Annotated in this window: 50 protein-coding genes and 1 tRNA gene (2 of these 51 cut by a window edge); 18 read left to right on the top strand and 33 right to left on the bottom strand. The window is 54.8% G+C overall.

Annotated elements, in window-relative coordinates; genetic code table 11:
* The 5 genes from ELR57_RS24155 to ELR57_RS24135 all read right to left on the bottom strand — a co-directional run.
* On the bottom strand, positions 1–96 hold the 5' portion of the coding sequence (locus tag ELR57_RS24155; protein WP_126961833.1) for an aldo/keto reductase. 885 nt of this gene lie to the left of the window's left edge; the window shows 96 of its 981 coding nt (coding positions 1–96); it begins with the start codon at positions 94–96; its stop codon lies beyond the left edge, outside the window.
* 92 nt (positions 97–188) lie between these two features.
* Positions 189–668 carry a TetR-like C-terminal domain-containing protein gene (locus tag ELR57_RS24150; protein ID WP_158630147.1) on the bottom strand — a complete coding sequence of 160 codons (480 nt, stop codon included), beginning with the start codon at positions 666–668 and terminating at the stop codon, positions 189–191.
* Positions 669–913: 245 nt separating this feature from the next.
* Positions 914–1657: an SDR family NAD(P)-dependent oxidoreductase gene (locus ELR57_RS24145; RefSeq protein WP_126961829.1), complete on the bottom strand. Its 744-nt coding sequence runs from the start codon at positions 1655–1657 to the stop codon at positions 914–916.
* Positions 1658–1801: 144 nt separating this feature from the next.
* Positions 1802–2320, bottom strand: a complete 519-nt coding sequence (locus tag ELR57_RS24140; RefSeq protein WP_126961827.1) for a gamma carbonic anhydrase — start codon at positions 2318–2320, stop codon at positions 1802–1804.
* Between the two features lie 103 nt (positions 2321–2423).
* The gene (locus ELR57_RS24135) at positions 2424–3020 is read right to left on the bottom strand and encodes a hypothetical protein (RefSeq protein WP_126961825.1); all 597 of its coding nucleotides are present in this window, start codon (positions 3018–3020) and stop codon (positions 2424–2426) included.
* 173 nt (positions 3021–3193) lie between these two features.
* On the opposite strand from ELR57_RS24135, the gene ELR57_RS24130 reads away from it, so the two are divergent.
* Both ELR57_RS24130 and ELR57_RS24125 read left to right on the top strand, forming a co-directional pair.
* Positions 3194–3817, top strand: coding sequence for a thioredoxin family protein (locus ELR57_RS24130; protein WP_126961823.1), 624 nt, complete (start codon positions 3194–3196; stop codon positions 3815–3817).
* Positions 3814–4770 (top strand): DMT family transporter, encoded by a 957-nt coding sequence (locus ELR57_RS24125; protein ID WP_126961821.1) that lies wholly within the window; start codon positions 3814–3816, stop codon positions 4768–4770. The genes ELR57_RS24130 and ELR57_RS24125 overlap by 4 nt, the downstream gene beginning before the upstream one ends.
* Here ELR57_RS24125 and pdxR read toward each other — a convergent pair.
* Positions 4686–6110 carry a MocR-like pyridoxine biosynthesis transcription factor PdxR gene (gene pdxR / locus ELR57_RS24120; RefSeq protein ID WP_126961819.1) on the bottom strand — a complete coding sequence of 475 codons (1425 nt, stop codon included), beginning with the start codon at positions 6108–6110 and terminating at the stop codon, positions 4686–4688. The genes ELR57_RS24125 and pdxR overlap by 85 nt on opposite strands.
* 163 nt (positions 6111–6273) lie before the next feature.
* A complete protein-coding gene (locus ELR57_RS24115; RefSeq protein ID WP_238162674.1) occupies positions 6274–7194 on the bottom strand; it encodes an AraC family transcriptional regulator in 921 nt (306 codons plus the stop codon).
* Positions 7195–7342: 148 nt separating this feature from the next.
* Here ELR57_RS24115 and ELR57_RS24110 point away from each other — a divergent pair, with 148 nt between their 5' ends.
* The gene (locus tag ELR57_RS24110; protein ID WP_126961815.1) at positions 7343–8749 is read left to right on the top strand and encodes an MFS transporter; all 1407 of its coding nucleotides are present in this window, start codon (positions 7343–7345) and stop codon (positions 8747–8749) included.
* A 99-nt stretch (positions 8750–8848) separates the two neighbouring features.
* Here the strand turns inward: ELR57_RS24110 and ELR57_RS24105 are convergent, their stop codons facing one another.
* Positions 8849–9346, bottom strand: a complete 498-nt coding sequence (locus ELR57_RS24105) for a GNAT family N-acetyltransferase (RefSeq protein WP_126961813.1) — start codon at positions 9344–9346, stop codon at positions 8849–8851.
* 269 nt (positions 9347–9615) lie between these two features.
* On the opposite strand from ELR57_RS24105, the gene ELR57_RS24100 reads away from it, so the two are divergent.
* The 5 genes from ELR57_RS24100 (at position 9616) to ELR57_RS24080 (ending at position 15919) form a co-directional block, all read left to right on the top strand.
* Entirely contained in the window at positions 9616–10941 is a 1326-nt protein-coding gene (locus ELR57_RS24100; RefSeq protein ID WP_126961811.1) for an ABC transporter substrate-binding protein, read from the top strand.
* Positions 10942–11049: 108 nt separating this feature from the next.
* Positions 11050–11925, top strand: a complete 876-nt coding sequence (locus ELR57_RS24095; protein ID WP_238162673.1) for a carbohydrate ABC transporter permease — start codon at positions 11050–11052, stop codon at positions 11923–11925.
* On the top strand, positions 11922–12737 hold the full coding sequence (locus ELR57_RS24090) for a carbohydrate ABC transporter permease (protein WP_126961807.1): 816 nt from the start codon (positions 11922–11924) through the stop codon (positions 12735–12737). Before ELR57_RS24095 ends, ELR57_RS24090 begins: the two co-directional genes overlap by 4 nt.
* Positions 12738–12794: 57 nt before the next feature.
* The gene (locus ELR57_RS24085; RefSeq protein ID WP_126961805.1) at positions 12795–14435 is read left to right on the top strand and encodes a sensor histidine kinase; all 1641 of its coding nucleotides are present in this window, start codon (positions 12795–12797) and stop codon (positions 14433–14435) included.
* Positions 14432–15919 (top strand): response regulator, encoded by a 1488-nt coding sequence (locus tag ELR57_RS24080; RefSeq protein WP_158630146.1) that lies wholly within the window; start codon positions 14432–14434, stop codon positions 15917–15919. The genes ELR57_RS24085 and ELR57_RS24080 overlap by 4 nt, the downstream gene beginning before the upstream one ends.
* 325 nt (positions 15920–16244) lie before the next feature.
* Here the strand turns inward: ELR57_RS24080 and ELR57_RS24075 are convergent, their stop codons facing one another.
* The 8 genes from ELR57_RS24075 to ELR57_RS24040 form a co-directional block, all read right to left on the bottom strand.
* Positions 16245–17858, bottom strand: coding sequence for a response regulator (locus ELR57_RS24075; protein WP_126961801.1), 1614 nt, complete (start codon positions 17856–17858; stop codon positions 16245–16247).
* Entirely contained in the window at positions 17836–19602 is a 1767-nt protein-coding gene (locus ELR57_RS24070; RefSeq protein ID WP_126961799.1) for a sensor histidine kinase, read from the bottom strand. The genes ELR57_RS24075 and ELR57_RS24070 overlap by 23 nt, the downstream gene beginning before the upstream one ends.
* Positions 19603–19671: 69 nt before the next feature.
* Complete coding sequence (locus ELR57_RS24065; RefSeq protein WP_126961797.1) at positions 19672–21396, bottom strand: extracellular solute-binding protein; 1725 nt, start codon at positions 21394–21396, stop codon at positions 19672–19674.
* A 91-nt stretch (positions 21397–21487) separates the two neighbouring features.
* Complete coding sequence (locus ELR57_RS24060; protein ID WP_126961795.1) at positions 21488–22903, bottom strand: family 43 glycosylhydrolase; 1416 nt, start codon at positions 22901–22903, stop codon at positions 21488–21490.
* Positions 22904–22941: 38 nt separating this feature from the next.
* Complete coding sequence (locus ELR57_RS24055) at positions 22942–24465, bottom strand: carboxylesterase/lipase family protein (protein WP_126961793.1); 1524 nt, start codon at positions 24463–24465, stop codon at positions 22942–22944.
* Between the two features lie 93 nt (positions 24466–24558).
* Positions 24559–26358, bottom strand: coding sequence for a type 2 periplasmic-binding domain-containing protein (locus ELR57_RS24050; protein WP_126961791.1), 1800 nt, complete (start codon positions 26356–26358; stop codon positions 24559–24561).
* A gap of 41 nt (positions 26359–26399) precedes the next feature.
* A complete protein-coding gene (locus tag ELR57_RS24045; RefSeq protein WP_126961789.1) occupies positions 26400–27368 on the bottom strand; it encodes a carbohydrate ABC transporter permease in 969 nt (322 codons plus the stop codon).
* Positions 27365–28285 carry an ABC transporter permease subunit gene (locus ELR57_RS24040; RefSeq protein ID WP_238162672.1) on the bottom strand — a complete coding sequence of 307 codons (921 nt, stop codon included), beginning with the start codon at positions 28283–28285 and terminating at the stop codon, positions 27365–27367. The genes ELR57_RS24045 and ELR57_RS24040 overlap by 4 nt, the downstream gene beginning before the upstream one ends.
* A 274-nt stretch (positions 28286–28559) precedes the next feature.
* On the opposite strand from ELR57_RS24040, the gene ELR57_RS24035 reads away from it, so the two are divergent.
* Both ELR57_RS24035 and ELR57_RS24030 read left to right on the top strand, forming a co-directional pair.
* Positions 28560–29396: a sugar phosphate isomerase/epimerase family protein gene (locus ELR57_RS24035; RefSeq protein ID WP_126961787.1), complete on the top strand. Its 837-nt coding sequence runs from the start codon at positions 28560–28562 to the stop codon at positions 29394–29396.
* Positions 29397–29857: 461 nt separating this feature from the next.
* Positions 29858–31144: an AAA family ATPase gene (locus ELR57_RS24030; protein ID WP_126961784.1), complete on the top strand. Its 1287-nt coding sequence runs from the start codon at positions 29858–29860 to the stop codon at positions 31142–31144.
* 144 nt (positions 31145–31288) lie between these two features.
* Here the strand turns inward: ELR57_RS24030 and ELR57_RS24025 are convergent, their stop codons facing one another.
* The gene (locus ELR57_RS24025) at positions 31289–33937 is read right to left on the bottom strand and encodes an adenosylcobalamin-dependent ribonucleoside-diphosphate reductase (RefSeq protein WP_126961782.1); all 2649 of its coding nucleotides are present in this window, start codon (positions 33935–33937) and stop codon (positions 31289–31291) included.
* A 364-nt stretch (positions 33938–34301) separates the two neighbouring features.
* Here ELR57_RS24025 and ELR57_RS24020 point away from each other — a divergent pair, with 364 nt between their 5' ends.
* From ELR57_RS24020 to ELR57_RS24010, 3 genes are all read left to right on the top strand, one after another.
* The gene (locus ELR57_RS24020; RefSeq protein ID WP_126961847.1) at positions 34302–36065 is read left to right on the top strand and encodes a DEAD/DEAH box helicase; all 1764 of its coding nucleotides are present in this window, start codon (positions 34302–34304) and stop codon (positions 36063–36065) included.
* Entirely contained in the window at positions 36062–36988 is a 927-nt protein-coding gene (locus ELR57_RS24015) for a YqhG family protein (protein ID WP_126961780.1), read from the top strand. Before ELR57_RS24020 ends, ELR57_RS24015 begins: the two co-directional genes overlap by 4 nt.
* 139 nt (positions 36989–37127) lie before the next feature.
* Positions 37128–38057, top strand: a complete 930-nt coding sequence (locus ELR57_RS24010; RefSeq protein WP_126961778.1) for a hypothetical protein — start codon at positions 37128–37130, stop codon at positions 38055–38057.
* Positions 38058–38089: 32 nt separating this feature from the next.
* On the opposite strand, the gene ELR57_RS24005 is transcribed toward ELR57_RS24010, so the two are convergent.
* Positions 38090–38605 carry a cysteine hydrolase family protein gene (locus ELR57_RS24005; protein WP_126961776.1) on the bottom strand — a complete coding sequence of 172 codons (516 nt, stop codon included), beginning with the start codon at positions 38603–38605 and terminating at the stop codon, positions 38090–38092.
* A gap of 107 nt (positions 38606–38712) precedes the next feature.
* Positions 38713–38925: a YqzE family protein gene (locus ELR57_RS24000; protein WP_126961774.1), complete on the bottom strand. Its 213-nt coding sequence runs from the start codon at positions 38923–38925 to the stop codon at positions 38713–38715.
* A 166-nt stretch (positions 38926–39091) separates the two neighbouring features.
* On the opposite strand from ELR57_RS24000, the gene ELR57_RS23995 reads away from it, so the two are divergent.
* The gene (locus tag ELR57_RS23995) at positions 39092–39820 is read left to right on the top strand and encodes an N-acetylmuramoyl-L-alanine amidase family protein (protein ID WP_238162671.1); all 729 of its coding nucleotides are present in this window, start codon (positions 39092–39094) and stop codon (positions 39818–39820) included.
* Between the two features lie 59 nt (positions 39821–39879).
* On the opposite strand, the gene ELR57_RS23990 is transcribed toward ELR57_RS23995, so the two are convergent.
* Entirely contained in the window at positions 39880–40692 is an 813-nt protein-coding gene (locus ELR57_RS23990; protein WP_238162670.1) for a divergent polysaccharide deacetylase family protein, read from the bottom strand.
* 167 nt (positions 40693–40859) lie between these two features.
* Between ELR57_RS23990 and ELR57_RS23985 the strand changes: the two genes are divergently transcribed.
* Complete coding sequence (locus ELR57_RS23985; RefSeq protein ID WP_126961772.1) at positions 40860–41432, top strand: xanthine phosphoribosyltransferase; 573 nt, start codon at positions 40860–40862, stop codon at positions 41430–41432.
* Positions 41433–41658: 226 nt separating this feature from the next.
* Positions 41659–41886: a hypothetical protein gene (locus ELR57_RS23980; RefSeq protein ID WP_238162669.1), complete on the top strand. Its 228-nt coding sequence runs from the start codon at positions 41659–41661 to the stop codon at positions 41884–41886.
* A 122-nt stretch (positions 41887–42008) separates the two neighbouring features.
* Here the strand turns inward: ELR57_RS23980 and ELR57_RS23975 are convergent, their stop codons facing one another.
* The 10 genes from ELR57_RS23975 to ELR57_RS23930 all read right to left on the bottom strand — a co-directional run bounded on the left by ELR57_RS23975 (position 42009) and on the right by ELR57_RS23930 (position 52070).
* Complete coding sequence (locus ELR57_RS23975; protein WP_126961768.1) at positions 42009–43058, bottom strand: LacI family DNA-binding transcriptional regulator; 1050 nt, start codon at positions 43056–43058, stop codon at positions 42009–42011.
* Positions 43055–43888: a sugar ABC transporter permease gene (locus ELR57_RS23970; protein WP_126961766.1), complete on the bottom strand. Its 834-nt coding sequence runs from the start codon at positions 43886–43888 to the stop codon at positions 43055–43057. The genes ELR57_RS23975 and ELR57_RS23970 overlap by 4 nt, the downstream gene beginning before the upstream one ends.
* Positions 43885–45192: a carbohydrate ABC transporter permease gene (locus ELR57_RS23965; protein ID WP_126961764.1), complete on the bottom strand. Its 1308-nt coding sequence runs from the start codon at positions 45190–45192 to the stop codon at positions 43885–43887. Before ELR57_RS23965 ends, ELR57_RS23970 begins: the two co-directional genes overlap by 4 nt.
* Positions 45193–45274: 82 nt before the next feature.
* On the bottom strand, positions 45275–46597 hold the full coding sequence (locus tag ELR57_RS23960; RefSeq protein WP_126961762.1) for a sugar ABC transporter substrate-binding protein: 1323 nt from the start codon (positions 46595–46597) through the stop codon (positions 45275–45277).
* Between the two features lie 395 nt (positions 46598–46992).
* Positions 46993–47079 (bottom strand) — tRNA-Leu (locus ELR57_RS23955).
* Positions 47080–47191: 112 nt separating this feature from the next.
* Positions 47192–48001, bottom strand: a complete 810-nt coding sequence (locus ELR57_RS23950) for an alkaline phosphatase family protein (RefSeq protein ID WP_126961760.1) — start codon at positions 47999–48001, stop codon at positions 47192–47194.
* A gap of 71 nt (positions 48002–48072) precedes the next feature.
* Entirely contained in the window at positions 48073–49116 is a 1044-nt protein-coding gene (locus tag ELR57_RS23945; protein WP_126961758.1) for an ABC transporter ATP-binding protein, read from the bottom strand.
* Entirely contained in the window at positions 49113–49919 is an 807-nt protein-coding gene (locus ELR57_RS23940) for an ABC transporter permease (RefSeq protein ID WP_126961756.1), read from the bottom strand. The genes ELR57_RS23945 and ELR57_RS23940 overlap by 4 nt, the downstream gene beginning before the upstream one ends.
* Positions 49916–50869 (bottom strand): ABC transporter permease, encoded by a 954-nt coding sequence (locus ELR57_RS23935; RefSeq protein WP_370452337.1) that lies wholly within the window; start codon positions 50867–50869, stop codon positions 49916–49918. The genes ELR57_RS23940 and ELR57_RS23935 overlap by 4 nt, the downstream gene beginning before the upstream one ends.
* 88 nt (positions 50870–50957) lie before the next feature.
* Positions 50958–52070 (bottom strand): ABC transporter substrate-binding protein, encoded by a 1113-nt coding sequence (locus ELR57_RS23930; protein ID WP_126961754.1) that lies wholly within the window; start codon positions 52068–52070, stop codon positions 50958–50960.
* 276 nt (positions 52071–52346) lie between these two features.
* Here ELR57_RS23930 and ELR57_RS23925 point away from each other — a divergent pair, with 276 nt between their 5' ends.
* Positions 52347–52883: a PadR family transcriptional regulator gene (locus ELR57_RS23925; RefSeq protein ID WP_370452339.1), complete on the top strand. Its 537-nt coding sequence runs from the start codon at positions 52347–52349 to the stop codon at positions 52881–52883.
* 43 nt (positions 52884–52926) lie between these two features.
* A complete protein-coding gene (locus ELR57_RS23920; RefSeq protein WP_126961750.1) occupies positions 52927–54462 on the top strand; it encodes a DHA2 family efflux MFS transporter permease subunit in 1536 nt (511 codons plus the stop codon).
* 23 nt (positions 54463–54485) lie between these two features.
* Here the strand turns inward: ELR57_RS23920 and ELR57_RS23915 are convergent, their stop codons facing one another.
* The 3 genes from ELR57_RS23915 to ELR57_RS23905 form a co-directional block, all read right to left on the bottom strand.
* Positions 54486–55136 carry an aspartate/glutamate racemase family protein gene (locus ELR57_RS23915; RefSeq protein WP_126961748.1) on the bottom strand — a complete coding sequence of 217 codons (651 nt, stop codon included), beginning with the start codon at positions 55134–55136 and terminating at the stop codon, positions 54486–54488.
* 149 nt (positions 55137–55285) lie between these two features.
* The gene (gene pckA / locus ELR57_RS23910; RefSeq protein WP_126961746.1) at positions 55286–56890 is read right to left on the bottom strand and encodes a phosphoenolpyruvate carboxykinase (ATP); all 1605 of its coding nucleotides are present in this window, start codon (positions 56888–56890) and stop codon (positions 55286–55288) included.
* 237 nt (positions 56891–57127) lie between these two features.
* Positions 57128–57671: the final stretch of an MFS transporter gene (locus ELR57_RS23905; protein ID WP_158630145.1), read on the bottom strand. The gene runs 779 nt beyond the window's last position; 544 of the gene's 1323 nt are visible here — the last part of the coding sequence; its start codon lies beyond the right edge, outside the window; its stop codon occupies positions 57128–57130.

The raw sequence follows: 57671 nt of genomic DNA, 5'->3' as shown, positions 1-57671 counted from the left end.
CGGATGAGTCCACCTCTCCGCCACGCCGTAGCTCATGCATCCCAGGCAGATTCGCGACACGTCCAGACCGGTATTGCCGAGTTTAACATATTCCAAGCTGATCCCTCGCTTTCGCAGAATACAGGAATGCATCCATTATCGCACTTGAAGTTAACTTCAAGTCAATCCCCGAACGCTCCGGCCCCTTCTTATCGATGCCACTGAATAGGGTTCTTGTAAGGCCCGTGCAAGGACACCTCCAGCAGCTTCGCCGCCATCTGCTCGGGAGACAGACGGTAATTGCTGAGAATCCACCAGATGATGCTCTCCAGATAAGCGCCCGTCGTGTAGGCGATCACGAAGCCCGCTTCGATGCGAAGCTCGTCCTCCGTCGTCTGCGGCAGCCGAATTCCGTCCTCGACGTACTGCCTTAGAATCCCCTTCACTTCCTGGATAAACAAGTCGTCGGGCTTATACACGAGCAACACTTCATAGGCAAGCTGGTTCTGCAGAATATGCTCGAATAGAGCAACCATATTATGAGGCAAATATTCAGGTAGAAGGTTCGCGATCCGTTGCGGATTATGGATGGTCAGCGATTCTTTGAGGTCTTTGAGGATACCGTGGTGCAAATCCACCCTTAGGTCGACAATGTCCTTGTACATCTTATAGAAAGTAGGACGAGTCACTTGGGCTTCCTGGCAGAGGCGTTGAATTGTCAGGCTTTCGTTTTCTTTGAGCAGGAGCGACAAATAGGCGTTCTGCATTTTTTTGATCGAATACGCTTGTCGCGGGTCTCTTCTAGCCAACCGTCATCACACCCATCTCTTTATCCCTCTATACTAGCATGACTTCATGCGGCGGAAAAAGAACGGGGCGAATAGAAAAAAACGACGCGGGGGAAGATCTGCTTCCCCGCATCGCCGTTCGTTCGTTATAGTGCGGTCCAACCGCCGTCGATCACCAATTCCGCGCCCGTCATGAACTTCGACTCGTCGCTCGCCAGGAACACGACTCCATAAGCGACATCCTCCGGATCGCCCATGTACGGAAGTTGAGTATGGGCTTGATAATACGGCATGGCCGTCTCCATGCTGGGAGCGGTCATCGGCGTGACGATGATGCCCGGATGCACGGAGTTGACGCGGATCTTATCCTTGCCGTATTCAACGGCGGCCGACTTCGATAACGCGCGCAAGGCGCCCTTGGCTGCCGTATAAGGGCTGGAGCCCGCCATGCCGACGATGCCGCCGATGGAAGAGATGTTGATGACCGAACCGCCCCCCGCCTTCTTCATCTCGGGGATGCAATATTTCATGCCCAGAACGCAGCCGTTAAGATTCACGTCCATGACAGCGTTCCATTCGCTCATCTCCATGTTATCCATCGTCTTGACGCTGGCGATTCCGGCGTTGTTCACCAGAACGTCGACTTTGCCGTAGAGCTCTACCGTCTTCCGGACGAGCGCCTTCCATTCCTCTTCCGAAGTGACGTTCTGCTTGACGGCGATCGCTTCCCCGCCGCTCGCTTTTATCTCTTCTACCAGTTCGTTGAGCTTCGCTTCGTTCAAATCCGTCGCGACGACCTTAGCGCCTTCTTGGGCGAAAATTTTGGCTTCAGCCGCACCCATGCCGTTTGCCGCACCCGTAATAATCGCTACTTTGCCTTGTAATCTCATATGAATGCCTCCTCGTGTATTTCATTTACATAGTGTATATTTGTTCACCTAATTATTAGCACATCAACATGGCGATTGCAACAAACGACTACGAAAAAAGGCCATCCAAAGGAGATCTTCTCTCCCTCGGATGGCCTTTTTGCCTTACGATTCCAGCTTTTTATAATACTGCCCTTTCTCCACATACTCCCTGCGGATCCGCTGCATATCGGCGAAGTCCCGTTCGTTCAGCTCGCGCATAGGCTTGGCCGGAGAACCGATAACCAACGTGCGTGGAGGGATCTTCTTGCCCGGAGGAACCAGAGCTCCCGCTCCCACCATCGCCTCCTCGCCGATCTCCGCCCCGTCAAGTACGATGGCTCCCATCCCGATCAGCGCGCCTTTTCTCACGATGCAGCTGTGAAGAATGGCGTTATGGCCGACGGTTACGTCGTCCTCGATAATAAGCGGATTGCCGGGACTCTGATGCAAAGTCGAATTGTCCTGAATGCTAGTTCTCTCCCCGATTAGGGTTGGGGCGACATCGCCGCGGATAACGACGTTGTACCAGATGCTCGTCTCCTTGCCGATCTTGACGTCTCCCGTGACGACGCTCCCGTTCGCCAAGTAAACGGTCTCGTGTATGTCCGGCTGTTTCCCGCCGTAAGGATGAATGGTTGCCATGAGCCTCTCTCCTCCTCTTTGTGTCTAATTGTAACAGAAAACGGAACCCGCCGATTCGCAGGTTCCGTCCCTCTTTTTATCCCTTAATGTCCTTCAATGACTCTTATCGCGAGTTCGGCGTAACGCCCGAGGTGCCCATGCCATTTGCGGTACCCGCTCTGTCCAACTTCGTATTGCCGTTATTCGAGGCGGCCGCCTTCTGCAGGACGAGGCTCAAGTCGTTAAGCAGCGTATCCGAATTATTCCCCACCGAGGAACGATTGGACAGGATATCGTTGATGCGATCGATGGCGGCGATCGCTTCCGGATCGCTTACATTCAACACCAATTGATGTTCCGGAGTCTTCCCCGGCTGCGATTGGGAGGATCCCATGCCGTCTCCGACGGATCTTGTCCCCATGCCCGAGTGGCCGCGGGTACCGATGATCGAGAGCCAATCCCCAAGTTGAAGAACGTGCCCATTCGTCGATGCGCTTTGGCTGCGATAGCTCGCACCGTTCCTATTCTGCCCGCGATAATTCCGGTCGATCACGTTATTTTCTTGATTCGCGTTCCCTCTGTACGAATTCTGTTGGATCGTATGGGCGCGATTGGCATTCTTCGTCGTGACTCCGTTGTTCCCGTTGCTCTGGTTGCCGCATCCCGCGATCAGCAATGCCGACATGCCGATGCAGGATAACGCTAAGCCCAATGATCTCATCGCAATTAGCACCTCGCCTTCAATAGTGCTATTAGCGTCCCCTTCACCATAAGGATTACTCCAAGAAATTTATCCATCAACTGTCTTTAAATTGATTAATAAACTGACCATTTATTAAAGGTCAGTCTCCCTATATGCTCACTGTATATCATCCAACGAAGGAAGTGTTAGTCATGTCGGAATCCCTTTATCTCACACACAAACTTGGCCAAGGAATCACGCCGTCTCATTTTATGAAGAGCATGAATTCAAGGGAAATGGTCAATAGCGGCATACCCGATACCAAAGAGAAGCTTACATCCCTATATGATCACTTTGAATGGCCGGATCAAGACGACCGAGAAGCGATCGGCTCCCTGAATGAAAGGAACGATCTGCGCGTCCTGATCCTGGCGACGGATTGGTGCCCGGACGTGATCTGGAACGTTCCCGTATTGGTTCGGGCGATGGAGCATGCGCGAATCCCGACGGAGATCTTGATCATGGACGAACATCTGGAGACGATGGATCACTTTCTTACGAATGGGGGCAGGGCTCAGCCGATCGCCGTCTTCCTGAGCGATTCCGGCGAGGTGTTAGGCAGATGGGGAGCTCGGCCCGCGTATATACAGGCCGTGATGGACCGCTTCAAAGAGGAGAATCCGGACCGGAAAGCAGCAGGCTATCAAGATAAACTCAACGAGACCTATCGGGCAATCGGCAGTCTTTATCGATGCGTGTCCGACTACCAAAGAGCCTTGATCCAGGAGCTGCGCGCTTGCCTTGAGTCTATCCAATCGGAGAGAAGCTCGCGATGAACCGCGCCTTGCTGCCCGCGCTGCTCCTGCTCAGCCTCATATGGGGCGGATCGTATTATTTCATTAAAGTGCTGGTTCACGACTTCGGTCCTTGGACAATCGTTTTTCTGCGTTCGGCACTTGGCTTGGCTGCAATCGCACTGATTATGGGATTAACTCGCCAACCTTTGCCTTGGAGGAGAATGCCGTGGCTTTATCTTGGGACGACTGCGCTGGTTAATATGGCGATTCCTTGGGCCATCATCGGCTATTGCGAAACTCGAATCATGAGCAGCCTCGCCTCTATCTTAAACGCGACCACACCTTTATTCTCTCTTCTTCTTGGAATTCTGTTCTTCGGAGGAAAGTCTCGGCGTCCGCAAGCGATCGGCTTGACGGCCGCCATGGCAGGGGTGGTCGTATTGCTGGGATACCAAGGGGGAAGTTCGTTTGACGCATTAGGGACGATCGGCATGTTGATCGCCTCGTTATTCTATGGGTTAGGCTCTCAATTAACGAGACGATGGCTGTCGCCCCTAACCGCTTATCAATCCGCGTTCGGCACGCTGTTCTTCGCCATGCTGGGCAGCGGAGGCGCCGCGTTCGCGACCGAGAGCCTTTCGTTATCCCCGTTAACCGTCCCCGCTAACGCGGCTGCTCTCGCCGGGCTTGGCATTGGCGGCTCCGGCATTGCCTACATTCTATTCTATTGGATCGTGAAACGCGGGGGACCGGTCTACGCGACGATGGTTACCTATCTGATCCCCGTAAGCTCCTTGGCGTGGGGTTCCCTCCTGCTTCAAGAAGAGATACGTTGGAATATGATTCTTGGCTTGGGGCTGATCCTAGGCGGTGTCTACATGGCGGGCAGGATCGGACGAGCCGGAAGTCAAGAGCCTTCGAACCAAGCTTCTTTAAGCAATTTAACTCCTTTGTCGATATCGGATAAAGAGACGCCGGCAAAGCCCATATAGATTGTCGGTGTCGGAGCCACCGTCCCCGGATCCAGATGCATGTTGCAAAAATCGTAGACTCTGACGCCTGCCTCCGCAGCCAATCGTACAAGTTCGCGCGAAGATCGATGCCGCAGAACGCTGACCTGAATATGGAGCCCGGCATCCTTTCCCGTAATCTCGACCCGGTCGCCGAAGCGGCGCTGCACGCACTCGATTAGATGACGGTGTTTGGCCCGGTATAGAACTCGTACCCGTCGAAGGTGACGATACCAGTGGCCCTGCTCCATGAAGGCTTGCATGGCCCATTGTTCGACTCGCGAAGGAGGAGATAACACTTCCCTCTCCAGCTTGCGAAGCCTCTCGAGCAAACGAACCGGCAGTACCATATAATTCATGCGCAAGGAGGGGCTGAACGTCTTGGAGAAGGTTCCGACATAAATGACGTTTCCGTTCGAATCCAAGCTTTGAAGGGAAGGGATCGGTTTGCCGACGTATCGGCACTCGCTGTCGTAATCATCCTCCAGAATGAAGCCGTCGCGGCTCGATGCCCAGCGAAGCAGACGCTCCCGTTCCGGGAACGGCATAATCTCACCGGTAGGGAATTGATGGGACGGCGTTACATAAACGAGCCGAGACCTCGACCGTTCCAGTTCGTCCAAGGCAATTCCCTTCTCGCGAACGGGAATGGGGACAACTTCCCAACCATTCCAAGCGAATTGATCTCGGATCAGCTTGAAGCCGGGGTCTTCGACGGCTATTCGCCGGATTCCATCCAATAACTTGGCGACAACCCCTACGCTATACGCCATTCCGGTACCGACGACGATCTGGTCGGGGGAGCAGGTCACTCCTCTCGAGTTCCTCAAGTATTCGGCGATAGCCGCTCTTAATCCGCGTTCCCCTTGGGCTTCGCCATAGCGCCCCAGGTCCTTCTCGTGTACGATGAGGGCCTGCTTCATCATCTTAGACCATACCGTCAAAGGAAAGGCCTCAGGGTCTATTGCCGACGGATCGAAATCGATGAAGGATTCGCCCGAACTTAGGAGCGGGTTGGGATTCGGAGAACGCGCAGAGAGCCGTTCGCCGCTCTCGGAATGACTGCCTGGAATAGAGGAGTAGGGGTTAGACACGTAAAGTCCGGAACGCGGGCGACTTGCCAGGTACCCTTCCGCGATCAGCATCTGGCAGGCGGTCTCGATCGGAGTCTTGCTTATATTCAAGAGATTCTGCAGCGTGCGCACGGAAGGAACCCTTGTCCCGTGCGCTAGCTTTCCTTCTTGAATCCGAGTGCGGATTTGCCGGTAGATTTGCTCGTAAAGCGGTTGATCGCTGTCCGCGGGCAGAAGGATATCGAACATGCTAGATTCCACCAATCGAGAGAATAGGAGCCGACCCTATTTTATCACGAAACCATTCCTATTGATGACGGCTAACGGAGGAAAGCCGAAGTGCTTCTTGAATGGATGAGTAAAGCCGTTCCGAGAGTCATCCAAGATGATGAATGGGAACGGCTTTTGATTATCAGCTATCCTCAAATCCCCAAGCGCTAGATGCTTTTCTTATCTCCTTAATATCTTGTAGAGGCGGCAAGCCAAATAGCCTGCGGTATTCCCGGTTGAATTGAGAGGGGCTTTCGTAGCCAACCGTCGTCGCGGCTGCCGTTGCTCCTGCGGTTCCGCTCAACATTAAGCGCCTGGCTTCCAGCAGGCGAAGCTGCTTCTGGTACTGCAGCGGCCCCATCGTAGTGATCGCTTTGAATTTGTGATGCAGTCCGGAGGTGCTCAAATTGAACGACCGAGCGAGTTCCTCCACGGTAAAGGAACTCTCGTAATTCTCTTTGATCCATTGGATCGCTTGTCCGACCCCGTCCGCCTTCTGATCGAAAAGCCCCTTTTGAAAGAACAAATGCCCATAATCCCCGGACAGCAAGTGGTAGATCATTTCCTTCTTAAGCAATTCGGACAGGAAAGCCGCATTAGGCTTATCGGCCAGCTTGAGCAACCGGGCAAAAATATCGAGCAGATCGGCGTCCGATTTGCCAATGAACGCTCCCGCGCTCAGGCCCTTCTCCTTCGGCCCTGCCGTTATCCCGGCCTCCGTAACCACGGAAGCAATCTCTTGCGTCGTAAAATCGATGCGCAATCCGAGATAAGGAGTCTCTTCCGTTGCTCCGACGACTTGAGCGGAAGCTGGCAGATCGATCAACGAAGCCAGATAATCTCCCTCGGAGTAGTCGAAGATGTCTTGACCCAGATACAGCCTCTTATTCCCCTGAAGGATTAGGCAAAAGGAAGGAGTCAATACTCCTGTGTTCCGCTGCGTATCGCGACTGTGTTTAACGATGGAGAAATAAGGAATACGCGTCGGTGTTCGTCCATCCGACAACGTCATCCGACTTGTCAGAGCGATAATCCGGTTCAGCGCTTGCTCGAGTTCCGTCATCAAAGCCGCCTCCATCCTTTTCTCCAATTATACGGATGATTTGCAGCTTTAGGCAATAACTTAACAGGAACGGTCTACTTCCCTCCTCCGCCTCCCTTCATAATAAGGTTCATCACAACAATCACGATAAAAGGAAGGGACGCTGCATATGACTTCAACGAAATCGATTATTCTAACCATCATCATTGCTTGTCAATTGATCGTCGTGCTTGACGCCTCCATTATGGTAACGGCACTGCCGGAGATCGGCCGTTCGCTTCATATGTCGACGACCAGCCTTACTTGGGTCCAGAACAGTTATATTCTGGCATTCGGGGGATTCTTGCTGCTTGGTGCCCGGGCAGGAGATCTTCTTGGGCGCAGAAGAATTCTCGGAATAGGTATCGGATTATTTGCGCTAACCTCTCTTCTGGCCGGTTTGGCGCCGACAGCCGGGTTCTTGCTGGTGTCCCGTGCCATCCAAGGCTTGGCGGCGGCATTGGCAACGCCCGCTGCGCTAGCCTTGCTATCGGCTAACTTCACGGAAGCCAAAGAACGTTCAAGAGCTATCGCGATGTACAGCGCGGTGTCGGCTGCGGGCGGCAGCGTCGGTCTTCTTCTCGGCGGCTTCTTAACGGACTTTCTTTCTTGGCGCGTTGGGATGCTAATCAATGTTCCCGTTGGAATTGCCTTGCTGTTTCTGGCTCACCGATTTATTCAACAAACAAGTACAAGAATCGGGCGATTCGATATGGGAGGAGCGTTCACCTCTATCATCGGCATGACCGCGTTGGTATACGGCTTTGTTCAAGCGGCGAATCATGGTTGGGACAACAGCGCCACCTGGCTCTGGCTCGCAGCCGGAGCGATCTCGTTAACTGCCTTCGTGCTGATTGAAGCCCGGGTAGCCGAGCCGATCGTCCCGCTTCGATTGTTTGCCAACCGCCTGCGAGCCGGAGCTTATCTGGGAAGGTTCCTTGTGGTATGCGGGAACTTCGCCATCTTTTTCTTTGTCCCTCAATATTTGCAGAACGTCCTCGGGTACAGTTCGTTAGAAGCCGGTTTAGCCTTCGTGCCGTTTACGGGTTCCCAATTCGCGATGATGTTCCTGATGTCTAAGTTGATTCACCGTTATGGCAGTAGAAATGTCCTGCTATCCGGTTTGCTGATCGCACTTATGGGGACGCTCTGGTTGAGCCGAATCGTCAACTCGCAAGCGGAGTTCTTCCCGCTTATCTTCATTCTGTTAATTGTTATGGGAATAGGCGCCGGGATGGTATTCCAACCGCTCACCGCTATGGGGCTCTCCGAAGTGGACCCGCGCGATACGGGAGCAGCTTCCGGCCTCGTTAATGTTGCTCATCAAAGCGGGTCTTCGTTGGGCTTGGCTGTCCTAATAACCGTTTTTAATGGAAGCATTCATACGGACATATCTTCGAAGCTGCAATTTGCTCATGCCGTATCGAACTCCATACTCGGGTCGGTGCTCTTTCTCGCAGCTGCCCTTGCAGCGTCGCTTATCTGCTTTATGCCGGCACGTGCGACCGTTCGTAAACAAGGGATAACAGAGTCTTGAAAATAACGAAATGCCCCTACTGCATAGAATAGGGGCATTTCGTCTCGTTATGATAGAGATGGAGATTGCCGCATTGAAGTCTCTTTGCCATTTTTAAGCCTAGAATATAGGTAGCGCTTCAAGGTTGTCCAACGGTCGATAAGATAAAGGAGATACCGCAAGCCGCATGATCTCCCGATGCTTGCCCGGGCCGTAATAGTCCGGTTCCGTTCGGTTCCATTGGAACCCCGCCGATTGCAAGGCGCGTATCGATGCCGCATTCTTTGCGTTGACCGTCACGAGCACCTGCTTCATGTTGCGGAATTGCTGAAGAGCTTGCAGACGGGTATGAATCAGCTTTTTGCCAATCCCCAGGCTTCGATATTCTTCGACCACATTGCTGAACAGCAGCCACCCCGTCGTTTGGTACATATCGATTCCCGCACAGCAGAAGCCAATCATTCGGCCATGATGCGTCGCTTTAAAGAGGAGATCAGGGAACAACTCGATGTACTTCTTCAACTCGTGCAGGTTCATACGGTCCGGCATGGAGAGATCCGCGAGCTTAATCATTTCCAGAAAATCATCCCGATTGGCGGCTACGATACGAATATCCATGGAACTCTCTCCTCCAGGCTGCTTCATATGGTCTTCTATTAAAATCTATCATAGAAGTATAAACAGCACGTGGCGGGAGTTTCGTCGTTTTGTAAAATGAGATTGGGCTGCGTCCTTCGAGCACATTCCCGGCACAGAAGAGAAATCCGTACATCGAGCGTAGTTTTCTTACTCACGAAAGCGCTGTCAATAATGCTATGATTCCGATGTAGCCAAATTCTGGATGACGATTGGCTATTGCGATTCAGAACCATTATTGGAGGGGTACGATGATTAAGAGATCCTGGTTTGGAATCACCGCTATGGTATTGGCCGCATCCTTAAGCTTGACCGGATGCGGGGGGAACAACAACAATTCGGCTTCGCCTTCCGCCTCCGCTTCTCCATCCGCATCAGCGTCCGCATCAGCGTCCGCATCGCCTTCCGCTTCCCAGGAGCAAGTCACGATATCGGTAGCGATGAACGTCAGCGCTCCGGCGGGCCAAGACGTGTACGCGCAAATCGCCAAAGACTTTGAATCGCAGAATCCGAACATCAAAGTGGACATTCAATTCCCGGGCGACTACGAGAACGTCTTGAAGGTAAAGATGGCGGCCAACGAGCTGCCCGACGTATTCGACACCCATGGATGGGCCATTATCCGCTACGGCAAATACCTGGCTGATCTAAGAGACGAACCTTGGGTCTCTCAGATGACCGATTCGATCAAGAACGTCGTCACCGACAAAGACGGCAAGGTGTACGTGCTTCCGATCAGCGAAGCGAAAGACGGTATCTCTTATAACGTGAACGTGCTGCAGAAATACAACATCGAGGTTCCGAAGACGTTCGACGAATTCCTCGCCGCCGCGGAGAAGATCAAGACGGAAAGCAAAGGCGCCGTCACCCCGTTCTACTACGCCGGCGCGGACAACTGGACGGTCGGCCAATTCTTCGACGAATTCGCCAGCTCGCTCTTGATCTCCCCTCCCGACAACTCGGCGAGCGCGCTGCTGGACGGCAGCTTCGACTGGACCAAATGGACGCCGCTGCCCGCCAAGTTCAAGGAAATGTACGACAAAGGCTACATGAACAAAGATATCATCACCGCCAAATACACGGATCTCCCTAAGCTGTTCGCAACCGATAAGGTCGCCTTCTTCATGGGCAGCCCTTCCTTCGCGGATGACGCCTACAAGGTGAATAAGGACACGAAGATCGGCATTATGCCCGTACCTTCCATGGTAGCCGGCGACGAACCCTCCTTCTCGGGCGGAGAGCGCAATACGATGGGAGTCTGGAAGGATTCGAAGCATGCGGCCGAAGCGAAGAAATTCATCGAGTTCTTCGCTCAACCGGACAACATGGCCAAGATCGCCAACGTCCTGAAGCTGCCCGCCGGCCTTAACGGCGTGAAGGCGACGCACGAATTCGCGAGCTTCTACGATCAATACGCGAGCATTCGGGTATTCCCTTACTTCGACCGCGTTTACTTGCCTAGCGGCATGTGGGACGTCATGTGCAACTCCGGCCTCGATCTGATCTCCGGCCATATCTCGCCCGACAAATACAGCCAGATCATGAAAGAGAACGTCGCCCGATTGTCCAAGAAATAACGAGGTTCTCGCCGGATGCCATCCCGTACCGCCCGTCTATCGAGCGGTACGGGAATCTTTATACTCGCATCCGTTCCTTATTTATCCGCTCGCAATGGAGGGACCCCTTTGAAATCGTTCAATTCGCCCGCTTGGCTTAATTTGTTGTACGTGCCGACCGTCGTGCTTCTGCTCACTTTTATCGTTTACCCGCTTGCGAACGGCGTCAAGATCAGCTTCACGGATTGGGACGGCTTCTCGCAAACGTGGGATTGGATCGGATTCGGCAACTACCGCCGGATGTTCCACGACCAGGATACGCTTATTGTCATCTACAATACCTTCATTTACGGAGTGGGCAGCACGTTTTTCCAGAATGTCATCGGGCTCGCTTACGCCCTGTTTCTGAATTATAAGATGCGTACCGCCGGCATCGCGAAGACGATCATTTATTTGCCGGTCATCATCAGCCCGCTCATCATGGGGTATGTATGGTACTTTTTCTTTCAGTACAATGGCGGCGCGATCAACGATATCATTCTGCTGTTCAAGAGCAGCCCTATCGATCTGCTCGGCAACTCCAAGGTTAACGTCTGGATGATCACTTTCGTCAACACGTATCAATTCCTCGGCATCGCCATGGTCATCTATCTGGCCGGACTTCAAGTCATTCCCAAAGACTATTACGAAGCGGCCGCCATTGACGGCGCCTCCTCCTTCTCCAAGTTCAAGAACGTCACCTTGCCGCTCTTGGCTCCGTCCATGACGATCAGCATCGTGCTCAATCTGATCGGCGGCTTCAAGCTGTACGACGTCGTCGTGTCACTGACGAACGGAGGGCCGGGTTACGCTTCCTCTTCGCTGTCCACTTACATGTACAGGCAATACTTCACCCGACAGGACGCCGGATACGCTTCCTCCCTCGGCATTCTGATGTTCGCGATCATCTCGCTCATCAGCTTGACCGCGCTCTATTATTTGAGAAGGAGGGAGCAGGATATATGATGAAGTCCAAGAAGTGGCTGGAGCTTCCCGCCTTGCTGATCTGTCTCCTGCACATTCTGCCTTTCTACGTGCTGCTGACGAGCTCGTTCAAGAGAGAGTCCGACCTTAGCTCCAAGTGGCGAATTCCGACTTACTGGTTCTGGGATAACTTCAAGGAAGCCTGGAACCGCGCCGACCTTCATCGCGCCTTCATCAACGACCTCGTCATCACGGGCTGCGCCATCGCTCTTCTGATCGTCCTGGGAACGGTGTCCTCCTACCCGCTCTCCCGTTATCGAACCCGTTGGAACCAGTTCATGTACAGCTTCTTCATCGCATCCCTAATCGTTCCGCCGCTCTCGACGCTTGTCCCGCTCTACAAATTCTACGTCGATCTCGGCGCCTTGAACACGTACTGGGGCATGATTCTGCTGCATGTCACTTTCTATCTTCCGATTACGATTTTCCTGTATACCGGATTTATCGGCAGCATCCCCCGCGAGCTGGACGAAGCGGCTCTGATCGACGGTTCTTCCCGGATCGGCGTCATCTTCCGATTGATCGTTCCTCTGCTTAAGCCGGTCACCGCAACGGTCATCATCGTCAACGGAGTCAACATCTGGAACGACTATCAATTCTCGATCTTCTTCTTGCAGAAAACAAACTCCCGAACGTTCTCGGTTGCGTTGTCCGCTTTCTTCGGCCAATACACGAGCAACGTCGGCTGGGTTGCCGCCGGTTCGGTCATCGCAGCGCTGCCTTTAGCCGTCCTTTACTTGTTCCTCCAGCGCTTTTTTATCCAAGGACTGACTTCCGGCGCCGTTAAAGGATGATATTTCCAGGCCTTCTGTTATAATAATCATTGACAACGCTTTCAGGAGACTGGATATATGCGAATCTTCCATTCGTTTCGCTTTAAATTATCCACTCTTTATCTGCTTACGATCATCGTGCCGACGATTGTCATCATGATCGTCATGCCCTACTCCTACAAGAAGATCCTCGTCCGCAATTCGATGAACGAAACGTCGAACACGATCATCGCCCTTAGAAGGAACATGGAAGCTTACCTGGACGATCTGGAGAACTTGACGATCATCCCGTATCTGAACGCGGACATCATGAACGCCCTGAAAGTGAAGGCGGAGCTGGGGCAGTCGGCCGATATGTATACGCTGCTGTCCACGAACCGGACTTTGACGAACTCGCTCGAGAATTATATGAGGATTACGAGAGACGACATTGAAGGTACGATCCTCATCGCGAAGGACGGCACCGTCTATCTGGGCTCTAAAGGCTGGAATGCTTACGATTCCGCCAGCAACTATCCTTATCGGGAGCAAGCTTGGTATCGGAAGACGCTTGAAGGCAACGGGAAGGCGGCGTTTATCAGCTCGCATCCCCGGGACTATATCAGCAACGCCCCTCCGGGCAGCGTCTTCTCGGTGGCCCGCATCATAAAGGATCCGGATACGGAGGAGAACCTTGCCTTCATCATGGCGGATGCCGACACCCGAGTCTTGCAGAAGATCGTCTCGGATATCCGATTGAACTTCAAGTCCTCCATTGCCGTCCTTGACGACCTCGACCAAGTGATCTACAGCACTTCTTATTTTAGTCCTGACATGCTGAACCAGATCGCGGCTCGTCACGCCACGATCAGAAGCGCGGATGACCGCTATCTGGTCGTCGACCAGAAGCTGGAGAAGGCCAATTGGCGAATCGTCGTCCTCATCTCGCAGACGGCGATCAACGACCAATTTACGAACGTGCATCTATGGGGCGTCCTGTACGGCTTGGGCGGGGTGATCTTCACTATCGTTATCTTCCTCTCGCTATCGCGTTGGATCATTGCCCCCTTAAACGAGATGATCGAGCGCGAGTATCGCGCGCAGTTGGACTTGCGCAATGCCGAGCTGAATTTGCGGAACGCCGAGTTCCGATCTCTCCAAGCGCAGCTGCAGCCCCACTTCTTGTACAACGTGCTGAACGGCTTCATCGGCCTGAATCGGCTCGGTCAGAAACAAAGCCTGGAGAACGCCATCGTCGCCTTGAGCAAGATGCTAAGGTATATCCTGCTTAACTCGGACCGCTCCACGATTAAGGAAGAATTCGAATTTCTGAACATGTATTGCGATCTGCAGAGAATGAGGTTCCAGCAAAAAGGGTTCGAGTATCGCGTTCAATGCGACAGCCGTATCGAGTCGTTCTATCTGCCGAAGCTGCTTCTCCAGCCCCTCATCGAGAACTCCATCATCCATGGCATCGAACCGATCAACCGCAGCTGTCTCATCTCGATCTCGGCGAACCGGCTCGGCGATCTCGAGAATGCTTCCATCGAGATCGTCGTCGAGGACGACGGCGCCGGATTCGAACCTTCCGTTGTCGACCCGAGACATCGCGTCGGTCTGGTCAACGTGCAAGAGCGCCTGCGCTTGGCCTATCCCCATTCCGGGTTTCTTCTGGCAAGCGAGCCGGGAGTCGGGACGAAAATCGTAATTCGGATACCCATACAGGAGGAAGCGTCATGAGAATAGTCATTGCGGATGATGAATATCTCGTGCAAGCAAGCCTGATCAGCATGATCGAAGAGATGGACGACGATTACTTCATTGCGGGAGTCGCTTCCGACGGCCGGCAGCTCGTCGAGGTGATTCGCGACAAGCAGCCCGATTTTGCGATAGTGGATATCAAGATGCCTTACCTGTCCGGAATCGAAGCGATCAATGATCTGAAGCGCGATTTCCCTCATCTGGAATGGATCATCCTGTCGGGCTATTCCGAGTTCACGCTGGCGCAAGAAGCGATCAAGCTGGGGGCATCCGGCTACTTGCTTAAACCTGCGGGCGTGAGCGAGCTCCGCGCCGCGCTGGACAAAGTGCGAACCACCTTGCTTGCCCGCACCGAGTTTATGAATAATAAATTCGAAGCCGCGATGATCTCCCTCGGCTACGGGTTAGGCTCGGGCTTGTCTCCCGAAGAGTCCAGACGGTTCAACGAGCTGCAATTCCTGATCGCCACGTTCAGCGTGGACAGCGGACTGGCGGACAAGGAGCAGCTGCGGCTCCTAAGCGGCTTCTGCTGCAAGGCTAAGGAACGGTTGCGTACGATCGAAGATCCGCATTTCTGCCACTCCCTGCTTTTTCTCGACAATGGAGAACCCGCGATCATCTGCGGATTCAAGAAAGATAGGGCGTCCAAGCGAACTCGGGAACTTGTTCAAGCGGAGCTCTCGGAGTGCATGAGGGCTTCGATCCAGCCCGCGTTCGGATTGACGATGATTGGCGCGGAATGCGATTCCTCCGACCGGATCAAATCGACGCTCGACGACTTGCGCGCTGCTTCGCGCTTCCGAATTCTATGCGGCATCAACCGTTCGTGGAGAGGACAGGAGCTTAACCGGAACAAGTGCGAGCGGGAGATTCAATGGTGCGAGAAGATGATGAAGCTTGCCAAGAGCTATTCCGAAGGCTCTCACGCCCTCTATCTCGCGCAGCTGGCCGAGATCAAGCCTTTGTTCGAAGCAGGGCTTGCCATGGACATGAAGAAAGCCAAGCAGAACACGTCCGACTATTTGCTCCATGCGATTCAATGCCGGCTGGACGCCGACGAGCCGCTCGAACGATGGATTCCGAAGCTGAAGGAGCACGGACAGCTCTTGCTGGCGCAGGTGGCGAAGCCGGATCGGCCCCAGGACTGCGTCCTTAAAGCGCTGCTATATATGGAAGCGAATTATATGAGAGACATTAGCGTGCTGCAAGTCGCCTCGGAGTTCCAGGTATCCGCCAACTATTTGAGCACGGTCTTCCATCGCAAGACCGGCTCCACGTTCATGAAGCATCTTACCCAAATCCGCATGCGCAAAGCGAAGGAGCTGCTGGAGCATTCGGATTGCCGAGTGCACGACGTCGCGGAGAGAGTCGGATACGCCAATCCCCGTTATTTCTCAAAGCTCTTCTTAGAATTCACCGGCAAGAGCCCGATCGCATACAAACGGACGTCCAACGTCGAGTGAATTCCTACTTTGGTTTCTTAGCGTTTTGAAGTCATGCTTGTTCTTAAAAAAAGCGATACAAAAAAGAGGGCATGTGTCTCCTGGAGGAGCGAAGCGTTTGCTTTTGCCGACGTGAAATCCCCTTGTACAGAGGTTACCAAATCCGATTTTACGGCGGCACCAGCAACCGGAAGGAGACAAGGAGACACATCCCTCCAAAATTTAATCGCAAACATAAAGACTGGGCTGTACCTAAGTCAGATGACTTTTGGGACAGCCCTTTTGTGTCGAACCCTATCGGCTTGCGCCAATTCATCTCCTTGTCCTTCGCCGACCCATCGACGGCTTACTTTCTCGTAGCTTCCCGGTACTCCTGCGGCGTCACTCCCGTCGCTTTCTTAAAGAATCGGGTGAACGACTGGGAAGCCTCGTAACCGACTCGAACCCCGATCTCCAACACCTTCAATTCGTCGTTTCTCAGCAGCTCCTTGGCCCGCTCGATGCGGGCCGTCTCGATATAATCGGACAGGTTGACGCCGCCTTCTTGTTTGAAGAGCCGGGATAAATACGACGGATTAAAATGAATGTAGCCCGCGAGACGGACCAGCGACAGGTCCTCGTTAAGATGCTCCTCGATATAGAGGCGAACCTTCCGGATCGCTTCGGCGGCGCGCTTCCGTTCGCCGGAGCTTCTTAATTCGAAAAGAGCTTCCGCCGTTGTCCGGAGGGATGCGAACGCCTCCTCCCACGAAGCGAAATCGTCGTAACGCATAAGAGACGAGACATTGGCAACCTGATCCGCCAATTCCCACCGGTTGATGTAGGAGACCAAGACTAGCGAAATGGTGTAATACAGCTCCAGAAGATATGGCTCGCCGCTGCCCCGCTCCGATTGGGTAAGCTCATCGAACAGCTGCAGGAATTCGTCGTGCCGCCCGGAATCCAGATGCGCGGATAACGCATCCGATTTATCCCTCGGCGAGCCCTCTCTCGAGCCACAGGAAGCTTCCAGGTTCACCTTCTGCACCAATAGGGTGCCATCGCCGGTTCTCACCTGCCGATTCCGCCTGATTTTCCCATAGAACGATGACAGCTTCTTCCATTCGCAAGGCCGGTCTCCCAATGAGATGACAACGGAGATAGCGAGGCTATCCAGGCAGGCTTGTTGAATCAGTTCAAACTGGCCTTCCAGATAAGGAAGAACAGGAGCTTCCTCCGCTTCGTTCCCATCCGTTCCCAAGAGCGACGGCTGGATGAACCAGACGGGATCTCCGAATCGGTCGATCATTCCCAGGCAGCGGGCATGACCGGACAGGAAGCTCTCGGCCAGCAAGGTTACGGCCAGGGCGGATTCCTGCCGTTTAGCGTAAGAGGTCGCGACCGACTTGTCGTAGGAGAGCTCGGCCTGAACCATATAGATCGGTTGGTCGGCGTCGAGCGGGATGTTCAGCTTGCGGAAGTCTTCTCCCAGGTTCAGCGCCGGCTTCACGCCGTGAAGCAAATGGCGCAAGTATTCTCCGCGAGCCAGGACCTCAAGCGTATTCAACTTCTCTTGGGCCTGACGGACCAGATCGCTTCGGCGAAGACTGTCATCCAGCGCGGACACCGCTTCGCGAACGGCCTGAAGAACCTTCGGGTACCCTTCGCTCTTGAGCAAGTACTGGACCCCGGGTGTCTGAATCGCCCGATAGACGGAATCGAAGTCGCTGTAGCCGGTCAGGAAGATAACGAGGCAATGCGGCCAATTGCGCTTAATGATCGATAAGAGCTGCATCCCGTCGATTCCGGGCATGCGGATGTCGGAGAGCACGATATCCACCCGGGTTCGATGGAGCCAACTCAGCGCCTCTCTGCCCGAATAAGCCTTGCACAGGTCCAATCCCAAGTCGTGTTCGGCCAGCGTCTCGAATAAACCGTCGGTTATCATCTCTTCATCGTCAACGATCAGCAATCGGTACATCCAATCGCTCCTTCCTTGGAAAATGAAGCGTTACTTGAAGGCCGCCGAGCTCGCTGCGGGCTACTTCGAGTCCGCCGCTCTCGCCGAACGTTATCGCTAAACGGCGATGGATATTGACCATCCCGGTCGTCTCCGCATATTCGTCGCGATCCGCGAGAGCCGCCGATAATTCGTTCAGCTTCTCTTCCGTCAAGTCATCGCCATTATCCTCGACGACGATGCGGACTTCGCGATCCCCGCTCTCGAACCGAACGACGATTAACCCGTTCTCTTCCTTGCGCTCCAGACTGTGCTCGAAAGCGTTCTCGATGATCGGCTGCACGATTAACCGAGGGACAATCGTATGGGCCGCTTCCTCCGGGAGGTCCTCGAACCGAGCTCGAATACGCCGCGAGAACCGAAGCAGCTGGATCTCCGTATACGTGCGGGCATGTTGAATCTCTTGCGCGAGCGGGATCTCGTCGGAGGCGCTTCGGGTCACGAAGCGAAAATATTCGCCGAGCTGGATCGCGAATTGATCGACCCGCTCCAAATCCCCCCGACGGGCCATCGTGCTGAGCATGAACAAGCTGTTGAACAGAAAATGAGGATTGATCTGCGATTGGAGCTGCTTCAATTCCGCTCGCTGAGCCAATAGCTTCTGCCGGTAGGCCTGGTCGATCAGCGACCGAAGGTTCGCGACCATCTGATTGAATCGGCTGTACAGGTAACCGAATTCATCCTTGGACTCGTGTGTGATGACTTGATCCAGATCGCCGTTCTCCACGCGGCGGAAACTCTTTACTAGACGAAGCAGAGGCTTATGAATGAATTTATACGTTGACATCGCGTACAGAACGACGATGACGAGAGCAACGGCAGCGAACAGCCAGGCCCACGTATAGAATTTAGCCAGCGGCTTGCTGATGACCTGGGACGGTATGAACCGGTAGATGGCCAGATTCAGCTTGTCTGAACCGGCGAACACGATATAATACAAATGCCCCCCGAACTCGTGGGCTTCTACGTAATCGTCGGCGTTCTTGCGCTGTCCGACGTAGGAAGAAGCCTCATTCCGAAAGGACGCGACGGAACCGCTAGTCAGCTGGATCCCGCCGTTCACCGAGACGAGCAGGGTTCCGCTTCCCGAATACGTATTGAACTGGGCCAGCGCTTCCTTCAGCTTCTGCTGGTCCAACTCGATCTCGACCACGAATAACGGCTGTCCCTTCGGGCTTCCGCTCGGCTTCGCCGCGCTCAGGAACAGCCCCTTTTTCCATTCGATGATTTGAGTCTTCCGACTGCCGTAAACGGAACGCACCGACTCGTAACGTTCCTCGTCGAGCGGATTAACGCCGTCGACGGACGAGATCGCGCGTTCGATCGGATGAATGTATACGCTTACCTCTTTGATGTACATGCTGCTGTTCTGGATAAGGTAAAGACGATTGCGAAGCGAGTTGATTCGATCGGTCTTCTCTATGATCCCCATCCGATCCCAGAGGAGCGTAAGCTTATTCAAGTCTTCGTCTTCAAGCAGGCCGAATTGCAGAAGCTTGATTCTCTCGATTTCGTTCTCGAGATCGGTCAGATAGAAGGCCGTCTGAGAGGCCGCCGTCTTGGCGATATCCTCTCTCGTTGTTTGCACGGACCACTGATACAGATAGCCGCCGAGAACGAGGAGCGGCATCAGGATAAGCAGAAACGTAAAAATCAAGCGGAGGAATAGCGTGTTGCGTAAAGAAAACATCGGCGTCTTGAACATGTCCCGCCTCCAACGGATCGGCGTAATGACCGGAAGCGATCCAGAAAATGAGTGCGCAAAAGGAGTGAATTATTCCTTCATGGAGGCGTAATAATCATTGACTTCCTTCGTCATTTGCTCTCCGCCAAGTTTCTTCCAATCCCCCACGAACTTGTCGAATTCTTCGATCGGGGCGCCTAGGATAATCCGAATGAACGTTTCGTTCTGCATTTTATCCAGCGTCGATTGCCTCTCCACCATCGTCGGGGTAGGAGCGCCGGCGAATTTGTCGAGAAGGAATTGCTTGTTCCTATCGTATTGATCCACGACGCCTTCCGCCCCTTCGGAACCGTAGATGCGTTCCCAGCCCCATAGAGCGAAGCCTTCCTTCGAACCGGATGCGTACGCATCCAATTTCTGTTGGATGGCCTTCGCTTCGCCCGACAGATTCGACTTGTCGCCCGTCTTACGCACTTCGTCCAACGTTCGGTACAGCTCAAGGTTCTTCCGGGTCGGCGCGGGTTGGACCATGGACAGCTGCCATACGCTCTCCGAATCCCGCGGCGCGTAATAGTAGTCGTTCTCCTGGGTCACTCCCCAGTTCTTCTCGACGTGTATGTTGAACAGCTTGATAACGGCCTCGGGATGAGCGGCCCCCTTGCGAACGGCGAAGAACTTCGTCGTGCTGAATTTTAACGGTACCTTCGCCGGATGCTCGGAGTCGGAAACGATCGGGAACGCGCGCCACTGCGCATCCGGATCGTTGTTTTTATTCAGCTGCAGCGGCCAGATGGAATTCCATTGTTGGCCGTATTCCATGCCGATCTTCCCGCTTGCGATGACTTCCGATATTTTGCTGCCCTCTTTGACGCCGAACTCCGGATCCAGCTCGCCGTTTTTGTTCATGTCCTGCAAGGCTTTAAGCGCCTTCTTCATCTCCGGTTGTACGCTGCCGTACGCCAGTTTGCCCGAACCGTCCTCCAGCCAGATGTTCGGATAAGCGCCGTAACCGGCCATGAACCCCTCCAGCCCCATCGATCCGCCCCATAATTCCTTCGTGATGGCGAGGCCGAACGTGTCCTTCTGGTTGTTGCCGTCCGGATCCCGCTCTGCAAACGCTTTCGATATCGCGAGTACGTCGTCCATCGTTCTCGGCGCATGCAGCCCCAGTTTGTCCAGCCAATCCGTGCGGATCCAGACGAATTGCGCTTGTTCGATCGAGGATCCCGTCTGGGGAATCGCCATCAGCCTGCCGTCGAAGGTCGCGGCATCGAACGGCCCCGATCCTTCCTGGGAGAGGATCTCCTTGAGCAGTGGAGAAGCGTATTCCTCGTACAAATCCGTCATATCCTCGATCTGATCCGAGTCGGCGAGCTGCTTGAGCTGGGTGGCATTGACCGGAATGACGTCCGGAAGATCGCCGGAAGCCAGCGTCACGTTCATCTTCTGCAGGTAAGGATCCGACGTATCGTTGCCTTTGACAACCCAATTGTTTCGGATCTTGATTCCCAGTTGGTCTTCGTATAATCGGGTCCATCGGTTATCTTCGAACGTTTCGTCCTTCAGAACGCTCAATACGTTATTCTCCACGATGTCGCTCAGATTGCGAACGGTCGTGATCTCGATCGGCGGATCGTATTCCCCAAGCGGATCCCCCGCCTTCTCCCTCCCCGTTTCGCTTGCCGGATGGGTGCCGGACGGACTTGCGGTCGCTTTATAAATATCGTTGCCGCTGCCGTTGCAGGCCGTTAGCGAAGCGGTGAAGAGAAGGATCGAACCCAACGTCATATAGGAAAGAGCCTTGCCTTTGTCCATGGTCTCCCCCTTCCTTGGCTTGCCTCTACTAAGGATATGGATATGCTCTCATTATAGGCAGACGGGAAGGGGTCCGACAATGCGCAATTATTTATTCCAATGCGAACGAAGCCAAGCTGGCTCCCCCTTCGCCCGTATACGTGAAGTACAAGGCTTGAATGCCGTCCGGAATCGCGAGCTCCGTCGAATACTCTTTCCATTCATTCGTGAAATCGACCGGAATCCTTCCGAGAGCGGGCCCATCCCAGGACGTTTTGACCTCGAAGGCCCCGCGGCAATAACCGCGCACCCTGATCTTGACGTTCCGGATTCCCTCGCAGCGGAAATACTTGAAGCCCGCCGTAGCGGAGTCTCTCATATTGGCGATATAACCGACTTCCTCGTCCCCGTCTCTCCCGTCTTGGGTAATCTTCGGGAAGCGGCTGTCCATCCATTCCCCGGGAGCTCCCGTATACAGCTCCTCGTCTCGGCAGAACAGATTGCAGGCCAGATACGCGGGATATTCCCCTCTTCCCTCAAGCGGTCCTCCATTCGGGCCGGAGGTGGTCATCTCCGCTTGCACGATCGTGCCGTCCTCCCTGAATTCGATCGGCTCGATGCATCCCTGCCGGCTGAAGTTCGTTCCGTTCGTATGCCGATGATAGAAGATGAACCACTTCCCGTTCATCTCAACGATGCTGCCGTGATTATTGCCGCCGTAGAACATCGGCTTGAACGCCGGCTTATAGGAATGGATATGAAGATCGTTATTGCTGACAATGACGCCTTGGTAGACAAAATCCTTGGTCGGAGATTTGCTGGTCGCATAGCAAAGCTCGTGCATGCGGACGGACGAATAGATCAAATAATACGTGTCGCCCTTCTTGCGGATGGAAGGCGCCTCGAAGTAGGCATGTCCTTCGAATCCGCTCCCCTTGCTATACGGTTCGCTGGGCAAGACAAACACGGGCTCCTCCACGATCGTGAGCATATCCGGACCAAGCACGGTCGCCATGGCGCCATGCCTGGATGGGTCCCCGACTGGGCAGAAGCCGGTGTACAAATACGTTCTCTCCCCTTCGGTCAACACGCCCGGATCGAATTGGTGCTCATCGCCTTCTTTCTCCCCCAGACGCGTGCCGTCGGCATACTTGACATAGCCGTAGAACTCAAAAGGGCCGGCAGGCGCGTCGGAGACCGCTACCGAAACGTTGGATACCTTATCGAGCGCATAGTAGAGATAATATCGCCCATCGGGTCCGACCGTGACGTCCGGCGCGTAGAGGCACATGCTGCCGTCCGGATTCCATGGATCGTTCGTTTTCTTATAAATCACGCCTTCATACCGCCAGTCGCCAAGATCCTCCACGGGCGCCGACCAGCACACATAATCGTTGAGGCAATACGCATGCCCGTTGAACCGGTCATGCGAGCCGTATACGTAAACTCTGCCGTTAAATACGTAAGGCTCCCCGTCGGGAATGTATTCCCATGACGGAAGATATGGATTCATTCCTTGTTTCTTCATCTTCGTTGCGCTCCCCTTCCGAACGAACCCTAACGGATTCAGCCTTTTCTCTTAAAATATTGCCGTACAAGGAACTCCATCATCTCGCCCGGCTGTTCCCGGACGAACTCGGCTTGATCCGCGAATCGCATGCCGAACGGCGCTTCGGGACGATAGGGCTCCCACTTCGGCAAGTCCTCTCCCGTCGAATCTTGCCCGTTCGGATCCCCATTGCGGATGAAATTCGCCCAGTAATGGCACATCTGGCGCGCCAGATCGTAATGCTTGCCGACGAACGGCCGCCAGCACTTCGCCAGCGTCTCGAAGAAGAACCACAGATCCACCGAGTGGAACGTTCCCGGGTTATCCCAACCGGGGATCTCCGCATCGAAATTGTAATAGTACAGCGGAACGTGGGCGCCGGTATCGGCATTGGCCTGCCCCGCAATGCGGATCCCGTATTCGATGCCGCTCACCGAAGCTTTCTTCACTGCGTCTTCAAGGCTGCCCGACTGCGCATCGCTAAGCCCGAGAAACTCTTCGGCATCGTCGCCGAACAATTCGACCGCCATGCGCTTGAATTCGTCAAGCTCGCTGACTTCGGGAACGCTGAAGAATTCGGATGACGTATGGCCCCAGAGCACCGGTACCATCCGGCGCTTGTTCTGGAGGAACAATTCGAACGGATCGCCTACGTTGAACTTGTTATCGACAACGGTGCCCCAGAATCGGTTGGACTCCAGGTACTTATCGCGGACATAGGCCGCGTCCAGCTTCCGGGCTTCCGCTAGCGAGGACACGCCGAGAGATTCGAAGAATCGAACGCCATCTTGTTCGGCCTCCGCCAAATCGCGAAGGAATTTCGGCATGCGGGTCCCGGGGTAAAGCTTCGTGATGACCCCGCTCTGAACGATCGCTCTCCGGAATAGGCCCTCGTTCTGCGGAGAAGCAAGCTGGTTCATGACGCTGCCGCCTCCGGCCGATTGCCCGCCGATGGTGATGTTGTCCGGATCGCCGCCGAAAGCCGCGATATTGCGCTTGACCCACCGCGTCGCGAATTGTTGGTCGAGGTGGCCGAAGTTCGCCGGAGCCTCCGGCGATTCCGCGGTAATCTCCGGATGGCATAAGAAGCCGAACGCATTCAGGCGATAGTTGATCGTCACTACGACAATGCCTCTGCGGGCAATGCGTTCACCGTCGAACTCCATCTCGGCAGGATGGCCGACCTGCAGGCCGCCTCCGAAATACCAGACGTACACGGGCAGCTTCTCGTCGACTCTCTTAGCCGGTGTCCATACATTAAGATAAAGGCAGTCCTCATCCATGGCAATATCCGGCTCGACGGCCCATTCCCGGGTATAGATGTTATTCTCGTCGATCTCTTGTCTCACCTGCATGGAGACCGGCGCGAATTCGTGCGCCAAAAGAACCCCTTCCCAGTCCGAGGCGGGCTGCGGGGCGCGCCAGCGGTTGTCGCCTACAGGCGGAGCGGCGAACGGAATTCCTTTGAAGCTCGTGATTCGGGGGTCGGCGGCGGGCAGCCCTTGAACCGTCCCGTTCTCTACCTTTACGACTCTGAGCATCCTATACGACTCCTTTCACTACCTGATTGTAACAAAATTCGGAGGAGGATATCGCATGGATATCCACCCTCCTCTTAAATGAATCTATGAATTTTACTTGGCTGCCAGCGCTTCGGCGCGCATCTTCACGATCTTCTGAGCCCGGGTCGTATCCGTGGCCAAGACGTCATTCCAGCCGAGTCCCACGACGTCCTTCTGCATCTTCGCCCACAGCTGGTCGAATTCCGCTTGATTTTTCGCGAATACCATCTTCCAGGACGTGTTCTTCACATAGTCCGAAATCTGGCTGCGCTTGTTCTTAATGTCCGAGTTATCCGCTCCGAGGCTCGTGTTGATATTGGGGACGATATCGATCATGTTGTTCTTCAAGTAGTAGTCCGTCGCGTTCGTTGCGTTAAAGGTGTTCTGCCAATCCGTCGTCAAAGCCGTCTTGTTCGCTTCGATCGTCGTGCTCCAGTAATTGTTGTTGTAGAATTCTCCCGTATCCGGATCCTTGACGAAGTCGCTCATGATCATGGTGTTGAGCTTGCTCTGACCGTCCTGGTAACCGCCGCCGCCGTACTGATCCGGAACCGGCGTATTCTTCTGGAAGGCGGTCTGTCCGACTTCGGTCAGCTTATACTTGCCGTCGGCCGTCTTCTCGTAGTTGAAGCCCTCGAAGCCGTTCGTGTAGTAGCGCAGCCCTTCCGGAGAGGCGGACCAATCGAGGAATTCGATGATCCGGTCGGGATCCTTCGCTTTCGAGCCGATGGCGAACACTCTTCCGTTGCCGTAATAAGCGTCGCTGCTCTGAATGATGTGCGTGTCCGCGATCGGAACCGACACGTTGCCGTCTCCGTTCTTGCCTCTCTCGATCGTATTATAGAAGCCTCTCTGCCAGGAGTACCACAAGAGAAGGACTTGCTTGTTGGTCAGCTTCTCGTTAACCTTGTTCCAATCCTGGGATGGCGAGTCGGGATCTACCAGACCCATTTGGTTGGCGGTAAACAAGAATTGCAGAACCTTCTTGTACATGCTGTTGTCGTCGATAATCGGCACGATATCGCCCTTCGCGTTCAACTGGATCGTCGTCGTGCCGTCCGGCTTCTCATAGCCGTACCAGTTACTGATCCAGCGGACGTTCTCCATGGCGCCGGTGCCGCCGTCCCAATCCTTCCACAGGGTGATCGGAACGATCGGTTTGCCGTCCGGCGACTTCGGGTATTTCTCATGCATCTGCTTCAAGACGTTGAGCAGATCATTCAGATTGTTCAGCTTGGGAGCACCGACTCCCTTGTAATAATCCCAAGGCATAATCGGGCTCGAGTAAGGGAGCTCTTCCGAGAAGGTCGTAGGCGAAGTATCGGCTTCGAAGGTCGGCAGCCCGTAAATCTTCCCTTCCGGATTCACTTTATCGAAGCCGGCGTTAAACGGCTTAAAGTGTTTGTCCACGTATTGGGACAGGTACTTCGTGTTCTTGATTTTATCCGAGATATCCATGATCAGACCGGCCGGAATCAATTCTTCCATCTGGCTGTTATCGACGATCATGAGATCCCCCAGATCGCCGGCCGCCGATCTCGTCTTGTACAGCTGGTCCCCGGCCACCTGCGGAGCAAGAATGTTCAAGGTCAGATTGAACTTATCCTTGAGCAGCTTGCCGTACCACCCCGTCTGCTCTCCTTGGTAATTGGCCGCATTGTCGAACACGGTGATGGTCAGCGGCTTGCTGTGGTCGATCCCGGAACCCGCTTGGGATGTCGCTGCCCCCGAACTGGAGGAGGACGGTTCACTGGATGCCGACGGTTTATTGTCGGATCCGTTATTGCACCCGGTCAATGCCGCCGATGCCAAGAAGAGACCGGCCAACGTGACCACCATCGATTTTTTTGCGACTTTCCTGCTGTTGTTCATGCGTTACCCCCCACAACGTTAATGTATTATAATGGCGCGGATTAACCTTTAACGGCGCCAATCATAATTCCTTTGACAAAGAACCTTTGGAAAATCGGATAGACTAGCAAGATAGGCGCCACAACGATGATGGTCACCGTCATTCGGATGGAGGTCGTCGTCTGCTTGGTTGCCAGGCTGGCCATGGCCGTCGAGCCGGCGTTCTGCAGATTGACCATGGTCGATAAGGAACTGGCCTGATTAATATAGTTGTATAGAATAAATTGCAGGCTGTAGAGATTGCTGTCCGTCACCAGCAGCAGCGTATCCTGGAACGAATTCCATTGATCGACCGCCGCGAAGATGGCGACCGTCGCCAGAATGGGCTTGCTTATCGGCAGCATGATCTTGAAGAAGAGGGTCATCACCCCGGCCCCGTCGATGCTGGCCGCCTGCTGCAGCTCCTTCGGCGTCGATTCCACGAACGTCTTGACCAGAATGATATAGAAGGGAGCGACCATCATCGGCAGAATGTAGGCCAGGAAATTATTGGTCAGATGCAGGGATTTCATGGTCAAATACCATGGAATGATCCCGGCGTTGAAGAACATCGTGATTACCGTAAACCGATACCAGAACTTCCGCTTCCACATATCCTCTTGGGTGAACATGAACCCCAGGAAAGCCGAAGTTCCTACCGTCAAGGACGTACCGATCAACGTTCTTCCCAAGGAGACGAGGGCGGCATGCCCCAGCCCCGGAATCTTGAACACGTCCAAGTAGTTCTGAAAGTGGATGTGCTTCGGGTAGAACACGATCTCGCCTCTGGCGCTGAGATCGTTGGCGCTTATCGTATTGATGATGATCGAGTAGAAAGGATAGACGCAGACAAAGGCGAACAGGGAGAACAGGGTGTAGATCAGAACCGTAATCCATTTGTCCGCCGTGCTGACCTGGAATTTCATCTTCTTATCCAATCGGCTTCGACGCTCCGGCTCATGGGGCGCCAGCTCAGCTGCGTTATCGCTCATACGATGCTCTCCCCTCTCGTTAATTTGGACAGCCCGTTCACCGAGAAGAGGAGCACGACGCTGATGACGCTCTTGAGCATGCTGATCGCGACGGACACGGAATAGCTGCCGCCTCCCATGGCCAGGTTGTACACGTACAAGTCCAGAACCTGGATACTGTCTTTGTTGAAGGCATTCTGGAAGACGAAGTATTGCTCCAATCCGTTGTTAAGGAAGCTGGCGATCTGCAGCATTAGCAGCACGAAGTAAGTCGGAAGCATGCTTGGCAGGACGACGTGCCGGATGACCTGCATTCTTGTCGCGCCGTCTACATGAGCCGCTTCATACAGGGAATCGTCGATTCCCATAATCGCCGCGATATACAGGATGGCCGACCAGCCCAACACCTTCCAGGTCGTCCACAGCCACATCGTCAGCCACACGTGTTCGGAGCTTTGGAGGAACATAATCGGAGAATCGATCACTCCCAGCTGCTTCAGAAGGCCGTTGACGATCCCTTCGCTGGAGAACATGGAGAAGGCCAGCGAATAGACCAATACCCAGCTGATGAAGTTGGGGAGGGTGGTGACCGTCTGGATGAACTTCCGGAAGCGGACAGCCTTGATCTCGGTCAGGAAGATAGCGAATATCATGGGGAGCCAGGAGAAAAGAAGGTTTAAGCCGCTCATCCCGAACGTGTTCTTGATGATCACCAGCAATTGATCGACCTTCACCTGGTTCTCGACCAAGGAATGGAACCATTTGAAGCCGACGAACGGCGATTTCGACAGCGGAATCGGCGGCATATAGTCGAAGAAAGCATATACCCATCCGTATAACGGATAGTAAGCGAAGACGCCAAGCATAATCATAAACGGCAGGATATAAAGAAATTTGCGAATGCCCATGCTTCTCATGCTATAAGATCGAGTTCGCACCGTGTCACTCCTCTTCTCTGTTTTGGTTGCGCTTTCATTATAGTAAGACGGGAGATTCTCCAACAACGCGCATCTTTTTACTTGCTTAACCGTTGTTTACACAATTGCGGTGCATCCCCGTCCGAGCCCGCCCCGTTCCCGAAGGAACGTCTTCCCTTCGCCGGCTCCCTCCATGCATGGCCTGATAGCCGGGCTATCCTAATGGGCTAGGGATTATGTATAATTAAGGAAATCGCGCGGATCTAAATCTCCGCCCATCCCGGAAGGTGACCTTATGTCCTATATTTCTGTCAGCACCTGGAGCCTGCACCGGCTGCTCGGTCCTTTGCGTTGGACCGTCTGGAATGAAGCCTCCGGTACGCATGAGACGCATATTCAAGAGCAGCCGCTCGTACATACGTTACTTGAGCTTCCCGCGGAGGCTGCAAGGCGAGGATACGCGGCGGTCGAGATAGGCCACTTTCACTTCCCTTCGACGGAGGCAGACTATTTGGACCGTCTGCGAGCCGCGTTTACCGCGGCCGGCGTCTCGCTGGATACGCTGCTGCTCGACTACGGAGACCTGACATCGTCGGATGAGCGCCGCGCCGCAGCGGACCTCGCGCTTGCGAAACAGTGGATCGATGTCGCCGCTGCCTGCGGCGCCAAACGGATCCGTATCATCGCCGGCGAGGCGCTGCCGACGGATGAAGATGCTATCCGACAATCCGCGTCCGCGCTCGGCAAGCTTGCCGATTACGGGAAAATCAAAAACGTGCGCGTCATAACCGAGAATTTCAAGCCGCTGACTTCGACCGGTACCAGCTCTCTGCGTTTGTTGGAGCAAACCGGTTGGGAGATCGGCTTCATCACCGATTTCGGCAACTTCGAGGGAGCGGCGAAATACGAAGACATCGCCCTCTTGTCGCCGCACAGCGTATCCTTGCACGCTAAAGCCCATTATGACGAAGCGGGCCTGCCGGAAGAGGCGGAATTCCGGCGCTGTCTGGAAGCTTCGCGAAGGTCGGGATTCGATGGCGCATACGTGCTCATCTACGACGGCCCGGGCGACATGTGGGAAGGCCTGGAGAGAATAAAGCGAATCGTCGAGCCGATTACTGCCTCTTTGTGACACTTCATGTTTACATTCGTAAGGCAATTGATTCTGCACCAGAGCCGCCATTTTGCGTGTTAACTTCCAGAGGGTTTGAAAAAATCGTTTGAAAAACCCGGACATACCAAAGGGGGCACAAAGGTTGCACCGATACTTTCGGATTGATTGAAATATGTTGAAGAATTTTCGCTAAAGTTTGCAAAGGCTTGATATCTTCCTTATGGATTGAATTACTTTCTTTGTTTTCATATAGTTCTCAATGGTATTGTCTTACTACCAAACCTGAAATGATCGATCAGATTGATTGCAAAATAAATACCGGCATCGAAACTAAGCCAGGCAATTTTCTAAAAAGTAAACACCTCTCGACCAAGAACCTCGGTTCAACTCAGAAAGAACATTGACCTATATACTAATTTTTTCTAAACTTAACCCTAAGAATACGGCTGTATACCATATGTTGTCGCTGGGGGATCTTAATGATTGATGAAGAATATTTTGAAGCCAAAGTCCGGAGAAATATGTTTTTTCTTAGAATAGATGAAGCTAAACATTACTTCACATTCTTTCAAATTGATATTGATGTATTAATCGATGACAAATGGGTTGCCGCTACTTTTAATAGAAAGATTGATCATAATGGGAATTGGATTGTATCACTGAAGGATGAAAAGAAGGAAATCATACTGCCCTTTGGTAAAAAAATTAAAATGAAAAAAGCTTTGTACGTGCCTGGTGGTGGATTCAGTTACGGGAGAGAAAAAAAGACACATATTATACCCATTTCTGTGTTCATTAATCATGAAGATTATAGACATCTTAATACACACCTGAGAAAAGAATTGGCATCTTTACTCGATGTGGAAAAACGTTTGAAAATAAATCCAGCGCCTCCTAAGGAAGTGAACATTACATTACAAAATAATAAGAGTGAAATTTCAAAATACAATGCCTCCCTGTCTTCCTTTACCTTTGATCTTGAGGAAGAACTGAAAGACATAATTGGCCTTAAGAAGATAAAAGAATTCCTACGTACATTGCAAGCGCACATTCGTGTATCCAAGGAAAGAGTTAAATTTGGGTTACCCGTTTCTAACCAAACGTTACACATGGTCTTCACAGGAAATCCAGGAACGGGTAAAACCACAATTGCAAGAGTTGTAAGTAAAATGCTCTACCATCTGGAGGCATTAAAAGCAAACAAATTAGTTGAAGCTGATCGTGCAAATCTAGTAGCAGAATATCTTGGTCAAACTGCTATAAAAACAAAAGAAGTTTTTATGAGTGCGTTAGATGGAGTGCTTTTTATCGACGAAGCTTATGCACTATACCAAGGAAACAACGATCCGTACGGTAAAGAAGCAATAGATACTCTCGTTAAATTAATGGAAGATTACAGAGAACAAATAGTCGTTATAATTGCGGGATATGAAAAAGAAATGTCTAACCTTCTCAAACTAAATCCAGGTCTGAGCTCTCGTTTCCCAGATCAGCTACAAATACATTTTACTGATTACACATCTGAAGAACTACTAGAAATTGCATTAGGATACTACAAGGAAAATCAATACATTGTTACAGAAAAGGCTAAGATTTTAATACAAAGACGATTAAATCAAACTAAAATGCAACCTGACTTCGGAAACGGTAGAGCTGTAAGAAATTTGTATGAAGACTCGCTACGTCAGCAATCACTTCGATTAAACAATCATCCCAATTTAACAAAGCAATTATTGCTTACGATAACTGAGGATGATATTCGTTAAGTAATCGTGAACAATAGGCGAGCTAAATAACAAGGCGTTGATTGCGGAAACTCATTCGAAATGTTATTTGCTTCGAAGCATTCTAACAAAAACAGGAAGCCCCCGAACGAATACGTTCGGGGGGCTTCCTGTCTTAAGCTTATCTTACGAGCACTTGCTATATCCGCAGTTCGCGCAGGTCTTGCAGCCTTCCACGTTCAGCAGGGATGCCGAGCCGCAGGAAGGGCAGAAGTCCTTGGACGTATACGGCTGCATGGAACCGGATCCGCCATGAGAGCCATGATCGTGATCGTTCAGCACGTTGAACGCCGTCGAGGCTGCGGCGATCGGCGCTTCGCTGGCGGCCGATTGCTCTTCTTCGGCGAGCATATCGGCGTGCAGCTCGAGAGCCTTGGCGACGGCATCCGCGATCGACTCGACGCGGTTCGGACCGAAGCCGACGGCGCCGGAGCCGCCGATGCCCTTAAGATGCTTCACGAGCAGCTGCACCTTGTTGCCGTGGTCGCCGTACCGGAGGAACAGCGAGCAGACGCGGCCGAGCGCTTCCGCCATCGCGAACACGTCGGAGCCGGCCTTGCCGACGTTGAGGAAGATCTCTCCCGGCGTGCCGTCGATGTCGTTCACGGTGATATAAGCCATGCCGAACGGCGTGTTGAACTTGTAAGTTGCGCCGCGCAGCACCTTCGGACGCTTCTTGTACTGCTTGTCGAACTCGCCGATCTGCTTCGGGGTAGCCGTAACCGGAAGAGATTCCGCAAGCGAGCCGATCGTGGCAGTTTCCGGTGCCGATTCCGCAGCCGGAGCCGACTCCTTGGTAGCCGAAGCCGAGGCGGTAACCGCAGCAGCTTCTTCCTTCTTCTCGTCCTTAGCCGTGCTCAGAACCTGAACGTCGCGGCTGCCGTCGCGGTAGATCGTGACGCCCTTGCAGCCGAGCTCGAACGCGAGCTCATAGAGCTCGGCCGTCTCTTCGACCGTGAAGTCGGCCGGGCAGTTCGCCGTCTTGGAGATCGAGCTGTCGACCCAGCGCTGGATCGCCGCTTGCGCGCGGATATGATCCTTCGCGGACAGGTCCATCGCGGTGACGAACCATTCCGGAAGCTCTTCGCCCGGATGGGCGTCCTTCCATTCTTGGGCGATCGGCACGAGCTGCTTGTCGAAGCCGAGGCGGCTCTGGCGGAAGTATTCGAACGCGAAGTACGGCTCGATGCCCGTGGACGTGCCTACCATCGTACCCGTCGATCCCGTAGGAGCCTGGGTAATGACCGTCACGTTCCGCATGCCGTTCTTGCGAACCGATTCCGTTACTTCCGGATAAACCTCGTGCATGTTCTTCATGAAGCCGCTTTGCAGGAACGGTTCCGCATCGAATGCTTCGAACGAGCCCTTCTCTGCCGCGATCTCGGTCGAAGCGAGGTACGCTTCGCGAGCCATGAACCCATACAGCTTGTCTAGGAACTCGAGGCTTTCCGGGCTGCCGTAACGAACCTCCAGGCGAATCATCAACTCGGCGAGCCCCATCGTGCCGAGACCGACGCGGCGCTCCTTCTTCTGGTTCGCTTCGTTCTCCGGGAAGTGATAAGGCGTCTTGTCGATGACGTTATCGAGGAAACGCGTCGAGTAACGAACGACCTTCGCCAGCTCTTCCCAAGCGACGTCGTGCTTCTCGGCGTCGTAGAACTTGGACAGGTTGATCGCCGACAGGTTGCAGACGCCCCAGCCCGGCAGGCCTTGCTCGCCGCAAGGATTCGTGCAGATGATCGGGTTGAAGTACCAGCTGTTGGACATCTGGTTGTAGTATTCCATGAAGACGACGCCCGGCTCGGCCGACTTCCAAGCCGATTCGATGATCGTGTTCCATACTTCGCGAGCCCGTACCGTGCGATAAGGGATAACGGCCTTGCCGGCCTTCTTCCACTTGTCCAGGTCTCCGTCCCACAGCTCGTCGTACTCGGGATCCTTCGTGTCCGGGAATACCAATTCCCAGTCGAGGTCTTCCTTGACCGCCTTCATGAAGCCGTTGCTCACGCAGACGGACAGGTTCGCGTTCGTCACTTGGCCCATCGTCTGCTTGACGGTGATGAAGTCGACGACGTCCGGATGCCAATCGTTCATCATCAGCATCAGCGCGCCGCGACGGCTTCCGCCTTGCTCGATCAATCCGGTCGTATAGCTGAACAGGCCGCCCCAGGAGACCGCGCCGCTGGAGGAACCGTTCACTCCCTTGACGACCGCGCGACGAGGACGCAGCGAGGACAGATTGATGCCGACGCCGCCGCCGCGGGCCATGATCTCCGTCATCTCGGTGAGCGTCTCCATGATGCCGCCGCGGCTGTCGCGTGGAGATGGAATAACGTAGCAGTTGAACAGCGTCAGCTCGTCGCTGGCGCCCGCGCCGGCCGCGATGCGTCCGCCGGGAACGAGCTTCCAATCGTCAAGTACCCAGCGGAACTTCTCTCTCCACTCGTTCTGCTTCTCCGGCGCTTCGACCGATGCCATCGCTCCGGCCAGGCGATCCCACATCTCTTCCGGAGTCTTCTCGATCGTCAGCGTCAGCTTCTCCACATCGGACTGCACGACTTCCCCGCTTCTCGTGCGAACCGTCGCGATGCGCCCGTCGCGGGCGATTACTTCGCCGACTTCCTTCGCCGGGAATTTCGGGTCGTCCTTCGTCAGGACAAGAACGACATCCCCTACCTTCGCTTGAGCGGATTCCGCGTTCTTCCAAGCATACCGGTCCAGGAATATTTTCTCGCTTAACCCTTCCAACCGCTTCGTCTCCACCGTCGTCTTCAATCCGGTACACCCTCTCTTATTGGCTTTCCTGCAACGTTCCCCAGTCTCGCAGCAACAAAGATAATGTATGTAAAATACTCAATATATTGTGTGCGATAACCATTATACTACACCACATATGGCGAAGCCACCGAACAATAGTCCTACTCGCTCGAAAGATGCCGGACGAGGTCGAACGCGCTCGTTCTTCCTCGCGCAATCTCTCTTTTTCGTCGCTTGATTTGTTTTGAATGGCGGTCCTTGGTTCATACTAATGGTTATTCCGCCGCAGGCGTCACGGCGCTCGCTCCAAGTCAGAGCTAGGAGGCTAACCAAGTTGATCAACGATCCTCTTCAGAACCCAACCGATCTCTCGCCCGGCGGGATGGCCCCCGAAGCCCCGGGCGGCGCTCCGGCCGAGATCGCTCCCCCTTCCCGGCCGGCGCAGCCTGCCCGCAAGCTCAATTCGCTCGTCGATCTCTATGTGGACCGAAGCTCGTTCGAAGAGCTCGAGAGACGGATCGAACGCAACGGTCCCTGGGACGATTGGGGCCTGTACCAGATGGCTTGGGAGGCCGAAGAAGCCTGCCGCATCGACGACTTCCACGAGCTTCAGTCGCTGCGCGCGCTTCCCCAGCTGACGCCGCTTCCCCATCAGCTCGATACGGCCCGCCGCGTGCTTCACGAGATGCGGGGACGCGCCATTCTAGCAGACGAAGTCGGTCTCGGCAAGACCATCGAAGCCGGACTGATCCTTAAAGAATACCTCGTTCGGGGACTCGTCAAGCGTGCCCTGATTCTCGTGCCCGCCTCCCTCGTTCTGCAGTGGGTTCGCGAGCTGAACGCCAAGTTCGGCATCCCGGCGATCGCCCAGAAGAAGGAATACCACTGGACGAACGACATCGTCGTCGCCTCCATGGACACGGCGAAGCGAGAGCCCCACCGGACGTTCCTGCTCGAGGGCGAGTACGACATGCTCATTATCGACGAGGCTCATAAGCTCAAGAACAAGCGGACCGGCAACTATCAATTCGCCGGCGATCTGCGCAAGAAGTATTGCCTGCTCCTGACCGCTACTCCCGTGCAGAACGATCTGAACGAGCTCTATAACCTGATCACGCTGCTCAAGCCCGGCCAGCTTGGCGGCGAAGGCGACTTCGCCAGCAACTTCGTCGAGGGGCGGCGCACCGCCAAGAACGAGGACCGGCTTCAAGCCGCGCTCGGCCAGGTCATGATCCGCAACCGCCGAAGCGACGGCCAGCTGGAGTTCACGAAGCGCTCCGTCACGAACGTCCCGCTCCATCTCTCTCCCGAGGAAATGGCGCTGTACGACGGGGTCACCCAATACGTCCGGCAGCATTCCCGCACGGAGTCCGGCGACATGGCCAGCATGCTCTCTCTCGTCACCCTCCAACGCGAGGTTTGCTCGAGCCGCGACGCTGTTTTTCTAACGTTGATCAATCTGTCCAAGAAAGTCCCCGAAGGCTCCCCGCTTCATTCCCGTATCTGGGAGCTGGTGGAGCTGATCCGCAATATTCGAGCCAATACCAAGGCCGAGAAAACGATGGAGCTGATTCGGAGTCTCGACGATAAGGTAATCGTATTTACGGAGTATCGGGCCACTCAGGACTACCTGATCCGCTACCTCAAGGAGCACGACATGGCGGCCGTCCCTTATCGGGGCGGCATGAACCGGGGCAAGAAGGATTGGATGATGGACCTGTTCCGGCGCCGCGCCCAGGTGATGGTCGCCACCGAAGCCGGAGGCGAAGGAATCAACCTTCAATTCTGCCACCATATCATCAACTTCGACCTGCCATGGAACCCGATGCGCGTCGAGCAGCGGATCGGAAGAGTCCATCGGCTCGGCCAGACCGAGGACGTTAGAATCTTTAATCTGTGCACGTACGGGACCATCGAAGAACATATCGTACATCTGCTCCATGAGAAAATCAATATGTTTGAGATGGTAATCGGGGACTTGGACGAGATCGTGGAACGGATGGAGAAGGAGGAGACGCTGGAACGCAAACTGGCGAGAATGGTGCTGGAGTCCAGCAGCTCCGCGGACCTTCGCGAGAAAATCGACGGGCTCGGGGATTCTCTCCTCGACGCGAAGAATCAGCTTCAAAGGGAGCGTAAGCCATGAACGCCAAACAAGCGCAGAAGTTCGCCCTCTCCTACCTTCAGGCGACGCAGTGTCACATCATCGAGAAAAGCCCGAATCATGTCACCGTGAAGCTGTCGCCGGAAGCCGATCGCGCCTTGACGGGAAGGCCTTATTATTGGAGCTTCGTCGATCGCACCGGCTCGGAGCCGGAGACGATGACCTACCGCTGGAACTTCCACGCTCCTGGGGAGGAGGAGCCTTCCGCGGGAGCGGCTTCGACCCACGCGGATTTGTTCCAACCGAATCCGGCGGTTCCAGGCCCGCAAGCCGCGCCGCTGCAGCATAATGGGGTTCGGGTCATTCAGGACGACGTCTACTTCGGATCGAGGCGGCTGGCGCAGCTATTCGACTCGATCAAGCAAGCGGGACGCTGCGTTACCTTGTTCGCCGAGCCGACGCGAGGCCCCGGCAATCCGTTAAGCTCTCAGCCTTATACCGCTTGGCTGGGAGCGAACTTCAAGGTCGGCTACGAGTGCGACATGAAGCGGGAAGAGCTCTATGGCGTCGGCATCTCTCTGGCGACCGGCGTCATCGAGGAACGGTTCCTCGCCCGGCTTCGGGAGACGCGCCTGACACCGCGCCTTCCTTCCAACGTTCATCTGCTTCGCAACGGACTGTCCCTTCGCAAGGCGATGAGCCAATTGGAGAGCGCGCTGGAACGGAAGATCAAGCAGAGCGACTTCCGCTGGGCGGAGGAAGCCGAGGAACGCAGGCTGGACGAGCTGGAGCGAGTCGATCAATACTACAAGCCGATGATCGAACGGTCCGCGACGAATGAACAGAGGGAAGCGATCACCGCTCGCTACGAGCAGCGCGCCCATGAGATCGATTGGCAGTATCGTCCTCGCGTCACTCTATCGGTGATCAACTGCGGGATTTTCCACTTGCCGGGCATTGAATAAAGGAAGGTTCATAAAAATAGTTCCTTGACCCTAGCCGGATCCCGACAGGTTCTAACAGATTCGGCAAGGCCTGTCCATTATAATGCAGAGATCGGCAGAGCAACGCGCAAGAACGAACTGCCGATGGAGGTGATCGATCATGCATCCCTTGAACAAAAAACCGTTTGCGGCGGCTTTTCTTCTTATTCTGTTCGCTGTCGTGCTGGCGGGTCCGAGTCTTGCGCAGGCTTCGACTCGATCGGCCGGGCAGTCGGCCGCTCCTCCTGCCTCCGCGGCTGCGCATGAGGCTCTGATGAAGCAAGCGAAGAGCTGGGTGAAAGCCCTATCGGAACAAGAGGCTTTCCAAGGCTGGAAGAACGCGAAGCTGCAGATCCAAGCGCTTGGACCCGGCACGCACGGCTGGCTGATTACGTTGCACGACTCCAAGAAGCAGCCGATCGGCTACCTCGTCGCTTATGCCGGAGACAAACAAACGTATCAGCTCGGCGAATACGGGCTAGGCAGCCAGCCTCTGTTCGACGAAGCGACCCTCAAGCGTTCGCTGCTCGACAACGGGCTGATCGGCTCGATGACGGATTCGTCTTATCGTACCGTCAAACATTACGCCCATCCGTTCGCCGCCGTGTGGGAAGTAACCATCGACAAGATGACGTATTGGCTCGACGCCAAGAGCGGAGAACTCCTGCCGCTTGACCAAACCGCATGGAGCTTGCTGGAGCAGGATTCTTCCGCTATGAGAAGCTTATCCCGCACCTCTAATAATCAAGCTAGCGGAGACGCGAAGCGAATCATATTGAACGCGGCTTTCGATCCTTACGAGCGGCTGCCCTGGCTGCTCAAAGAACAGCCCTTCGACGCTTCCGACGAGTCGGCCTTCTCCGACCGCCTAGCCTCGAAGCAACAGCTTCGCTATGTTTCCGAGCCTTTCGGCGACAAGATGCTTTATGCCCTTCCCGTGGTCGGTTACCTCCAGTGGTCCGGCGGCCGAATCGACGCCGCTCTGGACATGAACGGTACTCGTTTTATACCGCTCACCCAGCTTGTCCAGCTTGGCTTATTCTATAAATAAAGGCTATGATACCTTCTCCGGTCGAATAGGGATTAGGATATGCGTTCATTTATGAACTCTAAATATCGATGGCTCCACATCTTCTCATAAAATTCAATCGTTTCTTCTGCAGACATAATGGAGTTATTTAAGGTTGAGGTTGCGTTTCTTACCATATGGTTTTGGTAACCCAACCCATGCGCGAATTTAATAGTAGCATCCATGCAGTATTCCGTTTGGGCACCGCAGAATTCGATACTCCGTATATTCATTTGATCTAATATTTCTTTTAAGTTGGTTCTGTAGAAGGAATTTGCATGTACTTTATTGACCAATAAATCTTGTTTTTGAACGTCCAGTTTCGCATGAATAGCCCATGCTTCCTCTCCGGGCACTAAGTCCTCATCGCAATGCTGAACGAATACAATCGGTTTATGCGACTTCCTATACAACGAGATTCTTTCATTTACTCGAGTAAGCAGTTTTTCTAATTCGAACAAGTGCTCGTTGTTGTGGCATACGCCATTTTGTAAATCGATAACGATCAGAACATCCGCACAGCTTCCCATAATCTCTCCACCTCGTTATTTCTCTTAAACTTATTAAATATTGTTTATCTAACATCAATATGAAGATTTAATCAAGCAAAAAATAAAGAAAGCCGCAGGCGCTCGGTTCACGAACCGGGAGCGTGCGGCTTGTTTCTGCGGCGATGCAGCCACCAGAGATGCATCCCCATGGGCAGCATCCCGAACATCTGGGTATACCAGGGAAGCCTGCGGCTTCTTTTGCGTTCCCGTTCCGGCTCCTTCTCCTCCTCGGGAGTCGATAAATACGTGGCGACGCGCTGAACGACTTCCTTCACTAGGTCCGAACCTTCGTTTGCCACTTCGCACCCCTCCTTCGCTTTTTCTTAGCATGCCCCGCTTAAAGGAGATCTAAACGGCGTTTCCGATCCCTCATGCCCCGTATGAGAATGCCCGATCCGAGCCACGATAGAGGAGTGATTGGGGTATTCGTGAGGGTAAGCTTCCGTTAAGGAAAGGAATGATAAAATGATAATCAACCGCTGCGGCATGCGCAGAATCGGATGGCTGACCGTTCTGGGCATCGCGGGAGCGGCGCTGCTCGGAGGATGGGCTTCGCCGCCGGAGTCGGTTCCGAGCAATCAGCCCCTGTCTCCCCACCGTTACACGATGCCTCATGCGGAAGTTCTGATCGACGCGGGACACGGCGGCATCGATTCCGGTACCCACTGGGGCGACATCTTGGAGAAGGATATTAATCTGGCCATCTCCCGCAAGCTGTACATCGTCCTTAAGAGCCGAGGCGTTGAAGCCGTGCTTAACCGAACGGGAGATTATGCGCTAAGCGACGACAATCGCTGGCATAGCGCTTCCCGGCACAATCGGGATCTCTCCCAACGGAAAGGATTGAGCGATGTGATCCACCCGGAGCTGTTCGTCAGCATTCATGTGAACTGGTCGAAGAGGCGAAGCAACCGAGGCCCCATCGTCATCCATCAGGACGAGGGCCGCAGCGCTCTGCTCGGCTCCTTCATTCAAGACGGCTTGAATCGGCAGCAGCACTCCAGAAGGCTCTCCATCCCAAGCAATAAATACTACGTTCTCAATCGCGTGAAAGTCCCGAGCGTCATTGTCGAGACTGCCTTCCTCAGCGACGCTCGGGACCGGGAGATGCTCACCTCGCCTCGCGGGCAATCCCGAGTCGCCTTGGCGATTGCCGACGGGATCATGGCTTATCTATGTGTATCACCGTCCTGATGAATCGAATAAAGGGCTATGCAGACCGGAATCCGCATAGCCCTTTGTTCGTTTTCGTTCTACCTCTGAGCGGGAAGCGGCGGCAGCAGCTGCGTCAGCCTGACGAAGCGGCTAGTCCGCTCAAGCTCGGGAATAGCCGATCGCAGCGTTCCCGAAGTGATCAAGCCCCCTGGCCCGACATGACCGATCGTGATGCACCTCTCATGCTTGTCCACGTGCTCCCGAACGACCCGAAGCTGCTTGGAGACGTGCTGCGTCGAGTATACGTCGTCGAGGAACACATCGTTGCGCAGCAGCGGAATGCCGACCTCCGCCGCTACTTTCGGAATGACCGATTTGTAGGAGGTTCGGCTGTCCAGGAAGAACAGCCCCTTCTCCTTGCACACCTGCAGGACGATTCTCATGACTCTCTCGTCCGCGGTCGCTTTGGAGCCCATATGATTGTTCATGCCGACCGCGTGCGGAACGTCTTGGATCGCCATCTCCACTCTTTTGCGGATCTCCTCGTCCGACAGCGTAGTCAGGATCGCGTTCGGCCCCAGCCAACTTGGCTTTCCTCTAACGGGCTCCATCGGCAGATGGACAATCACGTCATGCCCTTTCTGGAAGGCGGCTTCCGCGTCCTTGCGGGTTGTCGGAAGAAAAGGCATAACCGCGACGGTCAGCTTGATCGGAAGATCGAGCATCTGCGCCGTTCCTTTCATGTTGTTGCCCAAATCGTCGATGACGACCGCTATCTGGCGGACGGAAGTGCCGCTCTCGGAATGGACGGAATCGCCGGACTGCGCCGAAGCTTTGCCCGATGCCGCCGCCATCAGGATAAGCGCCCATAACGCCAGCTTATAACCGAACCTGCTCTGGTTTGCTCTCAACCTATGTATTCCTCCTTGCCCTCCGGTTAGACGTACCGTCTAAAGTGTGTCAGAGTTCGGGAGAAAATATGCAGCGTCCGATACGGAAGCAAAAAAAACAGCAATTCGCCTCGATACCTGATGTATAATGGAAGACGATATTCAGCTGTGCAAAGGAGATATGTGTCATCGAAGCTCTTAAACGTAAAATCCTTCAAGACGGAGTCGTCCTCGGCAGCCAAGTGCTGAAGGTGGATTCCTTCCTCAACCATCGCGTGGATCCCGCCCTCATGTCCGCCATCGGCGACACCTTCGCCGGTCTGTTCGCGAATGACGGCATTACCAAGGTCCTCACGATCGAATCCTCCGGCATCGCCCCCGCCGTCTTCGCGGCGCTGCGGCTCGAGGTCGATCTTATCTTCGCACGCAAGCGCAAATCGCTGACCCTGCGCGATGATCTCTATACAGAGAAGGCTTATTCTTTCACCAAGCAGGAGGAGAATGAGATCACGGTATCCAAGCCGTTCCTGAGCCCGGACGACCGCGTTCTCATTATCGACGACTTCCTGGCCAACGGCCAAGCCGCGCTTGCCCTCGCCAGAATCGTGAAGCAAGCGGGAGCCCAAGTGGCCGGAATCGGAATCGTTATCGAGAAGTCCTTCCAGACCGGACGCCAGACCCTGCTGGATGCCGGCTACCGGGTCGAATCCCTGGCCCGGGTCGCTTCGCTGGAGAACAACTCGATTCAATTCGTCGAATAGAATTGGAAGGGAGCCTCTATCGGCCTGCGGGCGAATGGGGCTCCTTTTGCTATGCCCGCTTTCTGGGCGAACCCCCCATTTTCCCCGTACATTAGCCCGCAGCTTCGCCATTTCCCCCGACATTTGCCCGTTTCTGACATGGACAGGTGCCAGTAGGCGTTTAAACAAGCAGAGCATTCGCCTTGCCCGTATAATAAAGCACATCCCAGGAAAGGAGTTGGCTGATTTGTCTTCTTGTCCGCAATGCCCTACCAAGACGGTATACGATCCGCCACAAGTCGTATATGAAGACATCTATCATCCTCAGGTCGTTCAAGTCGTGCACCACGTAGAGGTCGTTCGCCGCCACCACTGCGTACCGGTTCCTCACCACGTCTACACTTGTTCCTCCAAAGACGTGTTCTGCGACGAAATGGCAGAAACTCGCGGCATTCGTCGGAGAGGCAGAAGATAAAGATCGGGACGACTCCGGCTCGCGAAGCTGCATAACGGCAGCGGGATGCCTAAGGACAGGGCGATCTGTCTTCGGCATCCCGCTTCGTTGTTCTTCTTATGCGGCGTGAAAGATAAAGACTTCTAATATACTAAGATATCCTTAGGTTTCTTGATGCCCAACGTCGATTCCCTGGCTACCAAGCGGTGGGGAACGATCACCATCCGGGACTCGGGCTCCTCTTCTTGAAGATGTCGCAGAAGAAGATCGACCGCCTCGGAACCGATTCGATCGATGCCGATGTCCATGCTCGTGAGCGACGGAGTCGTCCATTCGGCTATCGCGCTGTTGTTGAATGCCACCAATGCGAGCTGCTCCGGAACGGGTACTCTCCATTCGGCGAGGATTCGCAACACGCCGACACCTATACGATCGTCCCCGAGGACGAGCGCCGTCGGCGGATTCGGCTGACCTAAGAAAAGAGAGAGCGAGCGATGCGCGCTTCTCATCAATGCTTCGCTCTCGAGCAGCCATGCCTTCGCGGGAACGACCCCCGCTTCCCTCAATGCCCGTTCATAGCCTTCAAGCCGGTCCCAAGAAGCCGTCAATCCGGAAGGTCCGAGGGCAAAGCCGATTCGGGAATGGCCGAGCGACAATAGATGGCGAACGACGTCCCTGCTCGCGGCGCGATTGTCCGTATCGACCGACCAAATATCGGCGCGGAACTCCCGTCTTCCGATCCTTACAAACGGGAAATTCGATGCCTCGAGACGATCCAACAGCCGTTCGTCGTCTTCCGAACCGAAGAGTACGACCCCTTCCACTCGATTCCCCTGAATAAGGCGTTCCAACGAGGACAGCTCCTCGAGTATGGTTTCTCCGCTCGCCAGCAACAGATCATAATGGGAGCGACTCGCTCTTGAGCCGATTCCCCGCAGCAGCTCCAGCGTCATCGTATCAGGATACCCGTACCCCGATGCGCGGGACAGCATGACGCCCAGCTTGCGGCTCGCTCCGCTGACGAGACTTTGCGCGGCGGAGTTGGGGTGATAATTCAGCTCCTCTATCGCTTTAAACACTCGCCTTTTCGTTTCCTCTCTCACCTTCGCTTTTCCCGCAATGACCCGCGACACCGTGGACATCGCGACTCTGGCCCGTCTCGCGACCTGACGGATCGTGACGGGCTTTCTCACCCCTTCGACGCTCCTGCCGTCAAGCCTTCCACAAGATATCTCTGAAGGAACAGGAACAAGAGCGTGACGGGAATGGCGACGAGAACGGCCCCCGCCGCGAAGGTAGTGAACTCCGTCGAGTTGCGCTGGCTGACCATCTTGTACAAGCCGACGGCGAGCGTACGCTGCTCCTCCGTTCTTAGGATCAGGTCGGCGAAGATGAAGTCGACGAACGCTCCGTTAAAGATCATAAGGCTGGCATAAGTCAACATCGGCGTGGATAAAGGGACGATCACGGAGACGAACACGTTCAGGTGGCTGGCACCGTCGATTCTTGCAGCGTCCTCCAAGCTTCTCGGAATCGTATCGAAGAATCCCTTCGCCACGAAGACGTTCGAGATGATGGAGCCGGAGCTGTATACGAGAATAAGCGCCCAATGCGAATCCAACAATCCGATTGCATTCAGCATGACGAAGATGGCGATCATGGCCATGAAGCCCGGAAACATCTGGAGCACAAGGAATACCTTAAGCGTCGTCTTGCGTCCGGCGAATCGGAACCGCGAGATTGCGTAGGAAGACAGGAGCAGCATAAATGTCCCCAGGATCGTTGAGCACACCGCTACCTTTAGAGTATTCAAGAACCAACGCGGATACATCGTTCGCTCGAACAGGTCGCGGTAATGGTCGAAGGTCATCTTGCTGGGGATCAGCGTGTCGCTATATAGGCTATTGCCTTCCTTAATCGAAGAAAGGATGATCCACAGCGCCGGGTACAGGCTCAGGAAAGTCAGGACAATCAGGACCGCGTAAGTCAGAAGCAGCTTTCCGTTATCTGAGCGTGTTCTCATTGAATCATGTCCTCCTCCCGGTACGATCTCGTTCGCGTGTAGCTCCAGATGGAGATAGACCCCACGATGAGGAAAATAAAGATTCCGATCACGGAAGCGAAGCTGAACTGCGATTGATTGAGCGCCAGCTTATACAACCAGGTGACGAGCAAGTCCGTATGGCCGGCGAATTGGTAATTGATATTGACCGGTTCTCCATTCGTCAGAAGATAGATGACGTTGAAGTTGTTGATGTTGCCTGCGAATTGCATGATGAGAATCGGAGCGGTCGAGAAGAGCACCATCGGCATCGTAATGTATCGCAGCCTGTGGTACGAGCTTGCTCCGTCCGTATCCGCCGCCTCGTATAGATCCTTCGGTATCGTAGTAAGCACCCCGAAGGCGAGAATCATCGTGATCGGTATTCCGATCCACATGTTGACCAGGATAACGGTGGTCTTCGCCCAGAACGGATCGGTCAACCACGGCAAGCCTCCAAGACCGATTCTTCTCAGGTAATCGTTAATCGGACCGAATTGGTTATTGAACATATTCCGCATGACCAGAAGCGAGATCATATTCGGAATCGCAAACGGAATAATAAGCGCCGTACGCCAGAACTTCTTGAACCGGACTCGCGGCTGGTGAATCAGAACCGCGACCAGCACGCCTCCGATGTAGGTCGTCGTCGTCGCAATCACGGCCCAGATCAACGTCCACTGCAGAACGCCGCCGAACGTATGGCTCCATTGCTTGAGGCTCAGCATCTTCGAGAAGTTATCGAAGCCGACCCAATCAACCAGTCTCGCCGGCGGCAGGATCGGATCCGCGTAATTCGTGAAGGCGATCAGGATCGAGAAGACAAGCGGCAGCACCGTCAAGAAAGAGATCGTAAGGAAAGCCGGCAGAAGGATGATATACGCGAAGTTCTTCTGCCCCAGCGAGGAGAGCGATTGCCGGAAATTCCGAACATCTTCGCCCGCCTCCCGCGCCTTCGCCACGAGATAAGCGTCCCTAATGTTCAGTACGTAGTAGAAGACGAACAGAAGCGCCGCGATAACCGCAACCAGCCCATTGATCATCATGAAGATGGAGTGGTCGCCTTCCACCATCTTCGTCAGCTTGCCGACCTTGACGAACCCGGTCGGATTGGTTCCTAGCGTTATCAAGCCGATCAAGTGATCGAAGAGCTCGAATATCAAGCCATAAATGCCGATCGCCCCGAATGCCGCGAATACGATTCCTTTGGTCCACTGGCGATTGCTCAACTGCCCCAACCCGAACATAATGGCGGACAGAATAGCCGCCCCTACAGGCTTCCTCATTCGTACCATAGCCCTCTTTTCCTAGTAAATCGAGCAGTGAACCCTAGCCCGCGGCGGATAGCGCGGACTAGGGCATTACGCGTTAGCCTCGTGAACTAATGCCGTCCTGAATGGACTTCACCATTTTGTCCAGTGTGGACTGGATATCGAGGCTAGAATCGTCCCAAAGGGCGATAAACGTCGCCTTCATGGCATCCCATGCCAGGTCCATTCCGGAGTTAGCGGGCATCGGAACGGAATGCTCGAACTGTTGGTAGAAGCCGCTCGTGATCGGATCGTTCGCGATCAATGGATCCTCTCCGGCTTCTTTGCTCGCGGGGATCGCTCCGGTCATCTGATAGTTCTTCAGCTGGTTCTCCTTCGTGCTCGCGAAATGCGCGAACAGCCGAGCCGCCTGCGGATAATTCGTGTAAGAATTGACGTAGTAGGACTTGACGCCGGAGAAGGATATCGAATCCTTGCCGTTCGGAAGCTTGGGAAGCGGAGCGACTCCGAAATTGACCGAACCCTTGAAAGCGGACACGGACCACGGACCGTCGATATTTAACGCGAGCTTGCCTTCCTTGAATAGCTCCGTCTTGACGTCGTACGTAATGTCTCCCGCGTTCATCGGCAGAATCTTCTTCAAGGATCGAAGGAATTCGAAGCCCTTAGCCGTATCCCCTTTGTTCAGGCCGATATCTTGGTCGTCTTTCCCGAACACGTAGCCGCCGTAGCCGCCGATGAACGGGTAGGAATAATAACCGACGAATTCCCACATGATCGCGTACTTCTTCTGCTTCGCATCCGTATAGGTCTCTCCGAACTTCAAGATCTCGTCCCATGTTTTCGGAGGCTCTGGGAATAAATCTTTGTTATAAAATAACGCATACGTCTCGATGGACTTCGGGTAGCCGTAAAGCACGCCATCGTAGCTGGAGGCGTTCAACGCCGCTTCGGCCGAGTCCGCGCGAGTCTCCTCCTCGAACACGTCATTCGGAAGCAGCAGGCCCGCTTTCGCCGCCAAGCCAATCTGATCGTGAGGAAGCGTCAGCACGTCGGCCGCCGTCTTTGACGGTCCATCCGTCGACAATCTCGTGCCCTGATCGCCTCCGGCCACGACTTCCACCGTTACCGGCACGCCGTACTTCGCCTCGAACTCCTTCCCTAACTCCTTCATGTACTCGACCTGCTCATTCGCCTCCCATACGACAAGCTTCGCTCCCGGCTCCGGTTGAAGGTCCGCTCCCTCATCCCCGGACGGGGCCGCCTGCTCGGTGGAGACGGCTTGAGACGCGCTCCCGTTCGCCGGGGCCGTTCCGTCTGAGTTTCCGCTCCCATTCGTGTTGCCTCCGCATCCCGCGAGGGCGATCGACGCCGCCATTATGGCGCTTGCAACTTGAACCGTTCTCTTTGTGTTAACCATGTTCCGACCTCTCCTTCTCGATACCTATTCGTCGCTGTCCGCCCCGTCTTCCGTTGCTTCCGGACGCAACAAAAAAAGGGCACATCCTCCAAGTTACATTAAGTAACCGAGGATGTACCCTTTTCTACGGGTAACAGGGCCTTCAACTTGGCTCAAATTATATCGGACAATAAAAGCGCTTGCAAATACCAAATAGCCCAATAAAGCGGGGTCAATATCCCATTCTCTTCCACATAATCGCATTTGCTCGTTCTTAGGAAGTTGCAGAAGCGAAATTCATCGTTGCCGGCGGAATCGGTACGGTTCGCGAGACGGACCGGTGACGGTAGACAGGGGATTAGCCGCGTAAACCAAAAAAGAGGCCTTCATCTGAAGGCCTCTCGGATTCTTTAAGGTGGTGCGGTCGAGAGGACTCGAACCTCCACGGTATTGCTACCACTGGAACCTGAATCCAGCGCGTCTGCCAATTCCGCCACGACCGCGTATCGCTGTTGTCGTTGTTATTCGCAACGTCAGCGAAATATAATTTACCACAGATCCTAAACGGAAGTCAACTGTTTAATCTATCTTTTTTATGATACAAAATTTGCAAGCTTACTCGCCGTCCGGATCCAGTCCCAGCCACCTTGCCACCATCGGCATCACTTCCAGCTGAGGGATCGAGACCGTCGTCTCCGAATCTATCCTCGCCTGACTGGCCGAAGCCAGCAGATAGAAAGGAACGTTCCGCTCCTCCGGATCGGTTCCCCCATGCTGGCCGTCGGCGCTCATCCCGTGATCCGAGGTCACGACGACCAGGTACTCCTCTTCCAGCCAGAGGGGAACGAGCATGGCCAGCAAACCGTCGGCGATCCGAACGGTGCCGGCGTATTCCTTGCTCTCTCCTCCGTGCAGATGGCCGATATAATCGATGTTCATGGAATGGATATAGAGAAAGTCGGGATCGCAAGACGTCCTCAGATGCTCGGCATCCGCGAATAGATGGCTGTCCGGGTAGGAATCCTCATAGTAGAAAATGCCATGCTGAATGGAACGGTTCGTATCGTATTGGTGACGGTCGGTCAACGGGTTGAACGGAGCGGAGTTATAAAGCTCGCTGACCCAATGGTAAGCCGCCGCGGCTGTCGTCAAGCCGGCGTCCGAAGCCAGATCGAAGAGGCTGACCTCCCGGCTGCGCCGAACGATCGGATTGGTCGTGATGCCGTTGCGCATGGCGGGAGTTCCGGTCAGAAGCACTTCATACAACGGCCTCGACAAGCTCGGAAGCTCCGAGCGGACCTGATGGCAGGTCGCCGCGCCTTGCTCGACAAGATGCTCGAGATAGCCGAGATAACGTCGCGCCGAATCGTATCGCAGGCCGTCCAGCACCACCATAATGACTTTCTTCCGCGTTCGGTCGTTCATCCAGCCGAGCCTCCTCTAATGGATTGATGCTTGCGTTTACCCTGTCGTTCGACTTAGGCTTTGGCTTAAGTTTATGCGCCTTCCTGCTCCAATTGAAGCAGTTGCGAAGGATCCAGAGCCAAGCGCACGCTTCCCCGTTCCCCGATTCCGATGCTTCTGCCGTCGTTCAGCACGTCGATCGTCAGCCGGACCCCGCCGGAATCGACCGTATAGCGAAGAATGGTCCCGAGCACGGACACCGAGTCGACGGTTCCTTCCACGATGCGTTTGCCGCCCGCCCTCGCTCCCTCCTCCTCGTCCGGACGAATCAGCTTCACCGACTCCGGGCGGAGCGCGAAGGAATCCGAAGAGCCTTCGAGCCGCCCGAACAAGCGCATCGCTTCCGGACGGGTCAGCACGTTGTAGCTTCCCATGAAGCGAGCCGCGAATTCGGTTCTCGGCTTCGCGTAAATCTCTTCCGGCGTTCCCGCTTGGACGATACGCCCCTTGTTCATGATGCAGACGCGGTCCGACATCGTCAGCGCCTCCTCCTGGTCATGCGTCACGAACAAAGTCGTCATATTCAGGCGCTTCTGGATGTTCCGGATCTCGGCGCGCAGATTCTTGCGAATTTGCGCATCCAGCGCGCTAAGCGGCTCGTCGAGCAGCAGCAGCTTCGGCTGAACGGCCAGAGAGCGGGCTAGCGCGATCCGCTGCTGCTGCCCGCCGGAGAGATGATGAGGATAGACGTCCCTCTTCTCCTCGAGGTCGACCAGCGCCAACAGCTCCTCCGTTCTCCTCTGGCGGCTCCGCTTGGAATCGCCGCGCATCCGAAGGCCGTATTCGATGTTCTCGCCGGCCGTCAGATTCGGGAACAACGCATACGATTGGAACACCATCCCGACTTCCCTCTGCCGGGGCGCAAGCCTCTCGAGGTCCCGCCCCTGCAATAGAATACGGCCTCCGTTCAGGTCGGCCAATCCGGCGATGCATCGGAGCAGCGTGCTTTTGCCGCAGCCGGACGGGCCAAGCAGAGTGACGAGCTCCCCTTCCGCCGCTTGCAGGCAGACGTCGTCGAGCACCGCGGTCGTTCCGTAATTTTTGCGGATGCCTTGCAGATCGAGATACGAATTCATCCTTTTCCCCTCCCGCTCCTTCGCTGGCCCAGCTTCATCAATGCCATGGATACAATCAGAATGAAGACGAAGTAAGCGATCGCGATCGCGCTGGCCAGATGGCCGCTCTCGCCGACTCTCTGGTACAGGTACACTTGGATCGTCTGGATATGCGCTCCTACCAGCATGTTCGTGAGCACGAACTCGCCGAACAGAACCGAGAAGGACAGCAGAGTCGAGACCACGATCCCCGGGGCGATGTTCGGAAGCACCACCGTCAAGAACGCCCGGATCGGTCCCGCTCCGAGCAGTCCGGCCGCTTGCATGAGCTCCGGCGCCGAGACGGTCAGCAGGCTGTTGCGGATTCCTTGATACATATAAGGCAGAATGGCGACGAAGTAGGCTCCGATCAGCAGGTATGTCGTGCCCGAGATGTCGATCGGACCGGAGGAATACGTGCGGATCAGCCCGACGGCGGCGACGACTCCCGGCACCGCGTACGGAAGGACGACGATGCCCTTCATCAGCGATTCGAGCCGCGGCGCATAGACCGTCAGGACGAACACGGCCGGGATCATCACGATTAAGCTTAGTCCGACGCTTATGGCGCACAGATAAAGCGAATTCCAGAGCGCTTCGAGGAATCGCGTATCCCGGAACATGCTGCCGAACCAATCCAGCGTCCAGGACTTGGGCAAGAGCGTGTTCTGCCATTCTCTCGCGAACGCGTAAACGGCGGTGGCTGCCAGCGGAAGCAGCAAGTACACGAGAAGCATCGATTGAAGGGCGCGATGCCCCCAGCCCGCTCCGTTACGCTCGGTCATCCCATCCCCTCCTTCGCATTCGCAAGGGCGCCGCGCGCCGCCCGCCGACGTTCTCTCCGCGACGGAACCGCCGTTCTCGCGGTTCCCGTCAAATATCGCGCCGAACGCTTCGTCATGCCGTGATTCAACGCCACCGCGAGCAGCGTCGTGCAAGCGAGCAAGACCGCGAGCGCGCTGCCGAGATTCGGCTGATTGGCGACATCCCCCGAGACGAGGGAGCCGATCCGGATCGCCAGCAGATTATAATTGCCCCCGACCAGCGCGTACGCGGTCGCATAGGCTCCCATCGCGTTGGCGAACAGAATGCCAAGCGTTCCGAAGATAGCGGGCGCAAGGATCGGCATTCCGACGGTGCGCCAGAATTGCCATGCGTTAGCGCCGAGCAGAGAAGCCGCCTCCTTCCACTGCTCTCGGATTCCGTAGAAGGACGGATAGAGCAGAAGAAGCGACAACGGAATCTGGAAGTATACGTAAACGAGGGTCAACCCGGTCCAGCTGTAGAGATCGAAGCCCGCGAACGCGTTCCACCCCCACTGCTTGAACAGCAAGGTGAACATGCCGTTCGACCCGAGGAGGATAATATAAGCGAATGCTAACGGAACGCCCGCGAAATTCGAGGTCATGTTGGACAGCATCAGCAGCCGGTCTCGAATCGCCGGGGAGAAGCGCGTCACCGAATACGCGCACGCAAGGCCGACGGCGATCCCGATCAGGCTGGAATAAGAAGAGATCAGCAGGCTGTTCTCGATCGCTTTCCGATAGAACGGACTGTGCAGAGCCGTATAATAGTTGTGCCAGGTCAGCGAGAAGTCGATATCCGACCGGAAGCTTCCCGTCAGCATGGACCAGACGGGAGCCAATTGGAACGAGAGCACCATGATCGCGAAGGGAAGCAGGCCCAGAACCCAAAGCCTGTCTTGCAGCCGAATTCTATTCTTCTTGTTTCTCATATGGACACATCCCTTCAAGGCGCGAAGCAGGCGCCTTCGTCCAAGAACGAAGACGCCCGCGGCAGTCCCTGGCTACGATTCCGTCTAATTAATTCATGTGTACGAGAACGCGGTCCTGCCAAGCCTGCGGCAGCGTCTTGGACGTGGCGTCCCACACCTTGTAGTCGCCGACCGGCTTCGCGTTCTTGTACTCGTCCTTAGGCAGCAGCTTGGCGGCCACGTCGTCCGGCAGTTTCACGCTGTCCCGGATCGGGCGCGCGTAGCCCTTCGCCAGATTGATCTGCCCTTCGTCGCTGAAGATGTATTCGCGGGTCAGCTTGGCCGCGTTCGGATGCGGCGCGTACTTGTTGATGATCGTCGCATAGCCGCCGACAACGCTGCCTTCTTCCGGGATCGAGACTTCGAATTGGTCCTTGTTGATCTGGTCGCGATAGTTCAGAGCATTGAAGTCCCACAGCAGCGTAACCGGAACCTCGCCTTTCTCGATGTTCGCTACGGTTGCTTCCGCATTGGACAGGCGTCCCTTCCGGGCAAGGTCCTCGAAGAACGCGAGTCCCGGCTCGATGTTGTTCTCGTCGCCGCCGAACGCGATCGATGCCGCCAGAACCGCCATTTGAGCTTGAGCCGCCTTCGTGACGTCGCCGACGATGATCTTGTAATCGCCGTTCTTCAGGTCCTCCCAGCTCTTCGGCGGGTTCTCGACGAGCTTCTTATTAGTCAGGAACCCGATCGTGCCTTGATAACCGACGACCCAGTGGCCGTCCTCGTCCTTCGCCCAACCGGGAATCTCCTCCCAGTGTGAAGGCTTATAGGGCTGCGTGACTCCCTTGGCTACGGCGACCGGACCGAAAGCGATGCCGACGTCCCCGATGTCCGCGGTCGGCTTGTCCTTCTCGGCGTCGAACTTCGCGATCTCCTCGGCGCTCGACATGTCGGTATCCGAATGCTTCAACGCATAGTTCGTTTGAATATCGTTCCAGGTGTCTTTCCAGTTCGCCCAGCTGTCCGGCATCCCGACGCTGATGACCGAGCCTTCTCCCTTCGCTTGCGATTCGATATCCTTGATGGACGAGGAATCGACAGCTCCGCTGACGGAAGAAGCCGATTCGTTGTCCTTGCCGCAAGCGGCCAGAACGGACGACAGAGCCACGGTCAGGGTAAGAACGGAGAACCACCTTTTCTTTGCAGTCAAACTCAACATTTTTCTCTTCCTCCTACGAACGTTTGTGGGATGATTCGAAGGTCATGTTGTTTTCGCCCCTTCTCCAATGTAAATTTCCACTGTTTTCCCAGAGTCATGGGGGATAGACCATTGTGTTAAATGATAGACATTCGAAAACAATTCCAATGGAATAAACGCAGAGGAGTTGAGGGTTTTTTGTATTTAATGGAAAAATACATATTGACTCGATATATATCGCCCCGATATAATGAGCGACAGGTATAATATTCCACCTTTGCAAATTAGGGGGAGCTTATCATCAACAGCCAGGATGTCATTCTAGGTCTTCTGCACCATCGGCCGCTCTCGGGGTATGAGATCAAGGGCAAATTCGAATTCCCTCTCGGCTTCTTTTTCGATGCAAGCTTCGGGACGATTTACCCGACCTTAGCCAAGTTGGAGAGCCATGGGTATATCGTTAAGGAGAGCGTTGTCCAAGAAGGCCGGCCGAACAAGAACATCTATTCGATCACCGAGGCTGGCCGGGAACGATTCCAGGAATACCTGCAATCTCCTCTGGAAGAGGATCTGTATCGTTCCGACCTCATGGTGCGTTTGTATTTCGGAGAGTTCATCGAGCAGGAGCGAATGATCGGCTGGATTGTCCGCGAGATCGGGAAGCTGAAGCGAAACGAGCAGATTCTGCAGGAATTCAAGGCCGAATGGGGAGAGCGCATTTCGTCCAGCTCGAATTTGTGCCTGAACGTCGGAGTCGAGCTGAATGCCGCAAAGATCAAAGTTCTGGAGGAAGGTCTCGCCAAGATTCAGCAATCGATGAATGGGCAAGTTTAGTAGAGAGATCACTTGATTATTCCAAAGGAGTGGAGAGTTAATCATGTCTGATGCCAAAAATAGAACGGCTCTGATCATTGTGGCTATGGCGCTGGGACTGCTCATGGCCTCTCTGGACAACACCATCGTATCGGCATGCATCAACAAGGTCATCGGAGACATCGGCGGTTTCGATAACATCTCGTGGGTATTCACCGCCTACATGCTCGCCGCGACGAGCACGATGCTCATTTTCGGCAAATTGTCGGACTTGTTCGGACGCAAAAAGTTTTATCTAATCGGCATCGGGCTGTTCTTGATCGGGTCTGCGTTGTGCGGCATGGCGGGGAATATCGAGCAACTGATTTTCTTCCGAGTCATCCAAGGTATCGGCTCCGGATCGGTCTTCCCGATCTCATTCTCGATTCTCTTCACCTTGTTCGCTAATCCGAAGGACGCCGCGAAGCTGTCCGGCGTTATGGGCGCCGTGTTCGGACTATCATCGGTTGCAGGTCCCCAGCTTGGAACGCTCATCTCGGAGAACCTGGGCTGGCGCTGGTGCTTTTATGTGAATCTGCCGATCGGCATCGCGTCGATGCTGGTGCTCCTCTTCGCCCTGAAGGAATCGCGGTCGGAGCGTAAGCCGAAGATCGATTACGCTGGCGCGGCGCTGCTTATCGCTTCCACCGTCTCGCTTATGCTCGCGTTGGAGCTCGGAGGCAAGAACTTTGCTTGGGGTTCTTGGCAAATCATCGGCCTGTTCGCGATCGCGGCCGTTGGAACAACTTCATTCCTCATGGTCGAATCCCGCGCTTCCGAACCGATGCTCCCGCTGCCGATTTTCCGCAACCGCCTCGTGCTCGGAACCAGCATCTTATGCTTCTGCCAAGGCGTCATCATGTTCTCCGCCATTACCTATCTGCCGATCTATGCCGTCACGGTATTGGGCAGAGCCAATTCGAACGGCATTCTGACTCCGATGATGGCTTCCCTCATTACCGGAGCGATCATCTCGGGCTTTGTCGGTGCCAAGTTCAAATTCCGATCCATCATGTTCGTTAATATGCTTCTGGGCATCGTTGCCGCCATACTGCTCATGTCGCTGTCGCCCGCGACCCCGTTCTGGCAAGTGATCGCTATCATGATTCTGCTCGGAGCCGGCGTCGTCGGTCCGCTCATGAGCTTAGCCCAAAGCGCCGTCGCCATGAGCGTCGACAAGAAGTACCTCGGTATATCCTCTTCCGTCGTCGGCTTCTGGCGCAACATCGGCGGAATCATGGGCGCTTCGATCATGGCGGTTATTGTGAATGGCAACTTGAAGGATTCTACGCTCGAGGCCATCAAGAAGTTCAATATTCCTCAAGACCAATCGGCAACTCTTGCGAACCCGGAGAACGTCATTCGAGCTGCCGATAAACTTCCGCCTGAGCTTCTCGCGTTCCTAAAGGACGCCATCGGTAAAGCGATCAATCATGGCTTCGTGCTGTCGCTCTGCATCATGGCCTTCGGCGCAATCGTCGCTTTGACGGTCGGAAGCGCCAGGCTCGTTCCTCAACCGAAGAACGCCGGCGAGGTTCAAGCGCACGCAGGCACGATTTGAGCGTAATCGAAGACACGGGTTCACTAGAGATTATGAAAATGAGCGGCCAGTGCCTTCAAAGGGTTCCCGATACTCGTTCGAAGCTTGCGCTCCGCACGCTCCGCCGCTTCTAGCATGGATAATTGGGCAACCGAGATGCGCTTGCCCTTCTCTGTCGCCGCCAGCTCTTCAATGTACTCGGCTACCTTTGCCGCGTACTTCTCTTTGTGGCCCCGCATGACAAGCTCGAAGGCATTCTCGATGACTCGCGCTTCCACGCGGCCGGTAAAAGGATAGATTGCAGCAAACTCCCGAAGCCTGCTCATGGTCCCTTCGACCGTTGCCGGGTTCGTGAACAGCACGATTTGCGGTTCCGGCGACCCGCAGATCGAATGAAAAAACGGCTCGTCTATCTTAATGATCGGAATCGGCGTACGAAGCCGCTCCTCCTCTAATAGAGCGATATAGTTCGTGCAGGTGATCAGAATCGCGTCCGCGCCGGACAGGGCGATCCACTCGATTTGTTCGAGGACTTTGTTGCGCGCGACTGCTTCATCCAGCTTAGGCTCGGATGCCAGCCTGTTCATCAAGCCGGGGTCGACGTAATGGATCCATTCTATATTTTCGGAGGCGAATGCCGTCTGTACGTACTCTATATTCGAATGATGGGCGTGCAGGCAGGCGAATTTCCGCATGGTTCGAGCTCCCGTCCTAAGTAAGTGTTACATGCAGCGAAGAAGCCTTGTTCCCAAGGCTTCTTCGGTTGTTATCAAATTATGGGCGGAGGGCTGGAGCTTGTAAAGCGGAAGTTGTCCGGATCATGACCAATTTCTTGCCATACGCGTCAAGCAAGATTCCGTGCCCCGAGGATTGACGCCTCTTCCGAAGGCCGCCGAACTCTCGGGCCGGCGCTCCGAATGTCATTCGCCACGCCCGGGAACTTCTCGAAGTTCTGCACGAATCGCATGGCCAATGCCGCCGCCTGCTCGTCGTAGGCGGCCTTGTCCACCCACGCGTTGCGCGGTTGGAGCAAGCGCCCGGGCACGCCGTCGACCGAATTCGGGACGAGCACCCCGAACACGGGATCCGCCGCGAAGCTCGCCTGTTCGATGCTTCCGTTCAATATCGCCGCGATCATCGCTCTCGTCGATGACAAATCCATCCGCTGCCCGACGCCGTATGCCCCTCCGCTCCAACCGGTATTCACCAGATAAACGCGAGACTGGTGCTTCATGACTTTGTCGCCGAGCATCTTCGCGTACGCTTCCGGTTTAAGGGGAAGGAACGGCGCTCCGAAGCACGCCGAGAAGGTGGCTTCCGGTTCGCTGACTCCCCGTTCCGTGCCGGCCAGCTTGGACGTATAGCCGGAGAGAAAGTGATACATGGCCTGCTCTTTGGTCAGCTTCGCTACCGGAGGGAGCACCCCGAAGGCATCCGCCGTCAGGAAGATAACGACTTCTGGCTGACCGGCCGTCCCCGGAATGACGGCTCCCGGGATATAGTCGATCGGGTAGGCGGCTCTCGTATTCTCGGTCAAACGATTGTCGGCGTAATCCGCCATGCGGCTCTCTTCATCCAAGACAACGTTCTCCAGGACGGTTCCGAATCGGATCGCGTTCCAGATTTGCGGTTCCTTCTCTTCGGTTAATCCTATGCACTTCGCATAGCAGCCGCCTTCGAAGTTAAACACTCCCGAGTCCGACCAGCCGTGCTCGTCGTCCCCGATCAGCCGGCGTTCCGGATCCGCGGACAAGGTCGTCTTGCCCGTTCCCGATAATCCGAAGAACAGCGCCACATCGCCTCTCTCCCCTACGTTGGCCGAGCAATGCATCGGCAGTACCCCTTGGAGTGGCAGCACATAGTTGAGCACGCTGAAGATCGACTTTTTCATCTCGCCCGCATACTGCGTTCCCCCGATCAGAACGGTTCTTCTCTCGAAAGAAACAGCGATGAACGTCTCGGAACGGGTGCCGTCCTCCTCGGGATCCGCCTTCAGGCCGGGAAGCGCGATGACCGTAAAAGCAGGATCGCGGCTTGTATCCTCGTTCTCTTCGGGGCGAATAAACAGTTGGCGAACGAACAGGTTATGCCAGGCGTACTCGTTGATTACCCGAATCGGAAGCCGGTAAGCCGGATCCGCTCCGGCAAAGCCGTCGAACTGGAACAATTCCCGGTCCTTCATATACGCGATCGCTTTCGTATATAAACGATCGAAATGCTCGGCGGAGATCGGCTGATTGACGGATCCCCAATCGATAAGACCGGCGGTTTCCGGTTCCCGGACGATATATTTGTCTTTCGGGGAACGCCCCGTGAACGTGCCCGTCGCCGCGCGAAGGGCTCCGACGGAAGTTAGTTGGGCTTCCCCTTTCGCCAGAGCGGTCTCCACCAGTTCCGCAACGGATAATTGACGTCGGACGGTATCGGACGCGTTGTGCGGATTAAACATTGCTTTTCCCCCTTCAAGGCCGATGACGGCAGCTCTATTTAGTATGTCATTATTATATATATGACTCATTTATAGAGCAATACTTGCGGCAATAACATCTATTTATGACTCACATAAAAGAATTAATTCGCAAACACGCATACGAAAACTGGAGTCGCGCCCCTCTCGGCCGAAGAACGCCACCACGCAAGGTGATGACGTTCTTCGCCTTCATTACCGCTCCAGCGTCGAGCGCTATTAAGATACTCCGGTCTCCAGCTTGCCTTCCGGCTCGCGGGCCTCCGTCGACGGCTTCGCGATTCTGGGCGAACGGACGAGCAGCCAGGCCAGCGCGCCGACGACGCAGAGGATGACGGCGATAAGCTGGAACGCCCCATTGAAGCCAGCCGCTTGATCGGCGCTACCTTGAACAAGCTTGCCCGTAACGTACGGCGCAACGATGCCGCCGAGGGAGGAGGCCGCCATGAATATTCCTTGCGCTTTGCCTTGATGCTTCGGAGGGACGAGTTCGACCAGAATGGCCGGTCCGATCACGAGGGTAATGCAGCCGAAAGTCAGGCCCAGGGAGAGCAGGGCTACCGTCAACGGATTCGAGTTGACGATCGTTCCGAGCGCATAACTGATTCCGGCTCCGATCAGCACGGGACTCAGGATGGATACCCGGGAGCGGAACATGCTCTTCGTTCGGCGGTAGAGCCAATCCGAGATGGTGGAGAACAGCAGTTGAGAGATCGTGATCATGATCCAAGGCAGGGTTACGGCCACTTTCAATTCCGCGGCG

Source organism: Cohnella sp. AR92 (assembly GCF_003990975.1).
Taxonomy (GTDB): Bacteria; Bacillota; Bacilli; order Paenibacillales; family Paenibacillaceae; genus Cohnella.
The sequence above is the reverse complement of the archived record's forward strand: the minus strand, read 5'-3'. Positions and strand labels throughout refer to the sequence as shown.

What these genes read in the sequence shown, in the direction of transcription:
- ELR57_RS24145 (WP_126961829.1), bottom strand. Translation starts at nt 1,657, where the DNA reads ATGAGATTACAAGGCAAAGTAGCGATTATTACGGGTGCGGCAAACGGC.
- ELR57_RS24140 (WP_126961827.1), bottom strand. Translation starts at nt 2,320, where the DNA reads ATGGCAACCATTCATCCTTACGGCGGGAAACAGCCGGACATACACGAG.
- ELR57_RS24135 (WP_126961825.1), bottom strand. Translation starts at nt 3,020, where the DNA reads ATGAGATCATTGGGCTTAGCGTTATCCTGCATCGGCATGTCGGCATTG.
- ELR57_RS24130 (WP_126961823.1), top strand. Translation starts at nt 3,194, where the DNA reads ATGTCGGAATCCCTTTATCTCACACACAAACTTGGCCAAGGAATCACG.
- ELR57_RS24125 (WP_126961821.1), top strand. Translation starts at nt 3,814, where the DNA reads ATGAACCGCGCCTTGCTGCCCGCGCTGCTCCTGCTCAGCCTCATATGG.
- pdxR (WP_126961819.1), bottom strand. Translation starts at nt 6,110, where the DNA reads ATGTTCGATATCCTTCTGCCCGCGGACAGCGATCAACCGCTTTACGAG.
- ELR57_RS24115 (WP_238162674.1), bottom strand. Translation starts at nt 7,194, where the DNA reads ATGACGGAACTCGAGCAAGCGCTGAACCGGATTATCGCTCTGACAAGT.
- ELR57_RS24110 (WP_126961815.1), top strand. Translation starts at nt 7,343, where the DNA reads ATGACTTCAACGAAATCGATTATTCTAACCATCATCATTGCTTGTCAA.
- ELR57_RS24105 (WP_126961813.1), bottom strand. Translation starts at nt 9,346, where the DNA reads ATGGATATTCGTATCGTAGCCGCCAATCGGGATGATTTTCTGGAAATG.
- ELR57_RS24100 (WP_126961811.1), top strand. Translation starts at nt 9,616, where the DNA reads ATGATTAAGAGATCCTGGTTTGGAATCACCGCTATGGTATTGGCCGCA.
- ELR57_RS24090 (WP_126961807.1), top strand. Translation starts at nt 11,922, where the DNA reads ATGATGAAGTCCAAGAAGTGGCTGGAGCTTCCCGCCTTGCTGATCTGT.
- ELR57_RS24085 (WP_126961805.1), top strand. Translation starts at nt 12,795, where the DNA reads ATGCGAATCTTCCATTCGTTTCGCTTTAAATTATCCACTCTTTATCTG.
- ELR57_RS24080 (WP_158630146.1), top strand. Translation starts at nt 14,432, where the DNA reads ATGAGAATAGTCATTGCGGATGATGAATATCTCGTGCAAGCAAGCCTG.
- ELR57_RS24075 (WP_126961801.1), bottom strand. Translation starts at nt 17,858, where the DNA reads ATGTACCGATTGCTGATCGTTGACGATGAAGAGATGATAACCGACGGT.
- ELR57_RS24070 (WP_126961799.1), bottom strand. Translation starts at nt 19,602, where the DNA reads ATGTTCAAGACGCCGATGTTTTCTTTACGCAACACGCTATTCCTCCGC.
- ELR57_RS24065 (WP_126961797.1), bottom strand. Translation starts at nt 21,396, where the DNA reads ATGGACAAAGGCAAGGCTCTTTCCTATATGACGTTGGGTTCGATCCTT.
- ELR57_RS24060 (WP_126961795.1), bottom strand. Translation starts at nt 22,903, where the DNA reads ATGAAGAAACAAGGAATGAATCCATATCTTCCGTCATGGGAATACATT.
- ELR57_RS24055 (WP_126961793.1), bottom strand. Translation starts at nt 24,465, where the DNA reads ATGCTCAGAGTCGTAAAGGTAGAGAACGGGACGGTTCAAGGGCTGCCC.
- ELR57_RS24050 (WP_126961791.1), bottom strand. Translation starts at nt 26,358, where the DNA reads ATGAACAACAGCAGGAAAGTCGCAAAAAAATCGATGGTGGTCACGTTG.
- ELR57_RS24045 (WP_126961789.1), bottom strand. Translation starts at nt 27,368, where the DNA reads ATGAGCGATAACGCAGCTGAGCTGGCGCCCCATGAGCCGGAGCGTCGA.
- ELR57_RS24035 (WP_126961787.1), top strand. Translation starts at nt 28,560, where the DNA reads ATGTCCTATATTTCTGTCAGCACCTGGAGCCTGCACCGGCTGCTCGGT.
- ELR57_RS24030 (WP_126961784.1), top strand. Translation starts at nt 29,858, where the DNA reads ATGATTGATGAAGAATATTTTGAAGCCAAAGTCCGGAGAAATATGTTT.
- ELR57_RS24020 (WP_126961847.1), top strand. Translation starts at nt 34,302, where the DNA reads ATGGCCCCCGAAGCCCCGGGCGGCGCTCCGGCCGAGATCGCTCCCCCT.
- ELR57_RS24015 (WP_126961780.1), top strand. Translation starts at nt 36,062, where the DNA reads ATGAACGCCAAACAAGCGCAGAAGTTCGCCCTCTCCTACCTTCAGGCG.
- ELR57_RS24010 (WP_126961778.1), top strand. Translation starts at nt 37,128, where the DNA reads ATGCATCCCTTGAACAAAAAACCGTTTGCGGCGGCTTTTCTTCTTATT.
- ELR57_RS24005 (WP_126961776.1), bottom strand. Translation starts at nt 38,605, where the DNA reads ATGGGAAGCTGTGCGGATGTTCTGATCGTTATCGATTTACAAAATGGC.
- ELR57_RS23995 (WP_238162671.1), top strand. Translation starts at nt 39,092, where the DNA reads ATGATAATCAACCGCTGCGGCATGCGCAGAATCGGATGGCTGACCGTT.
- ELR57_RS23970 (WP_126961766.1), bottom strand. Translation starts at nt 43,888, where the DNA reads ATGAGAACACGCTCAGATAACGGAAAGCTGCTTCTGACTTACGCGGTC.
- ELR57_RS23965 (WP_126961764.1), bottom strand. Translation starts at nt 45,192, where the DNA reads ATGAGGAAGCCTGTAGGGGCGGCTATTCTGTCCGCCATTATGTTCGGG.
- ELR57_RS23960 (WP_126961762.1), bottom strand. Translation starts at nt 46,597, where the DNA reads ATGGTTAACACAAAGAGAACGGTTCAAGTTGCAAGCGCCATAATGGCG.
- ELR57_RS23950 (WP_126961760.1), bottom strand. Translation starts at nt 48,001, where the DNA reads ATGAACGACCGAACGCGGAAGAAAGTCATTATGGTGGTGCTGGACGGC.
- ELR57_RS23945 (WP_126961758.1), bottom strand. Translation starts at nt 49,116, where the DNA reads ATGAATTCGTATCTCGATCTGCAAGGCATCCGCAAAAATTACGGAACG.
- ELR57_RS23940 (WP_126961756.1), bottom strand. Translation starts at nt 49,919, where the DNA reads ATGACCGAGCGTAACGGAGCGGGCTGGGGGCATCGCGCCCTTCAATCG.
- ELR57_RS23935 (WP_370452337.1), bottom strand. Translation starts at nt 50,869, where the DNA reads ATGAGAAACAAGAAGAATAGAATTCGGCTGCAAGACAGGCTTTGGGTT.
- ELR57_RS23930 (WP_126961754.1), bottom strand. Translation starts at nt 52,070, where the DNA reads ATGTTGAGTTTGACTGCAAAGAAAAGGTGGTTCTCCGTTCTTACCCTG.
- ELR57_RS23920 (WP_126961750.1), top strand. Translation starts at nt 52,927, where the DNA reads ATGTCTGATGCCAAAAATAGAACGGCTCTGATCATTGTGGCTATGGCG.
- ELR57_RS23915 (WP_126961748.1), bottom strand. Translation starts at nt 55,136, where the DNA reads ATGCGGAAATTCGCCTGCCTGCACGCCCATCATTCGAATATAGAGTAC.
- pckA (WP_126961746.1), bottom strand. Translation starts at nt 56,890, where the DNA reads ATGTTTAATCCGCACAACGCGTCCGATACCGTCCGACGTCAATTATCC.